Annotated in this window: 40 protein-coding genes and 1 tRNA gene; 17 read left to right on the plus strand and 24 right to left on the minus strand. The window is 66.3% G+C overall.

From position 1 onward, the window contains the following. Positions 1 to 282 precede the first annotated feature (282 nt). Positions 283 to 771, plus strand: coding sequence for a 4'-phosphopantetheinyl transferase family protein (locus ACLQ6X_RS05340; RefSeq protein WP_411699137.1), 489 nt, complete (start codon positions 283 to 285; stop codon positions 769 to 771). Here ACLQ6X_RS05340 and ACLQ6X_RS05345 read toward each other — a convergent pair. From ACLQ6X_RS05345 to ACLQ6X_RS05355, 3 genes are all read right to left on the minus strand, one after another. Continuing rightward, complete coding sequence (locus tag ACLQ6X_RS05345; RefSeq protein WP_411699138.1) at positions 761 to 2086, minus strand: M1 family metallopeptidase; 1326 nt, start codon at positions 2084 to 2086, stop codon at positions 761 to 763. The two genes, ACLQ6X_RS05340 and ACLQ6X_RS05345, sit on opposite strands and share 11 nt — an antisense overlap. A 5-nt stretch (positions 2087 to 2091) precedes the next feature. Beyond that, the gene (locus ACLQ6X_RS05350; RefSeq protein ID WP_411699139.1) at positions 2092 to 5964 is read right to left on the minus strand and encodes a Pls/PosA family non-ribosomal peptide synthetase; all 3873 of its coding nucleotides are present in this window, start codon (positions 5962 to 5964) and stop codon (positions 2092 to 2094) included. A 91-nt stretch (positions 5965 to 6055) separates the two neighbouring features. Then, positions 6056 to 7051 carry a YeiH family protein gene (locus ACLQ6X_RS05355; RefSeq protein ID WP_411699140.1) on the minus strand — a complete coding sequence of 332 codons (996 nt, stop codon included), beginning with the start codon at positions 7049 to 7051 and terminating at the stop codon, positions 6056 to 6058. 142 nt (positions 7052 to 7193) lie between these two features. On the opposite strand from ACLQ6X_RS05355, the gene ACLQ6X_RS05360 reads away from it, so the two are divergent. Further along, positions 7194 to 9044, plus strand: coding sequence for a glycosyl hydrolase family 18 protein (locus ACLQ6X_RS05360; RefSeq protein ID WP_411699141.1), 1851 nt, complete (start codon positions 7194 to 7196; stop codon positions 9042 to 9044). 147 nt (positions 9045 to 9191) lie between these two features. Here ACLQ6X_RS05360 and ACLQ6X_RS05365 read toward each other — a convergent pair whose 3' ends face one another. Continuing rightward, positions 9192 to 12389, minus strand: coding sequence for a lamin tail domain-containing protein (locus ACLQ6X_RS05365; protein WP_411699142.1), 3198 nt, complete (start codon positions 12387 to 12389; stop codon positions 9192 to 9194). Positions 12390 to 12574: 185 nt separating this feature from the next. Continuing rightward, positions 12575 to 12799 (minus strand): hypothetical protein, encoded by a 225-nt coding sequence (locus ACLQ6X_RS05370; protein WP_411699143.1) that lies wholly within the window; start codon positions 12797 to 12799, stop codon positions 12575 to 12577. A 639-nt stretch (positions 12800 to 13438) separates the two neighbouring features. Here ACLQ6X_RS05370 and ACLQ6X_RS05375 point away from each other — a divergent pair. From ACLQ6X_RS05375 to ACLQ6X_RS05385, 3 genes are all read left to right on the plus strand, one after another. Further along, positions 13439 to 13717 (plus strand): hypothetical protein, encoded by a 279-nt coding sequence (locus ACLQ6X_RS05375; RefSeq protein WP_411699144.1) that lies wholly within the window; start codon positions 13439 to 13441, stop codon positions 13715 to 13717. 70 nt (positions 13718 to 13787) lie between these two features. After that, complete coding sequence (locus ACLQ6X_RS05380) at positions 13788 to 14552, plus strand: SGNH/GDSL hydrolase family protein (protein WP_411699145.1); 765 nt, start codon at positions 13788 to 13790, stop codon at positions 14550 to 14552. Between the two features lie 124 nt (positions 14553 to 14676). Continuing rightward, positions 14677 to 14805 carry a hypothetical protein gene (locus ACLQ6X_RS05385; protein ID WP_411699146.1) on the plus strand — a complete coding sequence of 43 codons (129 nt, stop codon included), beginning with the start codon at positions 14677 to 14679 and terminating at the stop codon, positions 14803 to 14805. A 6-nt stretch (positions 14806 to 14811) separates the two neighbouring features. On the opposite strand, the gene ACLQ6X_RS05390 is transcribed toward ACLQ6X_RS05385, so the two are convergent. Then, complete coding sequence (locus tag ACLQ6X_RS05390; RefSeq protein ID WP_411699147.1) at positions 14812 to 15933, minus strand: hypothetical protein; 1122 nt, start codon at positions 15931 to 15933, stop codon at positions 14812 to 14814. Between the two features lie 116 nt (positions 15934 to 16049). Here ACLQ6X_RS05390 and ACLQ6X_RS05395 point away from each other — a divergent pair, with 116 nt between their 5' ends. Continuing rightward, the gene (locus ACLQ6X_RS05395) at positions 16050 to 17492 is read left to right on the plus strand and encodes a basic amino acid/polyamine antiporter (protein WP_411699148.1); all 1443 of its coding nucleotides are present in this window, start codon (positions 16050 to 16052) and stop codon (positions 17490 to 17492) included. A gap of 12 nt (positions 17493 to 17504) precedes the next feature. After that, the gene (locus ACLQ6X_RS05400; protein ID WP_411699149.1) at positions 17505 to 18749 is read left to right on the plus strand and encodes an arginine deiminase; all 1245 of its coding nucleotides are present in this window, start codon (positions 17505 to 17507) and stop codon (positions 18747 to 18749) included. Here ACLQ6X_RS05400 and ACLQ6X_RS05405 read toward each other — a convergent pair. After that, a complete protein-coding gene (locus ACLQ6X_RS05405; RefSeq protein ID WP_411699150.1) occupies positions 18746 to 19456 on the minus strand; it encodes a TetR/AcrR family transcriptional regulator C-terminal domain-containing protein in 711 nt (236 codons plus the stop codon). The two genes, ACLQ6X_RS05400 and ACLQ6X_RS05405, sit on opposite strands and share 4 nt — an antisense overlap. A gap of 91 nt (positions 19457 to 19547) precedes the next feature. On the opposite strand from ACLQ6X_RS05405, the gene ACLQ6X_RS05410 reads away from it, so the two are divergent. Together ACLQ6X_RS05410 and ACLQ6X_RS05415 are read left to right on the plus strand one after the other, a co-directional pair. After that, positions 19548 to 20267 carry a DUF4386 domain-containing protein gene (locus ACLQ6X_RS05410; RefSeq protein WP_411699151.1) on the plus strand — a complete coding sequence of 240 codons (720 nt, stop codon included), beginning with the start codon at positions 19548 to 19550 and terminating at the stop codon, positions 20265 to 20267. 80 nt (positions 20268 to 20347) lie between these two features. Then, positions 20348 to 20566, plus strand: coding sequence for a DUF3072 domain-containing protein (locus ACLQ6X_RS05415; protein ID WP_229733488.1), 219 nt, complete (start codon positions 20348 to 20350; stop codon positions 20564 to 20566). 5 nt (positions 20567 to 20571) lie between these two features. On the opposite strand, the gene ACLQ6X_RS05420 is transcribed toward ACLQ6X_RS05415, so the two are convergent. Together ACLQ6X_RS05420 and ACLQ6X_RS05425 are read right to left on the minus strand one after the other, a co-directional pair. Beyond that, complete coding sequence (locus ACLQ6X_RS05420) at positions 20572 to 20844, minus strand: DUF2277 domain-containing protein (RefSeq protein WP_188511609.1); 273 nt, start codon at positions 20842 to 20844, stop codon at positions 20572 to 20574. A gap of 161 nt (positions 20845 to 21005) precedes the next feature. Then, on the minus strand, positions 21006 to 22052 hold the full coding sequence (locus ACLQ6X_RS05425) for an NAD(P)-dependent alcohol dehydrogenase (RefSeq protein WP_411699152.1): 1047 nt from the start codon (positions 22050 to 22052) through the stop codon (positions 21006 to 21008). A gap of 163 nt (positions 22053 to 22215) precedes the next feature. On the opposite strand from ACLQ6X_RS05425, the gene ACLQ6X_RS05430 reads away from it, so the two are divergent. Continuing rightward, positions 22216 to 22644: a VOC family protein gene (locus ACLQ6X_RS05430; RefSeq protein WP_411699153.1), complete on the plus strand. Its 429-nt coding sequence runs from the start codon at positions 22216 to 22218 to the stop codon at positions 22642 to 22644. Here ACLQ6X_RS05430 and ACLQ6X_RS05435 read toward each other — a convergent pair. The 6 genes from ACLQ6X_RS05435 to ACLQ6X_RS05460 form a co-directional block, all read right to left on the minus strand. After that, entirely contained in the window at positions 22641 to 23321 is a 681-nt protein-coding gene (locus ACLQ6X_RS05435; RefSeq protein ID WP_411699154.1) for a lysophospholipid acyltransferase family protein, read from the minus strand. The genes ACLQ6X_RS05430 and ACLQ6X_RS05435 overlap by 4 nt on opposite strands. Before the next feature lie 157 nt (positions 23322 to 23478). Then, positions 23479 to 24627 carry a YaaC family protein gene (locus ACLQ6X_RS05440; RefSeq protein ID WP_411699155.1) on the minus strand — a complete coding sequence of 383 codons (1149 nt, stop codon included), beginning with the start codon at positions 24625 to 24627 and terminating at the stop codon, positions 23479 to 23481. Positions 24628 to 24929: 302 nt separating this feature from the next. Beyond that, positions 24930 to 25892 (minus strand): hypothetical protein, encoded by a 963-nt coding sequence (locus tag ACLQ6X_RS05445; protein ID WP_411699156.1) that lies wholly within the window; start codon positions 25890 to 25892, stop codon positions 24930 to 24932. A 54-nt stretch (positions 25893 to 25946) separates the two neighbouring features. Beyond that, positions 25947 to 26120, minus strand: coding sequence for a hypothetical protein (locus ACLQ6X_RS05450; RefSeq protein ID WP_411699157.1), 174 nt, complete (start codon positions 26118 to 26120; stop codon positions 25947 to 25949). 4 nt (positions 26121 to 26124) lie between these two features. Next, the gene (locus tag ACLQ6X_RS05455; protein ID WP_411699158.1) at positions 26125 to 26388 is read right to left on the minus strand and encodes a hypothetical protein; all 264 of its coding nucleotides are present in this window, start codon (positions 26386 to 26388) and stop codon (positions 26125 to 26127) included. Beyond that, positions 26388 to 26870 carry a hypothetical protein gene (locus tag ACLQ6X_RS05460; protein WP_411699159.1) on the minus strand — a complete coding sequence of 161 codons (483 nt, stop codon included), beginning with the start codon at positions 26868 to 26870 and terminating at the stop codon, positions 26388 to 26390. The genes ACLQ6X_RS05455 and ACLQ6X_RS05460 overlap by 1 nt, the downstream gene beginning before the upstream one ends. A 249-nt stretch (positions 26871 to 27119) precedes the next feature. Between ACLQ6X_RS05460 and ACLQ6X_RS05465 the strand changes: the two genes are divergently transcribed. Continuing rightward, a complete protein-coding gene (locus ACLQ6X_RS05465) occupies positions 27120 to 27713 on the plus strand; it encodes a hypothetical protein (RefSeq protein WP_411699160.1) in 594 nt (197 codons plus the stop codon). A gap of 64 nt (positions 27714 to 27777) precedes the next feature. On the opposite strand, the gene ACLQ6X_RS05470 is transcribed toward ACLQ6X_RS05465, so the two are convergent. From ACLQ6X_RS05470 to ACLQ6X_RS05480, 3 genes are all read right to left on the minus strand, one after another. Continuing rightward, positions 27778 to 28167 carry a hypothetical protein gene (locus ACLQ6X_RS05470; RefSeq protein WP_411699161.1) on the minus strand — a complete coding sequence of 130 codons (390 nt, stop codon included), beginning with the start codon at positions 28165 to 28167 and terminating at the stop codon, positions 27778 to 27780. 79 nt (positions 28168 to 28246) lie between these two features. Beyond that, positions 28247 to 28624, minus strand: coding sequence for a hypothetical protein (locus tag ACLQ6X_RS05475; protein WP_411699162.1), 378 nt, complete (start codon positions 28622 to 28624; stop codon positions 28247 to 28249). Positions 28625 to 28831: 207 nt separating this feature from the next. Beyond that, complete coding sequence (locus ACLQ6X_RS05480; protein ID WP_411699163.1) at positions 28832 to 31381, minus strand: phage/plasmid primase, P4 family; 2550 nt, start codon at positions 31379 to 31381, stop codon at positions 28832 to 28834. Positions 31382 to 33475: 2094 nt separating this feature from the next. On the opposite strand from ACLQ6X_RS05480, the gene ACLQ6X_RS05485 reads away from it, so the two are divergent. Together ACLQ6X_RS05485 and ACLQ6X_RS05490 are read left to right on the plus strand one after the other, a co-directional pair. Then, positions 33476 to 34297: a hypothetical protein gene (locus ACLQ6X_RS05485; protein ID WP_411699164.1), complete on the plus strand. Its 822-nt coding sequence runs from the start codon at positions 33476 to 33478 to the stop codon at positions 34295 to 34297. Next, positions 34294 to 35160, plus strand: a complete 867-nt coding sequence (locus ACLQ6X_RS05490) for a DNA-processing protein DprA (protein ID WP_411699165.1) — start codon at positions 34294 to 34296, stop codon at positions 35158 to 35160. The genes ACLQ6X_RS05485 and ACLQ6X_RS05490 overlap by 4 nt, the downstream gene beginning before the upstream one ends. A gap of 238 nt (positions 35161 to 35398) precedes the next feature. On the opposite strand, the gene ACLQ6X_RS05495 is transcribed toward ACLQ6X_RS05490, so the two are convergent. Next, entirely contained in the window at positions 35399 to 35974 is a 576-nt protein-coding gene (locus tag ACLQ6X_RS05495) for a hypothetical protein (protein WP_411699166.1), read from the minus strand. Between the two features lie 19 nt (positions 35975 to 35993). Continuing rightward, positions 35994 to 36329 (minus strand): hypothetical protein, encoded by a 336-nt coding sequence (locus tag ACLQ6X_RS05500; protein WP_411699167.1) that lies wholly within the window; start codon positions 36327 to 36329, stop codon positions 35994 to 35996. Between the two features lie 116 nt (positions 36330 to 36445). On the opposite strand from ACLQ6X_RS05500, the gene ACLQ6X_RS05505 reads away from it, so the two are divergent. Both ACLQ6X_RS05505 and ACLQ6X_RS05510 read left to right on the plus strand, forming a co-directional pair. After that, on the plus strand, positions 36446 to 36859 hold the full coding sequence (locus ACLQ6X_RS05505) for a hypothetical protein (RefSeq protein ID WP_411699168.1): 414 nt from the start codon (positions 36446 to 36448) through the stop codon (positions 36857 to 36859). A gap of 10 nt (positions 36860 to 36869) precedes the next feature. Further along, positions 36870 to 37445: a hypothetical protein gene (locus ACLQ6X_RS05510; protein ID WP_411699169.1), complete on the plus strand. Its 576-nt coding sequence runs from the start codon at positions 36870 to 36872 to the stop codon at positions 37443 to 37445. Between the two features lie 162 nt (positions 37446 to 37607). On the opposite strand, the gene ACLQ6X_RS05515 is transcribed toward ACLQ6X_RS05510, so the two are convergent. Together ACLQ6X_RS05515 and ACLQ6X_RS05520 are read right to left on the minus strand one after the other, a co-directional pair. Next, positions 37608 to 38003, minus strand: a complete 396-nt coding sequence (locus ACLQ6X_RS05515) for a hypothetical protein (RefSeq protein WP_411699170.1) — start codon at positions 38001 to 38003, stop codon at positions 37608 to 37610. 2 nt (positions 38004 to 38005) lie between these two features. After that, complete coding sequence (locus tag ACLQ6X_RS05520; protein ID WP_411699171.1) at positions 38006 to 38536, minus strand: hypothetical protein; 531 nt, start codon at positions 38534 to 38536, stop codon at positions 38006 to 38008. 166 nt (positions 38537 to 38702) lie between these two features. On the opposite strand from ACLQ6X_RS05520, the gene ACLQ6X_RS05525 reads away from it, so the two are divergent. Together ACLQ6X_RS05525 and ACLQ6X_RS05530 are read left to right on the plus strand one after the other, a co-directional pair. Further along, positions 38703 to 38891 (plus strand): helix-turn-helix transcriptional regulator, encoded by a 189-nt coding sequence (locus ACLQ6X_RS05525; protein WP_411699172.1) that lies wholly within the window; start codon positions 38703 to 38705, stop codon positions 38889 to 38891. Further along, complete coding sequence (locus ACLQ6X_RS05530) at positions 38891 to 40057, plus strand: tyrosine-type recombinase/integrase (RefSeq protein ID WP_411699173.1); 1167 nt, start codon at positions 38891 to 38893, stop codon at positions 40055 to 40057. The genes ACLQ6X_RS05525 and ACLQ6X_RS05530 overlap by 1 nt, the downstream gene beginning before the upstream one ends. A gap of 101 nt (positions 40058 to 40158) precedes the next feature. On the opposite strand, the gene ACLQ6X_RS05535 is transcribed toward ACLQ6X_RS05530, so the two are convergent. Beyond that, positions 40159 to 40230: transfer RNA gene (locus ACLQ6X_RS05535), tRNA-Arg, on the minus strand. A gap of 40 nt (positions 40231 to 40270) precedes the next feature. Beyond that, positions 40271 to 42814, minus strand: a complete 2544-nt coding sequence (locus ACLQ6X_RS05540) for a rhamnogalacturonan lyase (RefSeq protein ID WP_411699174.1) — start codon at positions 42812 to 42814, stop codon at positions 40271 to 40273. Between the last annotated feature and the right edge of the window lie 89 nt (positions 42815 to 42903).

Below are 42903 nucleotides of genomic sequence, written 5' to 3' on the forward strand. Positions count from 1 at the left end.
GCGCCGTCACCCACGCCCGCGACGGCGACGCGCTCGCGCACTACGACGCGATGCAGCGCGGCCGCTGACGCCCGCCGCCGCCCGGCGCGACCCTGCCCCGGCAGCTCCCGCCGTGCTCCTCCCCTCCCGTTGTGCAGGACACCGCCGAGCTGTCACAAACCGGGCTGCGTGCGCCCCGCACGGCCCGCTTTGTGACAACCGGGCGCGTCCTGCACAACGGGAACGCCGCCGAGGGGGGCGCCGATGCGCACTTGCTCGCCCGTCGTGCGGTTAGCTTGGGCCATGGATGACGTGATCGTCGAGGTGCACCCGCGCGGTGACGACGACCGCGCCCTGCTCGCCGCCGTCGCCGCGCGCCTCGTCGACGGCCCGGTGCGGTATCACTGCCCGCACTGCGGCGGCACCGACCACGGGCAGCCGCGGGTGGTGGGCGCGTTCGTGAGCCTCGCCCGCGCGGGCGAACTGGTGGCGGTCGCCGCGACCGTGAGGGGCGCCATCGGCATCGACATCGAGACCGTCGAGAGGGTGGCCGCATCCGGATTCGACGACGTCGCGTTCACCGACACCGAGCGCGACCGCATCGCGCGCGCCGACGACGCCGACCTGCTGCGCGCCACGCTGTGGACCGCCAAGGAGGCGCTGCTCAAAGCCACCGGCACCGGGCTGCGCACCGACCCGCGGCAGGTCGAGGTCGCCGACGCGAACGCCGACATCGAGACGTTCTCGCCGCGGGCGGGCTACGTCGTGACCGTGGCCGTGCTCAGCGAGTGACCTCGGGCAGCGAGACCGAGTAGATCCAGCGCTCGACGAGCATGCCGATCTCGTCGCTTCCGGTGTGGTCTTCGAAGAAGGTCACGAAGCGTTCGCTCGTTATCGACCCGTGCCTGAACTCCGCGACCCAGGCGCGCAGCGCGTCGAAGAACGCCTCGTCGCCCACGAGGGTGCGGATCTCGTGCAGCGCGAGCGCGCCCCGCTTGTAGACGCGGTCGTCGAACAGCGAGTGCGCGCCGGGCTCGCCGACGACGAGGGAGTCTTTCGACACCGCCTTCACGCGACCGCGGTGGATGATCGCGCTCTGCTGCGCGGTGCGCGCCCCGATGAACTCGGCCCACAGCCACTCGGCGTAGCAGGCAAATCCCTCGTGCAGCCAGATGTCGCGCCAGCGCGCGAGGGTGAGGCTGTTGCCGAACCACTGGTGGGCGAGTTCGTGGGCGATCAGCCGGTCGCTGCCGTGCGCGCCGTCGACGTGGTTGCGGCCGAAGATGCCGAGGCCCTGCGCCTCGAGCGGGATCTCGAGCACGTCGGGGGTGACCACGACGCTGTAGTTGTCGAACGGGTACGGCCCGAACCTGTCGACGAACAGGGCGATCATGTCGTCGATGCGAGCGAAGTCGACCGCCACCTCGGGCGCGAGGGCGCTCGGGTAGTAGAGGCTCGCCGAGGTCGTCGGCCGGCGCGTGTAGCGGCCGATCTGCAGAGTGGCGAGGTAGGTGGCCATCGGCTGCTGCATGTCGTAGACCCAGGTGGTGCGCCCCGACCGCGTGCTCTTCTCCAGCAGTCGCCCGTTGGCAACGACCGTGTACGGGGCCTCGCACGCGACGGAGATGCGGAAGGTCGCCTTGTTGCTGGGGTGGTCGTTGCAGGGGAACCAGGATGCGGCACCCGACGGCTGGCTCGCCACGATGACGCCGTCGGCGAGTTCTTCCCAGCCGAGTTCGCCCCACGGGCTCTTCACCGGGTGCGGGGATCCGGCGTAGCGCACGATGATCTCGAACTCCTCGCCCGCCACGAGGGTGGTCGCCGGGGCGACGATGAGTTTGCGCGCCGCCTGGCTCACCTTGCGTGGGCGCTCCCCGTCGACGAGCACCCTCTCGACGCTCAGGCCGGCGAAGTCGAGGCTGAACCGGTCGAGCGGGGCCGTGGCTACGGCGCTGATGGTCGCCGTTCCGCGCAGGTGGTTGGTCTCGACCCGGTAGTTCAGCTCGAGGGCGTAGTGAGTGACGATGTAGCCGCCGTTGCCGCTCGTGGGAAGGTACGGATCGCCAGCCGTAGCGGCGCCGTAGTTCGACTGCGCGGCGGGAGACATGGGTGTCAAGTATTCCACGGGGTTTCCCGCCAGGGCGCGATCGGGTTACCCGCCCAGATCGTGCTAGAGGGCACGCGTTCGCCCCGCATCACGAGCGAGCCGGGACCGACGGTCGCCGACGAGTCGATGGCGGCGGCGGGCAGGATCACGCTGTTCGGCCCGAGGGTCGCGCCGGCGGCCAGGTGCACGGTGTCGAGCTGCATCACCCGGTCGTGGAACAGGTGCGTCTGCACGACGCAGCCGCGGTTGATCGTGGCCCCGTCGCCGAGGGTCACGAGGTCGGCCTCGGGAAGCCAGTAGCTTTCGCACCAGACGCCGCGACCGACGGATGCGCCCAACGTGCGCAACCAGACCGCGAGCGCGGGAGTGCCCCCGGCGTTCGCCGCGAACCAGGGACGGGCGACCATCTCGACGAACGTGTCGGCGACCTCGTTGCGCCAGATGAACGACGACCAGAGCGGGTGCTCGGAGGCGTCGATGCGCCCCACCAGCAGCCACTTCGCGACGGTGGTGACCCCGGCGGCGACGGCACCCGCCGCGAGCAGCACGACGCCGGAGAGCACGATCGCCCAGCCCAGGCCGAGCGCGAGCCACAGGCCGGCGAGGGCCGCGAGCACGCCGAGCGCGATCCACGCCGCGACGATCACGGGAACGATGCGCAGCACTTCCCAGCCGGCCCGCGCGAACCGCAGGCGGGTGGCGGGGCGGAACGTGCGGCCCTCTTCGAAGTCGGTGACGGTGCGGCGCAGGCGCACCGGCGGGTTGCCCAGCCACGACGATCCACGCTTGGCCTTGTTCGGCGTGGCCGACAGCACGGCGACGAGCCCGTTGCGGGGCACCGTGCGACCGGGGCCGGTGATGCCGCTGTTGCCGAGGAAGGCGCGGCGGCCCACCTTGGCCCGTCCGATGCGCACCCACCCGCCGCCGAGCTCGTAGGTGGCGACCATGGTGTCGTCGGCGAGGAACGCGCCCTGGGCGATCGTCGTCAACGCCGGAACCAGCAGCACCGTCGAGATCTCGACGTTCTTGCCCACCCGGGCCCCGAGCATCCGCAACCAGGTCGGCGTGATGAGGCTGGCATAGAGGGGGAACAGCAGGGTGCGGGCGCTGTCGAGGATGCGCTCGGTGGCCCACACCTGCCAGCCGATGCGGCTGCGCACCGGGAAGTGGCCCTCGCGCAGGCCGACACCGAGCAGCCGCACGGCCGCGACCACGAGCAGCGCGTATGAGAGACCGGCGACCACGACGGCGAGCGGCACCGCGGGAATGGCGGTGAGGAAGGCGGTGCCCAGGTCGCGGGGATCGAGCAGGGCGCCCACCACGAACGCGCCGAGGATCACCGAGAGGGCGGGCATAGCCGCCATGGCGACCGAGCCGAGCGCGAACCAGACCAGCCACTGCCGGTTGCGCGGCGGGCGCGTGATCGGCCAGGTCGGCCGGGCGGCGCCGACGCGGGCGGCGGGCGATCCGGCCCAGCGTTCGCCGGCGGGCACCCGCCCGGAGACGGCGGAACCCGGCTCGACGAGCGCGCCGCGGCCGATGCTCGCGCCGCCGAGCAGCGTGCTGCGCGACCCGACGCGCGCGTCGGCGCCCACGTGCACGGCGCCGAGCCGCAAAACGTCGCCGTCGATCCAGTAGCCGGCCAGGTCGACCTCGGGCTCGATGGCCGCGCGTTCGCTGATCGTGAGCATTCCGGTCACCGGCGGCAGCGCGTGCAGGTCGACACCGGAGCCGATCTTCGCGCCCAGGGCGCGGGCGTAGTAGCTGATCCAGGGCGCACCGGCGAGCGACGCGGCTCCGACCATCGACGCCACCTGCTCGGCGAGCCACAGCCGGATGTGCACCGAACCGCCGCGCGGGTAGTCGCCCGCCTTCACACCGGCGAGCAGCAGGCGGGCGGCGATCACCGAAATCAGCATCTTGCCTGGCGGGGTGATGAACAGCACGAACCCGGCGGCGACCCACCACCACGACACGCTCGGCAGGAAGGGCAGCAGGTTGCTCGCCGCCCCCAGGTAGACGAGCCACTTCGCCGCGGAGAGCACGTGCAGCGGGATGCCGAGCAGCGTGAGCGCCAGCTGGCTGCTCACCGGAGTGGGAAGCACCTCGCGCTCGACGGTCTCCTCGGCCGGGGTGCGGCCGTCGAGCTCGTCGGCGAGCGACCCGATGCGCGGGTAGTCGTAGATGTCGGCGACGAGGGTGCGCGGGTAGCGCACGCGGATCGCGGAGACGAGCTGTGCGGCCGAGAGCGACCCGCCACCGAGCGCGAAGAAGTCGTCGTCGGCGCTCGTGACGGCGACGCCGAGGATGCCCGACCAGATGTCGGCGAGCCACTGTGTCGTGGGGCCGAGGTCGGCCGTGGCATCCGTCGCCTGGTCCGAATCCGAGCGGGGCAGCGGCCACGGCAGCGCGGCGCGGTCCACCTTGCCCGAGATGCGCGTCGGCATCGAGTCGACGACGGCGAGCAGTGGCACGAGCGCGGCGGGCAGCTCGACGCGCAGGCGTTCGTTCGCGGCACCGCGGTCGAACTCGAAGCCGTCGACGAGCGCCAGGTAGCCGACGAGAACGTGGTTGCCGGTCGGGGTGGTCTGAACGACCGCGGCCGCCCCGGCGACGCCGTCGAGCGCCTGAAGCGCGGCGTCGATCTCGCCGAGCTCGATGCGGCGGCCGTTGACCTTGACCTGGTCGTCGGCGCGTCCGACGAACACCAGCCCCTCGTTCTCGAAGCGCACGAGGTCGCCGCTGCGGTAGGCGCGCTGCCAGCCGAGCGACGGGAACGGCGCGTACTTCTCAGCGTCTTTCGCCGGGTCGAGGTAGCGGGCGAGGCCGACTCCGCCGATGATGAGCTCGCCGGTCTCGCCCTCGGCGACGCGCTGGCCGGCCGCGTCGACGACGGCGAGGTCCCAGCCGTCGAGCGGCAGGCCGATGCGCACCGGGCCGGGACCGCCGAGCAGGGCGCCGCACGCGACGACGGTGGCCTCGGTCGGGCCGTAGGTGTTCCAGACTTCGCGGCCGGCAGCGGCGAGCCGCGCGACGAGTTCGGGCGGGCAGGCTTCGCCGCCGAAGATGAGCAGCCGAACCTGCTCGAGCGACTCCTCGGGCCAGAGGGCGGCGAGGGTCGGAACGGTCGACACGACGGTCACGCCGTGCTTGATGAGCCAGGGACCGAGGTCGACGCCCGAGCGCACCAGCGAGCGCGGCGCGGGAACGAGGCATCCGCCGTGCCGCCAGGCCAGCCACATTTCTTCGCACGACGCGTCGAAGGCCACGGAGAGCCCGGCCAGCACGCGGTCACCGGGCGCGATCGGGGCCTGCTGCAGGAACAGCCGCGCCTCGGCATCGACGAACGCGGCAGCCGACCGGTGCGTCACGGCGACGCCCTTGGGCACGCCGGTCGAGCCCGACGTGAAGATCACCCAGGCGTCGTCGTCGGGGGTGGGGGTGGCGATGGGCGCTTCGACCTCGTCGACCGGCTCGGGGAACGAGGGGGCGAACACTCCCCCGGCTCCGATGATGCCGACGACCTTCGCCTCGCCGAACACGAGTCGCGCGCGCTCCTCGGGATCGTCCGCGTCGACCGGCACGTAGGCGGCCCCCGCCGCGAGCACCGCGAGAATCGAGACGTACAGTTCGCGGGTGCCCGAAGCGATGCGGATGCCCACCTTGTCACCCCGGCGAACGCCGTCACGGGTCAGCGCGAGGGCCTGCGCGTAGACCAGCCGCTCGAGCCGGCGGTAGCTGATGCCGCCCTGCGCGTCTTCGAGCGCCACCGCGTCGGGATACTGCGCGACGCTCGCCCTGAACACGTCGACCAGGGTGCGCTCCCCGGGAATGCGCGACGCCCCTTCGAGAATGCCCTGGGTGTCGGCGATCGTCACAGGACTCCTCGGGCGGTGCTGGGAAAGATTCACGTAGCTTACCGGCGAGAGGTGAACGGCAGGCAAACGCGGGTCGGGCCGCACACCTCGGTCAGCCCGTGGTCAGCGTCACGGCCCCCAACGCGAGCACCGCCACGAGCACCCACGACGCAAGGCCGACGAGCAGCGCGCGTCCGCTCGTGCGCACGAGCGACACGACCCGTATCGCCGAGCCCAGCGCCACGAGCGCGAGCCCGAACAGCACGGTCTGCACGACATCGGCGGCGAGCAGCACCGACTCGGGCACCGGCACGAACGTGCGCACGAGCATCGCGGCCAGGAACCCCAGAACGAACAGCGGCACGATCGGTGGTCGTGGTGCGGATGCCGCATCCGCATCTTCGACCGCCCGCAACCTGCGGTACACGCCGACTCCGGCGACCAGCGGCGCGAGCAGCAGCACGCGGGTGAGTTTCACCGCGATCGCGAGCGCGAGGGCGGACGCTCCGGCGGTCTGCGCGACGGCGACCACCTGACCGACGTCGTGCACGCTGGCGCCCGCCCAGGCGCCGAACTGCAGGTCGCTCAGGCCGAGCGGGCCGTGCAGCAACGGCAGCACGGCGATCGCGAGGCTGCCGCACAGGGTCACCAGCGCGGCGGGCACGGCGATCTCGCTCTGCCTGCTGCGGGTGACCGCCGCCATGGCGCCGATCGCCGAGACGCCGCAGATGGCGAAGCCCGCCGCGAGCAGCAGCGGCTGGTCGCCCGGCAGCTTGGCCAGGCGCCCCATCAGCAGCGTGCCGAAGAAGGTGAGCACGACCACGGCGAGCACCGCGACGAGCATCGGAACGCCGAGATCCACGATGTCGACGAGGCTGAGCTTGAGGCCGAGCAGCACGATCCCGATACGCAGCAGGCGACGCGACGAGAGCGCGAGCCCGGGTTTCAGCGGGCCGTCGAGCGGCGCCTGCAGGGCGGGGAGCTGCCCGATCACGAGGCCGACCACCACGCACACGGTCAGCACCGGCAGCGCCGGAACCAGCAGGTGCACGAGGAAGGCGACGCCCAGCCCGGCGGCCGCGACGGCGAGCCCGGGAAGAAGTCGCATGCCTCGACCGTAGCGTGCCCCCAAACCGGGGGAGCAATTGGCGGATGTGAAAATCTACGTCGCTACGTGTCGTAGCCTGACCCTAGGCAGTGGCGTCCGCCCACCCGATGCCTGTGGAATCCATGGATGGAGAAACACTCAGATGGCACCTAGAACCAGGGCATCGTGGCGCGCATTCGGCGCCGCGGCACTCACCTGCGGAGCACTCATCGCCTCGACCCTCACCGGCACCGCCGCTGTCGCGGCACCGGAGACGGCGAGCGCGACGAGCGACACGAACGGCTACCGCAACGTGGGCTACTTCGCCCAGTGGGGTGTCTACGGCCTCAACTACAAGGTCAAGGATCTGCAGACCTCGGGAGCGGCCGCGAAACTCACGGCGCTCAACTACGCCTTCGGCAACATCCACAATCAGACGCTCACCTGCTTCGAGGCCAACAAGGCGCAGGGCAGCGGCGTCACCGGTTCCGACGGCGCCGGCGACGCGTTCGCCGACTACGGCCAGAGCTACACCGCCGCGACCTCGGTCGACGGCATTGCGGATGTCTGGAACGCACCGCTCGCCGGCTCGTTCAACCAGCTGAAGAAACTGAAGACGCTCAACCCGAACCTCAAGCCGCTCATCTCGCTCGGCGGCTGGACCTGGTCGAAGAACTTCTCCGCCGCGGCCAAGACCGACGCCTCGCGCAAGAAGCTCGTCTCCTCGTGCATCGACCTGTACATCAAGGGCAACCTGCCGGTCATCGACGGCCGCGGAGGCCCGGGCGCTGCCGCGGGCATCTTCGAGGGCATCGACCTCGACTGGGAGTGGCCGGGGCGCAACAGCGGTCTCGCCGGCAACGGCGTCGACACGGTCAACGACGCGAACAACTTCCGTCTGCTGCTCAAGGAGTTCCGCGAGCAGCTCGACGCCTACGGCGCGACGACCGGCAAGAACTACACGCTGAGTGCGTTCCTGCCCGCGAACCCGCTCGACGTCAAGGCCGGCGGGTGGAACAACCCCGAGATTTTCGACTACCTCGACTACGGCAACATCCAGGGCTACGACCTCTACGGCGCCTGGGACGGCACGAAGGTCGGCCACCAGGGCAACCTGTACGCCGACCCGACCGACACCCGCAATCCCGCGGACCGCTTCAGTGTGGATGCCTCGGTGAAGGAGTACACGAACGCGGGCATCGATCCGGCCCAGTTGGGCATGGGCCTCGCGATGTACGGCCGCGGCTGGCAGGGTGTCGCTTCGAGCGCACCGTGGAGCGCGGCGAACGGCGCAGCACCCGGCACCAACGGCTGGGGCATGTCGAACTACGACGACATCAAGGATCTGGGCACGGGCTACTTCGACGCCGTCTCCGGTTCGGCCTACCGTCACGACGGTAACCAGTGGTGGAGCTACGACAACGCCCAGTCGATCGCGGCGAAGGCGCAGTACATCGTGTCGAGCGGCCTTGGCGGCGCGATGTGGTGGGACCTCTCGGGCAACCGCGACGGCAGCCTGCTCACCGCGCTCGCGACCGGGCTGAAGGGCGCTACTCCGGGCCCGGTGGTTACGCCCACACCCACGCCGACGCCGACCGCCACTCCGACGCCGACACCGACCGCCACTCCCGCGCCGACGGCGACGCCGACGCCCACCCCGACCGCGACTCCGACGCCCACCCCGGCGCCGACGACCCCGCCGGTCGCAACGCCGGGCGAGTGCGTGCCCGCGGCCTGGTCGGCGACGACGGTCTACACGACCGGACTCACGGCGTCGTACAACGGCAACATCTACAAGGCCAAGTGGTACACGAAGGGTGACAAGCCCGGAGCGAGCGACCCGTGGCAGTTCGTCAGCACCTGCGCGGGCGGCCCTGCGCCGATCGCGGCCTGGTCGGCGACGACGATCTACCTCGTCGGCGACAAGGCGATCTACAACGGCAAGACCTACACCGCCAAGTGGTGGGTGAAGGGCGACGTGCCCGGCATCAAGTACGGCGCCTGGGCCGAATAACCCCCAGCCACACAGAGACCGGCCCCGGTTCACCCGAACCGGGGCCGTTCTTCGTATACCCGCCCCCAAATGAGGCGATTCCGGCCCTATGACCCGGCCGCGGCGGGGTCTTAGGGCCGGAAACGGCTCATCTGCGAACGGGCCGGTCTAGCGGATGCCGCGCTTCTTCCGTCGCAGCATCATCAGCGTGCTGCCGATGAGCAGCAGCACGAGAGCGGCCGAGATGGACACCTCCGTGTTGGCGCCGGTCGAGGCGAGGACGGCCGGGCTCAGCGCCGCCACCCTCACGTTGTCCCAGCCGATGAGCGTACCGTCGACGGCGAGCACCGCGATGCGGTGCGCGCCCGCGGGGGCGTTCGCCGGGATCACGACACGCACGGTACCGTCGGCCGCGACGGCCGAGGTGGCCAGCAGCACGGGCGTGGAGTGCAGCCAGATGTTCACCGTCTCGCCGGCGTGCGAGACGCCGACCACGATGGTGATGGATTCGCCGGGGCGGGCGTCGCTCGGCGTGTTGACCGTTCCGCGGGCGGCGTCGGTGAACGCGGCGTCGGCGACCGGGGTGCTGGCGCCCGGGTTCGCGGTTACAGGCTGCCCGGGCGTGGGCAGTGGCGTGATCGGTGTCGGCACGGGTGCCGGTGCCGGTGCGGGAGCCGGGGTCGGTGCCGGGGTCGGTGCCGGGGTCGGGTCGGGCGTGGGGGTGGGCGTCGGCTCGGGCACGACCACCGCGGCACACGCTAGCGCGCCCTGCCGCAGCGCGTAGCCACCGGTGCTCGCGTCATCCGACCAGAACACGCTCTTCGCGCCGTTCACGCACTGCGACTGCGGAACGATCGTGAAGCCCTCGTTGTTGAGGTTCGGCATTCCGGCCGGGCGCTCGACCACGGCGGCGGAGGCGAAGAGCCCGTTGCTGCCGATCTCGAGCAGCGACGACCGGCCGTTGCAGGTGTCGTCGCAGACTGCCCAGAGCGAACCGGTCTCGGCGTCGAACGCGAGTTCCATCACGCCGCCGAGGCCGGTGCTGATGGTGGCGATGCGGCTGTAGCCGCCGGTCACCTGGTCGAGTGCGTAAGCGTAGACGCCGCCGCCCTCGAGGCCCACGAAGAACAGGCCGGTTCCGTGATTCGGGTAGGCCGCCGGGTCGTACGCTGCGCTGGTGAGCTCGTCGCGCATGCCCTCGGCGACCAGGAACGAGTCGGGCACCCACGCGATCGCCTCGAGTCCGAGGTTGGCGCCGACGTCGGGCAGGTCGGGGTTGAGGTCCCACTCCATGGTCGCGTTCACGCTCGTAGCCGCGGATGACACGTCGTACCGCAGCACGGACGGCCGGCTCACACCCACCGAGTTGTCGCGCTCGGTGGACACGAACACGCCGCCGGCCGACCCGGCCGCGGTCAGGGTGACGCCCTCGGCGTCCACGTTGCCGCTGCCGTCGGTGTAGTGCAGAACCTTGCCGGCACCCCAGCCGTTCGCCGCGCCCGACACCCAGTTGGTGCCGTTGTCGGTGAGGCGGTAGAGCTTGCCCGGGTTGTTCTGCACGGCCCAGAGCACGTTCTCGGTCGGCTGCGCCTCGTAGGCGAGCCCGCTCATGTTCTCGACGTAGGTGCGCTGCGGGTCGACGGTGGTTACTGTCGACGCGCCCGGCCACGGGGTGGTGACGATGTCGCCGGCGCACGAGTTCACGACGCCCTTGGTGGGGGCCTTCGAGACGGCGAATTCGCCTGTTCCGTCAGGGCAGCGCGCGTAGGTGGTCGACGCGTGCGCCGTCCAGGTGTGGCTGTCGACGAGTGTGGTGCCCCCGGGTGCGAATAGGCGGGCGGAGTCGCCGCCGCCCAAGCCGAAGGCGGGCTCGACGACGACGTAGCCGCCGGCCGCGAGCGCGGTGGGCGATGCGAACGTGTACGGCTTGTCTTCGCCGTTGTCCTTGACGACGTAGCCGCCGAGGTCGATCGACGTCGTGCCGACGTTCTTGATCTCCACCCAGTCGGTGGTGTCGCCGTTCGACTCGACCTCGTTGATGCGCACGGTGGGCTTCGCCGCGACGGCGACGGGGTTGGCCGCGCCCTTGGTTGCAGCCGACGTTGCCGAGTACGGGCCGGTTCCGTTGGGGTACCGGCCGAGAGTGGTGGCGGAGTGCGCGGTCCAGACGAAGCTGTCGACGAGCGTCGTGCCGTCGGCGAGGAACACCCGCGCGGTGTCGGCGGCACCGAGACCGAAGTTGGCCGGGTTGGTTTCGACGTTCACGTCTACCGCTAGGTAAGCGCCGGGCGCGATGACCGATCCGGCCGGCACGGCGAGCGTGCGAGCGTCGCTGTCGTCCTTGATGATCCACCCGGAGACGTCAGCTGCCACGGTGCCCGTGTTCATGAGTTCGACCCAGTCGGTGAGGTCGCCGTTCGACTCGACCTCGTTGAGGCGAACGGATGTCGCGGCCGGCACTGTGGGCTCGGTAGGCGGCGTCACGACCACCGGCGCGGTGTTCGCCGCTCCCTTGCTCGAGGCGGTCGTCTGCGCCATAGCGCCTGTGCCGTTCGGGAAGCGGCCGTACGTCACGGTCGCGTGCGCCGTCCAGCTGTAGGAGTCGACGAGCGTAGTGCCGTCGGCCAGGAAGACGCGCGCCGTGTCGGCCTTGCCGAGACCGAAGTTCAGCGGGTTCGACACGGCGTTGACGTCGATCGCCAGATAGGCGCCGGGAGCGAGTGAGGTGCCGGCCGCGATGGCCAGGGTGCGCGTGTCGGTGTCGTCCTTCAGCACCCAGCCCGAAACATCCACGGCGGTGCTGCCCGTGTTCGTCAACTCGATCCAGTCGGTCGCGTCACCATCGGACTCGACCTCATTGATCCTGACCTTCGGCACGACGGGCGTGTTGGCCGCGCCCTTGGTCGACGAGCTCAGCGCCACGAAGTCGCCGGTGCCGTTGGGGAAGCGACCGTACGTGACCTCGGCGTGCGCAGTCCAGCTGTGGGAGTCGACGAGCGTCGTGTTGTCGGGCAGATACAGCATCGCCGAATCCGTGCCGGCGAGGCCGAAGTTTCCCGTGACCGTTTTGTCGTCAACGTCGACGGCCAAGTAGGCGCCCGCGGCGAGGATCGTGCCGGGAGCAATCGGGAGCGCGTGTGTGGCGTCGCTGTCCTTAAGGATCCAGCCCGAGACATCCACATCGGTCGTTCCGGTGTTGACGATCTCGATCCAGTCGACGGGCGTGCCGCCATTCGACTCGATCTCGTTGATCTTCACCGACGGCAGCTCTGCGGCCGACGCCGGGACCGCGGTCGCGACTATCGGAATGGCCAGGGAAAGACAGGAAACAACGGCCAGTAACGGCCGACGCCAGGTGGTGCGCATGCGGGTGTCCTCTTTGATACTCGGGTGTGGCTGGCCAGAACGGCCCGCAGTACACCTTCGGGCAGAGGGGAAAACGCCCGGTAAACACGAGGAGAACGGAGAGCGCCCCCGAACGGGGGAGCTTCCGTCGCCGCGTTAACGACGGATGGCCCGCCGAAGCGGGCCATCCGGGTGGTTCCTGCCGCTTACGCGGTCGGGAATTCGTAGCTGGCGCCGTTGCCGAAGCGCTTCGAGATCGCGAAGTCGAAATCGGCCTCGCTGATGTCGTAAATGCCATGGATGGCGGCGTTGTCGCGCACGGCCGAGAGCTCGCGCGAACGCGAGTAGAACATCGGGTCGGTGGCGAGAATCGAGTAACCGCCGGCGATGAAGTCGACGTTCTTGCGGGTGAGTGTGGTGGTGGTAGTCATGCTGTGTTGCTTTCGTTTGGTGCGCTGATTCGCAGCGTCAAGGTGTTCGCGGATGATCCGCTCACGCGGTAACTCGAACGCTGAGGAGCGCCCGCTAACCGCGAGGATTAAGCCGACGTATCGGCGAGGGTGTCACGCAGTCCGGCGAAAGCCAGTACAGCGGTTCTGATTGAAATCTGAGGTGCGGCCGTGGTGTCAGATCGGCGGCGGGGGCAGATTTCTCGATGCCCAATAGGGACACCATACACGTACCCCGGTGAAAACTCAGGGTTGCGCAGCAAATGCACAGGCCGCTACGGTGATGCCTACGCCAACACGACGAAAGGAGCCCAGCGTGATTACTGCAACGAACGATGCAAACGCATTCCGCAAGACCGCCGGCTTCGTCGGCGTCTTCACCGCCTAACCGGCCCGCTTCTCGACAGAGGCACTCCACCGGTCCAGTCGGTGGTGACGCTCTCGAAGCTCGACCAGGCAGCATCCGCGATTCCCCGCACCCGCTGCCCATCGGTCCGACCACCCCGCACGAGACGCGCACTGCGCGCGTCCCGTTTCCGCCGCGCCACCGCGGCCACTCACATCGCTATTCGGCGACCCCGAACGCTCTTCGGCGCGCCCGTATATATAAGGAATCACACCGTGAAAATCGAATCGACGACCCTGCCGGGTCGCCACGATCATCCGCCCCAACCTGTTTCATCCGCCCGTCCCGCCGTCGCACGCCCCGCGCGTCGCGTCGGACTTCTCGACCGTGCCGCGCTGCACCTCGGTCTCGCGCTCATCACGTGGGGTCGCCGGCCCGTCAGAGTGGGCGACCGGGAACACGCCGCGCTCGCCCACGAGACACACCAAGCCCGGCTCGAAGCCGAGCGGGTGCGCACTCAGAACGAGGCGTTCTACCTGACGCGCATCCTGTGACACGGCGCCCGCACAACGGGGCCGCCTTCGTGGCGGCCTCGTTGTTGCGGGGATGTGGTCAACTCGAGGCATGGAATATCGCAGCTATGTAGCAGTGGGCGACAGCTTCACCGAGGGTGTGGGCGACGAGACGCCTTCCGGCGGCGTTCGCGGCTGGGCCGACCTGGTCGCGCTCGGTCTGGCGTTGGCCGGCCCCGAACCGGTGACTTACGCGAACCTCGCTATCCGGGGCCGACTGCTCGCGCCGATCGCCGGCCCACAGCTCGATGCCGGCATCGCGCTGCAGCCCGAGCTGCTCAGTCTCAACGGCGGAGGCAACGACATCATGCGCCCGCGCGTCTCGATCTCCGCGATCACCGACCAGCTCGTGGCCGCCGTCGAAAGGGCGACGGGCTCCGGATGCCACGTGCTCCTCGTCAGCGGAGCGAACCCCACCCGTCACATCCCGCTCGGTGGCTTCATCAAGACCCGTGGTGACGAATTCGCCCGCGGCATCCGTTCTCGCCTGCCGCTCGACAACGTGACCTTCGTCGACAACTGGGCCGACGACGAGCTGGCAGAGCTGCGCTACTGGTCGCGCGACAAGCTGCACCTCGGCCCGCTCGGGCACGAACGTGTCGCCGGCAACGTGCTCGCCACCCTGGGTGTCGAGCTGCCCGACGGTTGGAGCGGCGGCGCCACCGCCCTGCACCACGAACAGCGAACGAGCGAGTACTGGCGCGAATACGTTCTGCCGTGGATCGGCCGGCGGCTCACTGGCCGCTCGTCAGGCGACAACCGCGCGCCGAAGATCGCGACGCTGCAGCCGGTCGAGTTGCCGCCCGCCGGCCGATAGTCCCTGGGCAGTACGCCGAACGGTGGAGGCACACTTCATCCGGTTGAACGACGCGTAGGCGACCGCGCTCGGCGAGAGTGGTTAGGGGCGCAGCCGGCGCTCACACCACGGAGAGAAGGATCCCATGTACTCCACCGTCAGCATCGTGCCCGATCTCGAACCGCCCCTCACCGACCCCGCTTTCACGAGCTTCTGGGGCGACCGCGCCGACTTCCGACTCGCGGGCACGGTCTCTGTACCGATATCCGGCTAGAACCACTCAGACGGGAAACCGCACCGAGGCGAGCGTCGAGACACCCTCGGGCAGGTCGTCGGCGCGCACCGCATAGATCGTGGCCCCGGTGAGCAATGCCCGCCGTGCGATCTCGTCGACGACGCCGTAGTTCGTCGCCGTCTGGCCATCGTCGAACTGCACCGCGCCGGACTGCTCGTCGATGGTGCCGGGCACGACCAGTTCGAAGTCGAACAGCAGCGTATCGATCGCGCCGAACGTCGCCGCGCGCGCGATGTCGCTCAGGTCGGTCACCGCGCGTCCCTGTGCTCGTCGGGCCTGCAGTTCGTCGCGTACCTCCCCGAGCTGCTGGGCGTACAGCGCATCCAGAATCGGGCGTGCCGCGGCCGACAGCTCGTTGTCGGAGATCTCGTCTGCGTTTCCCCGGATCGACTCGTCGAGCAGGTGGGGGTAGGTGTTCACGGCCCGGTAGATGCCGTCGATCGGCTGGGTCGCTGCCAGGATGAGCGGGATGCCGCTGCGGTTCACCACCGCCCGCAGCTCCACCTCGACCGCCCGGCAGTATTCGCCCAGCCGCACCTTGCGCCCCTCGGATCCCTGCACCCGCCCGTCGGGCGCGCGCCCGCTGATCGACGGCAGCCCGACCGCGCTCGCGGCGTCCGACGGCAGCCCCGGAACGTCGACCGCGAAGGCCGTGCCGTCGGCGGTCGCCTCGATGAGCCGCACGTAGTTCTGCGACAGCGCGAGCACGAACGCCGTCTGCGGGAACGTGACCGTTCGCAGCAGGGGTTTCACCAGATAGCGGTCGGCGACTTCCAGCAGTTCCGGCAGCCGGTTGGCTATGCGGTAGGTCGTCAGCCGTCCCGACGATCCGAAGAGCACGAGCGTCTCCGACTGGTACGACCAGAAGGCACGGTCGTCGATCAGTTCGGCCACCGCCTCGGCGAGCGCCTCGACCTCGCCGGCGCCCGCGCCCGCTTCTGCGAGCTGCTCGGTGGCGGCGTCGACGAAGTTGCGTAGCCGGGCGCGTGCCTGCTCGGCCTGGTCGGGCATGCGTCCCGTTTTCAGATAGATCGAGACGCTCCCGGCGGAACGTTCACTGGCCAGCGCGGCGATCTCGGCGAGTGCGGGCGTATCGGTGTGCAGCATGGCTGGCACGTTACGCAGCACCGGTGGCGTTTCGGATGACACGGAATAGGTGAGGCGCCGCGGGGCCATCTCGGCCACGGTGAATCCATCCACTCGAGTGACGGGGAGGGATCACCGTGAGCGCGAACACCTTGGAAGACGCGCACAAGCTCAGCGTGCCGGCGCTCACCGCGATGGTCGTCGGCTCGATGGTGGGCGCCGGCGTCTTCACCCTGCCGCAGCGCTTCGCCAGCCAGACGGGTGTGCTCGGTGCGGTCATCGCCTGGGCGATCGCGGGGGCGGGCATGCTCATGCTGGCGTTCGTTTTCCAGTCGCTGGCCGTGCGCAAACCGACCCTCGACAACGGGGTGTACGTATACGCCAAGACCGGATTCGGGCTCTACCCGGGGTTCCTGAGCGCGTTCGGCTTCTGGGCGAGCGCGTGCGCGGGCAACACGTTCTACTGGGTGCTGATCACCTCCACCCTGGCGCCGCTCGTTCCGGCGTTCGGCGAGGGCGACACGATCTGGGCGGTGCTCGTGTCATCCGTCTTCGTCTGGGGCTTCTACTTCCTCATCATGCGCGGCGTGCGCGAGGCGGCCGCTATCAACACCATCGTCACGTTCGCGAAGCTCATCCCCCTGCTGTTGTTCGTGATCGTCGCCGTCGTCGCGTTCGATCCCGACGTGTTCCTCGGCAACCTGACCGGCGGGTACGACGCGGGCGGCGACAGCCTCTTCGAGCAGGTGCGCGGCACGATGCTCGTGACGGTGTTCGTGTTCCTCGGCATCGAGGGCGCGAGCGTCTATTCGCGGTTCGCGAAGAAGCGGGAGGACGTGGGGCGGGCGACCGTGCTCGGGTTCCTCTCGGTGCTCGCCCTGTTCGCGACCGTCTCGATCATCTCCTACGGCGTGCTGCCCATGGAGGAAATCGCGAACCTCAGGCAGCCGTCGGTCGGCAGCATCCTCGAGGCGGCCGTCGGTTCGTGGGGCGCCTGGTTCATCAGCGCCGGCCTCATCGTGTCGGTGCTCGGCGCCTTCCTCGCGTGGAGCCTCATGTCGGCCGAGGTGCTGTTCGCGGCGGCGAAAGACGGCGATATGCCCCGGTTCCTGGCGAAGAGCACGCCGAAGGATGTACCGGGCAACGCCCTTCTCTTGTCGACGCTCGGCATCCAGGTGCTGCTGATCGTGGTGCTGTTCGCCAGCGGGGCCCTCGACTTCATGCTCGACCTCACCGCGTCGCTCTCGCTCATCCCGTTTCTGCTCGCCGCCGGCTACGCCCTCAAGATCGCGGTCACGAGCGACGGGTACGCGTCGGTTCCCGCGGGCGTGCGCACCCGCGAGCTCGTGATCGGGGCGATCGCGGTGGCCTACACGCTCTTCCTCATCTTCGCCGCGGGCACTGACCTGCTGCTGCTGTCGTGCGTGCTGCTCGCGCCGGCGACGCTGCTCTACGTGGTCGCCCGCCGCGAGCAGGGCTCGCTGCTCTTCACCAAGCCCGGCGCCGTGACGTTCGCGGTGGTGATCGTCGGCGCTATCGCCGGCGTGATCGGCCTCGTCACCGGCTTCGTATCCATCTAGAAGGAGAACACCATGACCTCAGCCGACTACGGCGTGCACTCCGAGGTCGGGCAGCTGCGCAAGGTGCTCGTGTGCGAGCCCGGCCTCGCGCACCGCCGCCTGACGCCCAGCAACGCCGACTCGCTGCTGTTCGACGACGTGCTCTGGGTCGATAACGCGATCCGCGACCACCGGGAGTTCGTGGCGAACCTGCGCTCGCACGACGTGGAGGTCGTCGAGCTGCACGAACTGCTCGCCGCGACCGTGGCCGTCCCCGAGGCGCGCACCTGGCTGCTCGACCGCAAGATCGTGCCGAACCAGGTGGGGCTGGGACTCGTCGACGACACCCGCGCGTTCCTCGACTCGCTGCCGCCCGCCCAGCTGGCCGAGTTCCTCATCGGGGGGCTGGCGACCACCGACCTGCCGAACGACTTCCGCGGCGACTACGTCGGGCTGGCCCGCGAGTCGACCGGCGTGCGCGAATACCTGATGCCCCCGCTGCCCAACACGCTCTACACCCGCGACACGACCTGCTGGCTCTACGGCGGCGTCACGCTCAACCCGCTCTTCTGGGCGGCCCGGCACGATGAGACCCTGCTGATGAAGGCGATCTATACGTATCATCCGGATTTCGTCGGGTCCCAGATCTGGTGGGGCGATCCCGAACGGGACTGGGGCCTCTCGACCTTCGAGGGCGGCGACATCATGCCGGTCGGCAACGGCGTCGTGCTCATGGGGATGAGCGAGCGCACGTCGCGGCAGGCGATCACGCAGGTAGCGTCCGCGCTGTTCACGGCGGGGGCGGCCACACAGGTGATCGTCGCGGGCATGCCCAAGCTGCGCGCCGCGATGCACCTCGACACGGTCTTCACGTTCGCCGACCGGGACATCGTGACGCTGTTCCCGCGCATCATAGACGCGGTGCACACGTTCTCGCTGCGGCCCGCCGACAATGCGGTGGGGCTGGATGTCACGGACGAGAAGACCACCCCGTTCGTCGACGTCGTCGCCCGCGCGCTCGGGCTGCCGAAGCTGAACGTCGTGGCGACCGCCGGTGACGTCTATGCCTCGGAGCGTCAGCAGTGGGACTCGGGAAACAACGCCGTCGCCCTGCGTCCCGGTGTGGTCTACACCTACGACCGCAACACCGAGACGAACCGGCTGCTCGAGCAGGCCGGCGTCGAGGTCATCCCGATCGTCGGCGCCGAGCTGGGCCGCGGGCGCGGCGGCGGCCACTGCATGACCTGCCCGATCATCCGCGACGCGGTGGAGTATTAGCGAGCGGCGGCGCTGGTCCAGCCGCGCTCGTGCAGCCGCTCGAACCCGTCGAGCATGAGGTCGAGCGCGAACTCGAACTCGAACTGGTCGTCGCAGCCGTGCCCCACGGCCGAGGCCTCGTCGTGCACCATCGACGCCGCGACCGCGAGGATGTTCGGGTAGCGCTCCCCCATCTGCCGCATCATCTCGGCCTGCGCCTCGGGCGGCATCGGGGGCGCGGCCTTCAGCGCGGCCTTCTGCGCCGCCGAGTCGTCGAACAGCTCCTGGGTGAAGCCCCACATGCGGCCGCCGATCGCGTGCATCACGTGGTGGGTGAGGTCGACCGACATGCCGCCGGCGAGGAACATGCCGGTGAACGAGTCCATGTAGTCGAGCACCGCGGGCGTGCGGTTGGTGCGCGTCTCGAGCACGGATCGCGCCCACGGATGCCGCAGCAGCACGCGCCGCGCCGAGAGCACCCGTTCGCGCACTACCGTTCGCCAGTCGGCGTCAGCCTCGGGCGGGTCGATCTCGCCGATAACGACCTCGACCATGCCGTCGAGCAGCTCTTCCTTGTTCTGCACGTGCTTGTAGAGCGCCATCGGCACGACTTCGAGCTCGTGGGCCAGACGGCGCATGCTCAGCGAATCGATGCCGATCTGGTCGGCGAGTGACACGGCCGCACCCAGCACCCGGTCGCGATTGAGATACGCGCGCTTCTCGGCCACAGCTCCTCCTTGACAGGAGTACAGCGTACACCTAGTGTCATCCGCAGGTGTACGTTGTACACCTTGCCATCGACCCGAACGGAACCTCGCCATGAACTCGTACCGCAGAACCGCCATCGTCGTCGGGGTGCTATTTCTTGCCACCCACGTCACCGCGATCGGCGCCCGCATCCTCTACGGCCCCTACCTCACCGATGCGACGCAACTCGCGACCGGCGACGACAGCGCCGTGCTCGTCGGCGCACTGCTCGAAGTGCTCCTCGCCCTCACCGTCGTCGGCACCGCGATCGCGCTGCACCCCGTGGCCGCGCGGCAGAACGCCTCACTGGCGGTGGGCTACATCGCGCTGCGCACACTCGAGGCAAGTGTCATCCTGACCGGCGTCGTCGGCATGCTCACCCTCGTCTCGGTTCGCGCCAGCGTCGCAAACATTGCGGATGACACATCTGTCGCACCGCTGATCGACACCCTCGTGGCGTTCCAAGACTTCACGTTTCTCGTCGGCCCCGGCTTCATCTGCGGAACCAACACCGTGCTGATCGCCTGGATCATGCTCAAGTCGGGCCTCGTGCCGCGCTTCATCGCCGTGCTCGGACTCGTCGGCGGGCCGCTCGTCTTCGCGTTCAACGTCGTGAAGATGTTCGGCTTCAGCGAGCAGCTCATGCCGTGGGCGGCCCTGGCTGTCGTGCCGATCTTCGCGTGGGAGCTGCTGCTGGCCGGGTATCTGATCGTGAAGGGATTCCGCCCGGCGGCGCTCGCCCAGCTGGGTCACGTCGACGGTGCGGCGCAGCGCCTGCCCGTCAGCGCGTAGGCGCGCAAGGCCTCGCCGCGCATCTCTGGTCGGCTTACCGTGAACGTATGACCGATGAACCGATTGAAGAACGTCCAGAAATGCTCGGCGCCAAGGCAGACTCCCCCGAAGCCGGCGACTCAGCCGTCAAGGACCCGGCCGACTGGGTCACCGGCGACGAGCCGATGACCGCATCGCAGCGCAGCTACCTCGACACGCTCGCACGCGAGGCCGGCGAGGAGATCCCCGCCGACATCACGAAGGCCGAGGCATCCGAACACATCGACCGCCTGCAGAGCAAGACCGGCCGCGGCCAGTAAGGGAACTACGCGACCGCGAACCGCTTCGCCGACCGCTCCTTCGCCTTGGCGGCCTCGACCTCGCGGTTCTTGGGCGGGGCGTTCGTCACCCAGTCCTCGAGCAGGTGGTGGGAGATGTGGGCGATCTCGGCGACGGCGCGGTTGAAGACCTCTTCGTTGGCCTTCGACGGCTTCGTCGATCCGCTGATCTTGCGCACGAACTGCAGTGCGGCGGCGTGCACCTCGTCGTCAGTGGCGGCGGGCTCGAAGTTATTGAGGGGATGAATGTTCCGGCACATGCAACGAGGGTAGCGAGGGCGCTTCGGCAGGGGAAGACGCTGTCGCGCGGCCGGATGCGCCCCGCCGACGCCCTGCGCGGCGATCCCGCGGGGGTCGACTTGTCACAAACCGGGCTTCATCGCCGCAGACAGCCCGCTTTGTGACAAGTCGATGCGGCGCGTTACGGAACGATGACCGCGCGGCCGCGGATGCTGTTCGCGGCGAGATCTTCGTAGGCCTTGGGACCGTCGTCGAGGCTGTACGTCTCGACCGCGACGTGCAGCTTTCCGGCGCGGGCCAGGTCGAGCACCTCGATCAGTTCGCTGCGGGAGCCCCAGTAGGGCATGCGCACGGCGGCGTCGTAGGCGATGTTGCCGAAGCTGAGGGTCATCGCACCTCCGCCGATGCCGACGATCGTGACATCCGAATCGAGGGCGGCCACGCTCTGCGCGAGGGCCATCGTCGGGTTTGCGCCCACGAAATCGAACACAGCGTTGGCGCCGAGTCCGCCGGTGAGCTCGCGGATCTTGTCGGCCGCCGAAGCGTCGCTGATGAGTACGTGGTCGGCGCCGACCTCGGTGGCGAGCTTGAGCTTCTCGTCGCTCACGTCGAGCGCGATGACCGTGGCGCCCGAGATCGCCTTGAGGATCTGGATGCCGACGTGGCCGAGCCCGCCGGTTCCGATGACGACGGCGAAGGTGCCGGCGCCGAGCTTCGGAACCGAGCGCTTGATCGCGTGGTACGGGGTGAGGCCGGCGTCGGTCAGCGAGACGTTCTGCACGGGGTCGAGGTCGCCGAGCGGCACGAGGTGGCGCGCGTCGTCGACGATCATGTACTCGGCCATCGAGCCCTGGCTGCCGAGTCCGGGAGGGCGGATGCCCTCGGCCGCGGCGTTCGTGCAGTAGTTCTCCATGCCCATCGAGCAGTTGTGGCAGCGCCCGCAGCCCCATGGCCCGTAGACGGCAACCGCGTCGCCGACCTTGAGTGTCGAGTCGACACCCTCGCCGATCTCGTGCACGATGCCCGCGCCTTCGTGGCCGAGGGTCAGCGGCAGCGGATAGGACTGCGCGAGGTAGTCGGCCTCGGGGAGGCTCATCACGTAGTCGTCGCTGTGGCAGACGCCGCCCGCGGTGACCTTCAGCAGCACCTGGCCGGGGCCGGGCTTCGGGATGGGGATGTCGACGACGACGGGAGGCTGGCCTACTTCGACGTAGCGCAGTGCTTTCATGGAGTCCTTCTTTCCTGGCGGATCGAGAGGTCTGCCGCGGGGTGCGGTAGGCAGGGAGCAGTCGATCCCGCCACCTCAATTATGCGCGACGAGTGTCGTTTTGAATTGGGGCTTCCGGATGACACGGGTGGCGAGTGTCGACGAAGCGCGGTAGACCGGGCTCATGGAACCACGCATCTCCATCATCACCCTCGGCGTCGCCGACCTCGCCCGCTCCCACCGCTTCTACGCGAACGGCCTTGCCCTTCCCACGACACGCAGCCCCTCCGAGGGGATCGTGTTCTTCCAGACCCAGGGCACAACGCTCGCTCTCTTCCCGTACGCCGAGCTCGCCGCCGACGTCGGCCCCGGATACGCCGAACCGCGTGGCAAGTTCGCCGGCATCACCATTGCCCACAACGTGCGCACCCGGTCGGAGGTCGACGCGGTTCTCGCAGCGGCGGCCGCGGCGGGAGGCCAGATTGTCAAGCAGGCGGATGCCACGGATTGGGGCGGCTACTCCGGCTACTTCGCCGATCCCGACGGCTACCTCTGGGAGGTCGCGTGGGGCGCGTTCCCGATCAATGACGACGGGTCGCTCACGATCAGCTAGTCGAGTTCTTTCTTCGCCGTCGACTTGCCGTACTCGTCGACGTACTCCTGGCCGCTCATCGCGACGATGGAGTCCATGATGCGGTCGGTCATCACGCGCAGGATCGCGTGGTCTTGCTTCTGGTCGGAAAACTCGCTGAAGTCGAGCGCGGGGCCGAACGAGATGCCGATGCGCTGGATCTTCACGCCGCCACCGCCAGCCGACATCACCTTCTCGGTGTCGATCATCGCGACCGGTACGACGGGCGCCCCCGACTCGAGCGCCATGCGCGCGACACCGGTGCGGCCGCGGTGCGCCTTGCCGTCGCGGCTGCGTCCGCCCTCGGGGTAGATGCCGAGCACGTGCCCCTTGGTGAGCACGCTCATGCCGGCCCGCAGCGACGCTTCCGAAGCTTTGCCGCCGGACCGGTCGATCGGGATCATGCCCGTCGCCTTCAGGAACCGGGCGACCGCCCACTTGCCCAGGCCCTTGCCCTCGAAGTAGGTGCTCGCGGCGAGAAAGTAGATGCGGCGCTTGATCACGAGCGGAAGGATCACCGAGTCGATGAACGAGAGGTGGTTGCTGGCGAGAATCACCGGGCCGGATGCCGGTATGTTCTCGAGACCCTCGAGCCGCGGGCGGAAGAGCGTGCGCAGAAGCGGCCCCGCCACGATCGTCTTCATAAACCAGTAGAACATCAAGAGTCAGCGTAGTTGGATCGGAGCATTGAAAAAGCGCCAAAGTTCTACTCGGCAGGCCTTCCCGCATATAACGCTCGTACGAATTACCGAATATGCCTGAGAATTGAGCGAAGTCTCGCGGTACGGGTCTACAGACGTTGTGGCTGGATCTGGGTCAGACCCGATACGACGCAGCATTGAAGAGGATCTTAGTGCCGCGAACTCCCATCACCATGTTGGCCAGTAAGTCGCTAGGAACCTCGCGGGTGAACGAATCCATCAGCCAAGCTTGAGCGCCCTGAGACACGGGGTCGAGCGCCGCAGGCTTGTAACGCACTACAGACGACAGGTAGTACATCGCCGCGTAGCGAGCAAGATCTAGCGGTAGAACCAGCGGGTGGGACTTTCGAAGTGTGGGGGTGAAAATGAACTCACCTTCCCGGCCGATCGGCTCAGAGATGTATTCGCCCATCACGTCGTGGAGGTGCGTGGCAGCTGCGTACATGCCACCATCGATCGCGCCGCTTGCCTCGCCAGCGAATGTCGTCCTCGCCTGGAAGATCGCAAAACCGTCGCCGTGCGCACGCCTACTTATCGCGAAAATATCTCGCCAGTTTGGCATCTCGATCAGGGGCACCTCTTCGAACGACCGAAGAAACGCACGCGTTCCAGGTTCGCGCCTATCCGCGAACGTGTCTGCGTAGGTCATAACAAGTGGCCACGCGGATTCACTGTTGGACGCCAGCGTTTGGTAGCCGGGCGTAGCGGCGGGACGGGTCCGTCCAACGACGTTCACCTCTAGGCCAATTTCTGGAATTAGCGACAGCAGGTTCTTGATCGGTAGGCGCGTCCCGGCAGGAATGGCAGTCCCCGTGCGATGTTTGTAAAGAAGCGGGAATACGCCGTTTGCTGCAACTTGTAGATAGTCCCCGCTTATCGAGTTCGACTTCGACGGTTTGAACACGAGGCCGTGCGTCAATTTTTCGCCCACGATCAGACTGGGATGCGCACGAACAAGCTCGGCTTTCGCCAGATTCATCACGGAATAGTAATAAGGAAGCGCGGCCGCAGATCCGACTATCGAGCGGGCGGCATCCCAATACGTAATCCCTTGGCGAACGTAATTTCGGAATTCTTGGTACGCGATGCGGCGTTCTTGCAGGGTGCCGGGGATTGGCGACATACCTCGATCCGGAATATCTGTGAGCTGGCGCAGCAACAACCAGGCCAGCTTCTCCGAAGATGGCTCGCTGAACTGTTCGTAGGTAAAGGCGTCGTCTTGCGGCACGGCGACAATGTAGTGATCGATCCGTCTTAGCGTCATTGCGAAAGTTTGACACGCGAGGTCCCAAGAGAAAATCACTGAAGCGAAGCCTCGGCAATTGTCCTTTGCTGATCGCTGGCAGATTCACCTTGTTCGAAATGCAGCGGTGCACCTGGAGGGGCTCGAACCCCCAACCTGTTCTTACGGGCTGGTGGTGGAAATGCTGTAGTTCCGCGCACTCAAGTTTACTGAAACTCAGGCGTTTGCTGGGTTCTCGGCTACCGGCGGTGAGTTAGACGTACTTCGCTGCACCGCGCTGCCCCTCGCTAACCGTCGGGTAAGCGTGGGAATATCCGGGGCGCCTATTTGGTGGGGTGCTCCTTCATCGACGCCTCGAACTTGTCGCGCTGGGCCCGGTCGTTGGCGAGCTCGCCGCGGTACCAACGCCAAGCGCGCCACCTGTCGTCAATCGCCCACCATGGCAGCGGCAGCCGTTGGACGGTTCGCCTCGCAGAGATCTCGTGTCGCTTCTTGAACCTCCGCACAAATCGCCACACGGGGATGGTCAACCGATCGTTCTTGCGGGCGTACCGCCAGCGAACCCACCGGATGTCGACCGCCCACCATACCGGCGGGTACCCGTCGGTATTGCGGTAGGAGTGATCGTCCCACCGGAAATGCCACTTCGCTCTCCAGGCCCACCAGGGGAGTTCATCGCGGTCGAGCTCGTGGGGCACACGCCAGGGCGCAAACCAGCGCAGCGGCTTCAGCCTGATCAGGCGCCCCAGTCGGGTCCGGTTCCATCGTGCTCCTCGACCGTCGGTGAACACCGCTTCCAGACCTGGTTTGTGGCCGGCGGGGTCCCAGATGTCGCGCTGGTTCATCTCAGGACCGAGAGGTAACTCGTAGGTCTGACCTGGCCGCAAGCTCCGCGTCATCCCCCCAAGGCTCATGCCGAAAAACTTGATAGGTCGTAGAGCGACCTGGACGTCGTAGATTGTCTCGTCTGAGCCGTTCTCGATGACGCCCTGCGGCGCAACGGTGTCCACCCATTCGGGCTTTTCTTCGCCGGCAGCGATCGCCTCTGCCTCCCGCTCTGCTCTAAAAGCTTTGAGGTCAAAGTCTGGGTCCTGTTCCTTTCGAAACTTAATCCACTGCGACTCGTCCCAGTTGAGCAAGGCACGGACACCACGCACTTCCGCTCGATGGCGTTCCGCCGACTCGTAGCGGAAGGCAGCCAATGCTGCAATCAGCGCACCAACCGTGCCAACAGCGGCGACAGATTCAGCGATCGCTACAGCGACATCAAGTGTTTGAGCGTCCATCAGGTAAGTGTGCCGCACAGATGAGTCGGCCGGGCCCCCGGCGCTATAGAGCCGTCACTCCTTAGGTGCCTCGCGGCCGACTACGCGGAGATGTCCGTCTTCGCCGACCGGGCCAAAAACACCCGCCTGCTCGAACACCTCCTCCTGGTCCTCCCAGCATTCGTCGACCTCTAGGTCTGGCACGAAGTCATCGCCGACAAGACGGAGGTGGCGCTCGGACGCTGTCATGGCTTTAGTCTTCCACCCGACCCGATCGAGCGAAGTGGGTTCTCCACAGGTCGTGACCGATGAGCGCGGATTCTGCGGTCTTGTGTTGGCCAACGACCGTCACGTCGCCGTCAGCATTCCACAGGACCGCGGTCTCGCAGTCGCCATCGGGGTGACTGAAGTTCGCACCCGTCGCGATCGTCGACAGCGCGTAGCCCTCAGCCTCGACCACGTCGAGATCAAGCAGGCCCGGGTTGAACTCGCGAGCCCGCGCGGTGATGCGGTCCACTAGGCGGCCTCGGCGGCGCGCAGGGCCGCAAGGTAGCGCACACCGGTCTTGGCGCTCTTGCCCAGCAGCGCACCGGCAAAAGCACCGGTGGGCCAAGCGCCGGTCTCCGCGCGCATCGCTCGCAACTGGTCGGCAACGTCACCGGCCGCCGTCGCCACGACCTTCGCCGTCGGCGCCGCGGTCGCGGGCCGGGCCGGCTTCGGTGCGGCCGCGGACTTCGTCGCGTGCTCGGGCGTCGCGGCGGTGATCAGCAGGTGCGCCGTCATCATCAGCGCGAGAGGCACGGCGCCGGCGATGAGCGCGCACTCGATCGGGCCGAGGGCGGTGGCCGTGGCGTGTACGACGTTGGCGCCGATGCTCGCCACGGTTCCGGCGACCACGACGCAGATGGGCCACAGGCGCTGAGCGCGCGCGCGGCGGGTGCGCACCTGTACGGCGGAGATGCTGCCGGCGAGGATGAGCCCTTCGAGCACCACCGGCATGAGGACGGCATCGGCATTCCAGCCATGGCCGCGACCTCGGTCGTCGCGACGGCACTGATCGACAACGAGGCGACCGCGACGATGGCGGTCGTGTTCGCGGTGAGGGCCGTGAGCTTCGTGGTCATTCCCGCTCTATGCGCAGCACACGCACTTCTTGTGTGCCGCGCACAGAGTCCCGGACCCCCGCATTGGGGCGAGCCGGCAGCAGCCCGGTCATGCCAAGCTATGAGACAAATTGAGGATGGCTCTATGAAGAAGCTCACAATCATCACCACGGCCTCACTTCTACTGGCACTTACCGGCTGCTCGACTGAGCCTCTCGGGCTCGACCTGGTTCCGGAGTTCCAAGCCGTCGAAAGCACGCCCGCTCCGCTTCCGGAGCCGACCTTCGATCCTGCCGACCTCGACCAGAACGGATCCGTGAGCAACTTCGAACTCCAGGTCCAGGCGGCACATGCCGTGCGCTCAGTGACGCTAGTTGATGGCACCGTCGTAGATGTAGACCCCGACGTGCCGCTCGCCGACAACGTGAAGGCTTCCGTCGTTATGGCGATCGCACCGGCGTTTTCTGTACTTCTGACATTTGACCGGCCTGATGGCAGTTCCCGCGCCATATTCGCCGCCGTTGACGCGCAGGCAGCATCACTGGGCCGTGAGCTCGTTGTCGTCGCACCTGCAAAGAGCGCCCAGGGAGTCAACGGTGCTGCAGTGAGGGCGTACGTGATCATCGCCTCGGGTAAAGACCAGGGGCTCACGCTCTCCGACGAGAGCCAGGCCACTCAGATCGCGTTCGCCGAGAACTATGCATCGGCGCGCAACTGCGATGTAATCGTGCTGCCGTAGGCACCGACACGAAACTCCCCGGTCATCGTGGAGGTGAGCGGGGCGTTTCGTGGATTTGGAGCCGTCAGCCGTTCAGCACTGTCTCGTAGTCACGAGCAGCCTGCATGATCTCCGAGTAGCCCACAAACGACGAGTCCGGGAGCAACGACGGCCGGATCTGCTCGGCGCCGCGCGAGCAAAGGATGTCATCGTGCCAGTCGTCGTTCATCGTCGGATCATACGCACACGACCAATAGTCGTCAGCCGGAATGGGTCCCGCCTGCTCGACCTCGACTGCCTCCAGCGGCGGTCGCGCGCTGTCCTGAACGTCGCCACCGCCCAAGCCACCGCCGAGCCCGAACGGCTGCAACCACCCCAACACCCACAGGAACGCGAATATCATCGCGGCCGCTCCGATGACGCCGACTACCTGCAAGAAGGCTCCCGCGGCTTTATGACCTGCCGACTTCGTCATCATCGCCCCCGATCAAAGTACAAGTCTTGTGCAGACGAACATACAAGAAACAGGTTTGGCCCAAGGCCTATCTCAGGAGTCAGTTTTCGCGCCTGGCTACGTTCAGGGCCCTGAGGGCGGTTTTTTGCGAGAGCCCGATAATCCCCATCGCTACCGCCGACGAGGGCCAGCTGCCGTTGGCATCGCGATAAGCACGGAGCACTGCTGACCGATCTTGGATGGGGACGAACTTCAGCGGCTGCGGACGTTTATGGGCCTCGCGCGGCATTGATTTTCGCGCGGTCTGCGGCACACGGCTGGCTACCGGACTCGGCTCGGTGCGCACGCGCTTCACCTCAACCTCGGCGGCGCTGGCGAACATGTCCGTCCGCGAAAAGACCCAAAGCAGCAGCGGGATGACGGCGAGGATTGTTGGTATTGAATTCGAGAATTTTACGTTCGTGATGGCGATCCTCATTTTGTTGTCCTTTTCTGCTGGGGGTGGGTTCTCGTTTCACCTCAGGCAATAACGCTCGCTGCCATGGTGATGGACAATTCGTCCTTGTCATCAGATCTATGGAACTGGGATTCAACCGGCTGGGAGTAAACCGGCTTTCAATAAGCGCGCCCCACGCGCCGGTGACGGGGCGCCGTAGTCGTGGCGACGCCCCATTGCAGTCGGTGGCTAGTCGAACTGCAGGTCGCCGATGTCGTCGAACGCGCTGGCGACGGTGACGAGCTCCAGTTCGTCGGCGGGCTCCGGCACCATGATGGCGACGCCACGGCTGACCTCGATGGCCTCGCGGATTTCGAGTTCCAGCTGCTCGCGCTCGGCGGGCACGGCGGTGTCGAGCTCCTCGAAGTTCCGGAACGACGCGACGTCTGCCTCGGTGCGGAGTCGCAGGCCCGGCCAATAGCGCGTGTTCGCATCCCGAACGACCTGCCTACCGTTCGGAATGATGCCGCGCTCGACAAGCGCCTTCTGGAGAATGGGCATCTTTACCGCCTGAAGGCCGGTTCCCGTCATCGCGGCGACGTACGAGTCGTACAGTGCCTTGCGGTTGTATTTGACGGTTGGGTCAACGACACAGCTGTCGGTGACCCATTCGCCGATGGAGTCGGTCAGGCCGCGCTGGCGGGCGGTCTCGTCGGTGACGGCTTTGACCTCCAGCAGTTTCGATCCGTCGTTGATGAACGCGACTGCGCCTCGCACCATCCATGCGAGGATGCCCGGGAGCTCCAGTTCAAGCTTCATCGGCAGCGTGGTGTCGACCTGAGCCGGTGAGAGCGACAGGCGCATGGGAATGAAGCGGAGCCGACGCCATGTGCCCGTGTCCTGCGCTGTGACAGTCATTGCGTGGTTCGTCGGGATGAACGTTGACCAGGTCGGCACGAACGTCACGCGCTTCTCGTACAGCTGCCGCGCCGAGACCTCATCGGACGAAGTCATGGTCTTGAGGTTGCCATCGTTCAGGAACGCACCCTGACCCATCTCGCCGATGGTGACCAGACGTTTGCCGCGCAAGGTTGCGACCTGCTCGTCTGACGCCTCGCCCAGCATCGCGTCAGCTTTAATCGTCGTCGCGTACCCGCTGCCGATTGCTGCTTTCCACATGTCCATGAGCAACGACTTGCCGTCGTTACCTGGTCCGAGCAAGACGTGCAGAATGGGCTGGGTGATTTTTCCGATGATGGCCTGGCCGGCCATGCGCTGAAGATAGCCGACGAGCTCGACGTCGCCCATGCAGATCTGCAGCAGGAAGCGGTCCCAGGTCGGGGTGGCCATGAGTGGTTCGTAGTCGCACGGGGTCACGGTCGTGATGAGGTCGCTCTGTCGGTGCTCGCGGATGGAGCCGTCCATCAGGTCGATGGTGCCGTTCCTCGCGTTGAGTAGGTAGCCGTCGGTGTCGAACTCTTCGGCTTTCACTGAGACGCCGTCCATACTCGATGCAATCTTGATGGCTGCCTGCATGCCGCGGAGCGACAGTCCGTTCTCGTCTTCGGGGTCGCGGAGGGCGAGCGCGCCGGCGAGGTGGTAGAGGATGCTGTCTTTGTCGTCGTTCTCCCAGTGGGTGCCGAGCCAGCGCAATGCGTCGCCGGTGGTGGCGTTGAACCGGTAGCCGGCGTCGGCCAGCAGCATCTCGTGTCCGAGGCGCTCGCCGCGGCCTCGGTCGTTGCGGGGGTAGCGCTTGCTGATGCGTGCCGCGGTCGCGAGGTCCATCGAGTCGTCGAGCAGGTTCCAGAGAGCCGCGTCGTCGTTCTCGACCAGGTAGTCGTCGATGCCGTTGACCTTCTCCGAGGCCGGGACGTTGACGATGCGAACCGTAGCGCCTTCTGCTTCGAGCAACCGTCCGCTGATGAGCATGGCCTGCCCGACACCGTCTTTGTACACCCAGTCGGGGTCGAACGCGATGAAGACCTCTCGGTCTTCCCAGTCGATGTCGAGCATCCCATCGGTGAGCTTGTGCTCGCGGCCCGGGTTCTCGCGGGTGCCGCCGGCGTGGTTCCCCATGGTGACGCCAGTGACGGCCATGGTGACGAGCGGGCGATTAACGCGAGCGGTCACCGATAGGACGGCGTCGGCCTTGTGGATGCCCTCGGTGAAGAGCGCCGGCACCTTGGCATCGGGGTCCTCGTTGTCGAGGAAGTCCTGAGCCCAAGGGTGAACGTCGGGTGCCGGCAGGTCGTTGTAGTCGCTGCCGCGGTTTGAGCCGTTCGGGGCGATGAACTTGACTTTCTTCACCTCAGTCTTGGCGCGCTCGAACTTCTGGACGAGCTTCTCGCCGCCGGGGTTCTTCGGGTCATCGACTCGTCGCGTTGACTGCACAGTCTCGGGGTTGCCATCGTCGTCGAGGACATCTACATAGGTCTTCACCGGCGTCTCGGGGCGAATCTGGATGCAGACCGCACGGTCGGGGCCGTTGCCGATGGAGAACAGCGGGATGCCGAGGGGGCGCTGGCCGACGACGCCTTCCCAGGCGCTCTCGTAGTCGGCGTTGCCGCGGTAGCGGGTGCCGCTGAATGGCTTGCTGCGGTCAAGGCGCCACTCGCTCGGCGTCTCGGGTGCGTAGTAACCGCGGGCCTCGGCGACTTCGGGGGCGATGGCGCGGTCGAGCAGGTAGAGCGCCTGCCAGTTGAAGGACTTGCCCTCGTACTCCCAGGTCAGCTCGTGGTCGAACTCGTTGATGGACGTTGCTCGTGTTGAGCGGGGCATGGTGATGGTGTTGATGCTCACGGTGGGTGTCTCCTAGTGGTCGTTTTGGCGTGAGCCAGGTGTTGACGGAGAGAACCGGTTGGTCTCTCCCGAGGTCTATGTGTCGGGCCGGGGGTCGGCTGGGATGGATCGATGTGGAGACTGTCTGGGTCGTGCAGTAGAGACGTGAGCGGCGAAATCCCGTCCCCGTATCGGTGTGTGTTCTCTCTCTCACACCAGAGATTCACGGGGCGCGCAAAACGAGCCAGAAAGGATCTGCGGGTTTTGCGGGGCTCGATGCCGGCCGCGCTCGACCAGACCTGGAATCGAATCGGCGGATCGCGCACAACGGGACCCGGCGGATGTGCACTGACGTGCACGAGGTGCACGGATCTTTAGTTCTCGGACACGAATCCGTGCACATCGTGCACATCTCTGCACACAGGGGCGCACGGCCCCTGCGCCGTATTTTCGGGTCAGAATCCTTATGTCTACTGGGATTTTTCTTGAGAGTGAGAGGGAAATAGAGCTTGTGCACTAATGCACTTCGTAAAAGAGTTTTTCCAGAGTCAAAGGGTCGAAGCCCCCGATTTGTTCATTTGGGGCCGGTTTCGAGGCTCTGACCCCCTCGGCCTGGAAATAGTTGCAGACAGAGTGCACAGGTGCACACCTTGCACGGCCCGCTCGTGAGGTTGATTTGGGATTCACCCCCGCGCTGGGGTGAAAAAAATGATCAGTCGCAGTTCGCCGATTCGACGAAGTTCGCCGTGCTCGCCGTGCTCGCCGTGCTCGCCGCACCTACGCTTGGCACGACCGCCTTGCACGAGGTCCTATCAGTCACTCACATTTACGACCTCCGTCGAAGCCCACGCTGTGCTTGTCGATAGCCCGCTCGCCAACCCCGACCCCGAAGCCGCCGGTCTCGCACGCGGTTGCCGCGGTCTCGACCGACGTGAACCGCAGACTCTGGCCGTGTCCGCGACCGCGACCGCGACCGCCGAATCTTCAGGAGCCTTACGCAGGATTGTCGCTCAGCGCCGTGCGTCGGCTGAGTCGGCGCTAGCCGTTGACCCCGCCACCTACGGCCAAGACGCGTGGACCGCACCACAATTCACCCACGCCGCACCGAGATAAAGACGGGAGCAATATGAACGCCGTCACGACCCATCTCAAGAGTTCACTTCGGCTTCGCCGTCGTTCGCTCGCATCCGTAACGACGACGCCCAGATCACTCTCTGGCAGCTCGCTGCAGGACAGATGGAGCACGCAGAGCAACGCTTCGCGCAGCCGCGGGGTGCAGCCCGCAATCGGCGTGAGGAGGCCGCTGAGCTGCGTGCAGCTGTGGTCGCGTCGCGACGCGATCGCGGCTGCGTGGGGAGTACAGCACGGAGCCGGCTCTGTTCTCGGCCGCGAGGCGCGAGCACGGGTTCGCACCTACGCCGGTGGTGGAGCAGACATTCACCCGAACGAAAGGCCGAAGCCAATGCCGCGGATTTGGAACTCCACGGAGACCTGACGAAGGCAGCATGCCGCGCGGTAACCAGGACCAACCCCGGGCGGTGCGTTAACCCGAAACTCGCGCTGGTTGACCGACTGTAGCTCGCTGAGAGCTACGTCGCAGCTGGCACAGACTTCACGACTGTGCTCTTGTGGGAACGAGCACTACGCGGCCTCGTGACGATGGCGCGGATCCTTCTGGCGCCTCTTCGTCGGCTCAAGCCCAACCCCTTTTAGCTCCTCCTGCAACCGCACGTCTCAGTACGCGCCGGAACTCGGCGACGACGAATAGCTCGGGCGTTCTAGGGGTGTGGAAATGCCTGCGATCAGGCGACAGACGGCATCGACCGTGTTGGAGGCTCTCGCGGCTAAGGAGTGACTCGGAAAACGTGAGGCCTTGGGAAGGCTGAGAGGCGCGGGCTGGCCACGCAGGGCGCCTCGGCCGATTCCCGTGTCGGCAGCCAGCGAGTTATCCGGACGTATCGAGCGATTATCGCGACCAGTTCCTCGCCCCTGGGCGCATTCCTAGGCTGAGCGACGCCAGCTTGGCGCGACGGACGAGGCGCGAAAATTTGCTCGTTTTTAGTCACCAAAACGAGCGCGGCCTATAGCCTTGAGAAAGCGAGCGGAGGCACAACGATGACCACTATCGACTGGGGTGCGTTGATGTCGCCGTACCCTCACGATGGGCGCGGCGGAAAGTTGCTTAGTTACGCGATCAAGCCACCCAAGGATAAGCCCGGCGAGATGCTTCTGCTTTGTGGTCCGGAAGAGGTCGCCGACCAGATCTGGAACGCTGCCGGCGCTATCTGCGGGCAGGCCACGCTCAGTGAGAAGGGCAAGAAGAAGTACACACACGCGATTTACTTCCCGGGCGGTGTACCAGATTTCATCAAAGACCTCGCCGAAATGCTCACCACGTGCCTGAGCATTCCGGCCCCCGACCACGTCGACCTTGCCGTTGCCCTCGATTGGTATAACCAGCCGGACGAAGAGGGCGAGATCGTGAGAACGACCGCCGGGTACTGGATCTGGACGACGAAGCACGCATCCCACCCCGAGTTCAGCAACTCCCGAACCTCGCGCCGCCAGATGATTGCGGCGCTCGTGACGTTCATCGAAAGTCATCCACTGTTCGCGGAGGCGGAAGCCATTGTCACGGCACCGGGCCACGATGCGGATGGCAAGAGTTTCGGCGAAGTGCTGGCTAGGGAGGTGGCGAAGCGGGTTGGCATACCATTCGTAGAGTCCAGTTCCCCCGGACCTCGTGCCGCCCAGAAGGAAACTCCCCTGGACTTGAGCGACGTGTTCACGGTGCAGAGCCAACTTTCAGGGACTGTTATCGTCTTGGACGACGTCTTCCACACTGGCGGGAGTGCAACGGGGGCTGCAGCTGCAGCCCGCCGAGCAGGAGCTACGACCGTATTGTCGTTGGTGGTTGCTAGAACTATCCGTAAATGATGACGATTTCCAAGACCCTAATCCACGCGCTCGCTGCCTTCGAGTCCATCAGGACTCCCGGGAAAATTACTGCTGCACTGCGCGCGGGCGGTGAGGGCGCTCTTGAGGCTGCGTTCGAACATCTCGACGCTGCAACTCGCATTGACATTGAGGTGAAGGCTGCGGCGCTGGACCGCGATGGCATAGGAGTGGTCATCTTTGGAAATGACGACTTCCCTGAATCACTCGTCGTCAACGGCAAACCGCTTATGCCAATAATTTTCCATAAGGGCAACAAAGAATTGCTCTATGCGGACGGTGTCGGAATGTGCGGCTCTCGTCACGTCTCCCCTCAGGGCCTCCACGCTGCTGATCGCTGCGGGGTGGCCGTCAGCAACCATGACCTCACGATTATTTCTGGTTACGCGCAAGGCGTGGATACCGCCACCCACTTGGCGGCTCTAAGAAGTGGCGGCCGCACAGTGATCGTGCTGGCCGAAGGCATCGACTTCTTCCGAATCAAACGAGACTTCGCGGAGGATTTCGACCCTGACAGAACTCTTGTGTTGTCCCAATTCGCGCCAACGCAGACATGGCAGGCGCACGCGGCCATGGCACGCAATGCGATCATTTTCGGTCTGTCAAAAGCGCTTGTTGTAATTGAAGCTGGCGAGAAGGGTGGCACGTTGGCCGCTGGCGAGGGGGCCATGAAGATAGGACGCCCAGTGTTCGTTCTCGATTTCGGAGAGCGAACCCCTCCTGGAAACAAGATCCTCTTGGACAAGGGCGCAAGAGCCATAGCGACCCCGAAAGACCTGCAAGCCGCATTGGACCGGGTGGCCGAAACGCCCTCGACACAGGACACATCAGCGTCTCTGTTCTAGCGACAGTGCAAGGCGATGTGTGTCACCCTCGGCGTCCCGCCGCACATACGAAGTTTTGGCTGTCGTTTGAAGGGCGGAGCTAGCCGCGTCGACGATCTCGCGTACGCGTGAGACCCGTGCCGGCCTCTACGTCAGCGGCAGGATCAAGTCGCAACCGAACCCCCGCCAGCTGGAAGCGGCACGCATCCCCACTGATGCCCGGGCCGCCAGGCGGCCACAAGGTCACAATCCAGAAGCGCTACTTGACGTCTTCGTAAGTCACGTCGGGATCGTCGTCATCAATTTGAAACGTCGAGCCGAACACTGTCTTGTTCTGGAACGCTACGCCCGCCCCATCGGTAAGAGCGGGTACTACCAACCAAAGCGCCCCGTCGCGTGAGACTGTCCGAATCTCTCTGTCTCCGGTCTCAACCGGTGTTTCATGAGCGACCGCTTCAGCAACCGACTTCCAGTAGCCGTCGGTTTGAGCGAGTTCGACGAGTGCGTTCATGTCGATGACTCCGCCGAGGCGCGAAGTCGGTTCGATCTCAGGGTGCAACGGAGAGACGAAGCGAATGCCATTCGACACGGCTTGAATCGATTGACTCACTTGATTGCTGAGGTTGTTCATGTAGTCGGAGACAGCGTCGTGTGCAATGAAAATGTGGTCGGTCGTTGGAGATTCGATCAGTGTCGGCTCGGCCGTCGCTGGTTCTACGAGCGGCGGCAATGCGTCGGCCTCGTCTTTTCGCCCGAGGTCCGTGAGCAGCTTGACTCGCAGATCGCGGGCGCGCTTGACCAGCTCGAAGCGTGTCGGTTCTTGCGTGTCGGTCAATCCCATCACCTCACCACGGTTAATTGTCCTCGAAACGAGCCAAAACCTCTACGGCCATGGCCTTGTCCTCGTCAGATGCCCACTTGGCGCTGACTAGACCTGTCATCAACGTTAGACCCGCGGCGGCGACGAAGTTGCTCTTGTGCGACATCTGCTGAACCGCGAGCTGGTATCGCGTCAACCAATCGTTCCTCGAAGCGAGCTTCGCAATCTGCTTATGGGACGCGAGCCAGGTTATTGCCGAGAAGACAGCTGCGATCAGCGCGATGAATCCAGTGACGATAGCGGCCGCGAAAGTCCCATCCCAGATCCAGTCGCCGATATAGATCAGCGGGCTCTCCGCGGGCAGCGTCATTCGCCAAACATATCGGAATTGGACCGTCTGCCGAAGACATCCTCATCCCACTCCCATCACCGGCTCGCCAATAGGCGGGCCTCGTTATGCCCCAATGCGGGCAGAACGGATACACCATGACCTTCTCCGGCCACATCTCCCGCACCGTCAACCCCGCGGCGCGCGTCTTCACCACCGGCCGCGCCGGGGCCAAGATCGACCGGTTCGTCGTCCATCACCAGGCTGGCTACTCCGCAACGACGCTCGGCACGATGACCTCGGGCTCGGTTTCGGCGACCTACGTCATCAACGGCGACGGCACAGCGGTCGGCGTCGTCCACGAGGAACACACGCCGTTCACCAACGGCAACCTCGCGTGGAACCGCCGCTCCCGGGGGCTCTTTTGTCGTTGTGCTGGCCGTCGTCGTGGAGAATCAGCTTGTGATCAACGACTCTGTCCCGTGGCGTGCCGAGCTCCAAAGAATCTCCCAGAGGCTCACCCGCAAGGTGAAGCAAAAACGATGGGCAGAGAACTCGTCGTTTCTCGTTGAGCGAGACCTCATGGTCGGCTTCTTTTCGCTACGACGACTCATTGAAGCGGAGAAGACTTCGTCGTTGCTCCCCAAGAGGCGCGTTAAGGTGGGGGTACTACCGCTAACTGGTCGCGAACCGGCTCACTTCGATCGCTGGACCCCCTACGAGTTCTATGACTTCGACAGCAAACAGCGCTCCGAACTCGACGTGGGCAGCTTGCTCCAAGAGGTCATCCACTCGTTCGTGTTCTTCCTAGCGTTCGACGAGTCCAACGTGATGACGGGCGTCTACGTCGGCTCTGATCGCACGAAGCGCAAACGGCTGTACCTCGTGTCGATGCAAGACGTCATCGAGCTCTTCGACTACGTGTCGCGCGAGGACGTGATCTGGATGTCCAACCACAGGATCAACGGCGGTGGGAGCGAGAGCTACCGCCTCTCGCAACACGACGTGATCGAAGCGGGCTTCGCCCGGTACCTCGATGACGAGCGTTACTGGTACGAATTCAACAAACCGATGACGACGGAATACCTCCGAGCGACCTTCCCTGATGCTCGTGACTATACGGGCAAGCCGCTAGTGGCCAGAGAGCCCCTAGATTGACACATTCGAACATAGGTTCGAAAATAGTTCGGTGACAGCCCTCCCTGCCGACGTTCATCAGGTATATCTGGTCGACGCGCGTGAATGGGTCCGCGTGGACCGCGCTGTCCGGCAACATCGAGCGCGAACCGCTGCCCGAGCAGATCCGCGGCGTGCGCCCGGCTAGGTCGTGATGGGGCGAAAAATATCACAAGCACCAAGCACCTCGAAGTCCAGGACGTTGCCGCCGTCAACGTCGCGCAGTAGCAACAGGAAGTCCACGTCGCTGCCGCCTCGGTAGAGGGCCTTCCGAATCACAAACTGCTCGTGCTCCAGCGGGATGAGGGGCTTCAGGTTGAGCCATAGCCGGGCGTTCCGTGCGCCGCGTTGGCCGCTGGACGGTCGCGAGACCATCGGAATGGAGCCGACCAGGTGCGACATGAGTTCCTGCACACCGTGAAAGATGCCCTCCGATGTCAGCCCACTTCCGCGAGCCATCATTACTTGCACGCGATGAAGCCGGTAACGGGGCTCGGGCAGAGCTTCGACTTCGAGCTCGTCATCGTTCGCATCGGTCACCGTCAGAGCCTTTCGAGCAGTTCGAGAATCGGGTTGAGTCGGTTGCAGACGCGTTTGCGCCACCAAACCGGCCGGCCTTCGCGGTGGTTCTCCGTGACCCACTCCGAGCCGCGTAGCCACCAGCAGCGCAGGCAGCGGCCGCGGAGTAGCGGAGACCCGCACGCCAGGTGCCGCGCATACATGGCTTCTATGAGCACCACGTCGGACGAGACGTACGCGTAGCCGGAGGCTTCACCGCGCGGAACTCCGACGCTGGCCGGGCGGTCAAGCTCGACCTCCCACCTATAGACAAGCACCGGTGCGCTATCGAACGGCAGCCACTCAGTGCTCGGTGCGCGCGTGCGACTCATTGTCGACCGCTCATCAGAGGCGCCGATGACGAAGTGCAGAACCGAGCCGCCTCGCGTCGTAACCCGGAACGAGCCCGGGATGGTGCCGACACGCTTCGCACGCTTGGCGGGGCCGCGGTGCAGCCAGAGACGAGCGCGCGCTCGCGCGCGAGGGAGGGAATCGGGTGGGTCAGTGTCGCTCATACCTTCCCTATGCGCGGCATCGGTCGCTCGTGCGTGAATCGTGTTTACTCCCAGCTGCCGAGTTAGCCGGCCCATAGGCCTGGAGAAGGACGGCGACAGTCGCTGCTGCTGCGTTCATCCCCCAACTGGGGCGTGCCGCGCATAGGCCTTCTGGAAGGGATACACCATGACCATCGAGACCCCCGAGTTCTTGACCGAGAAGGAGGCCGCCGTCTTGCTCGGTCTCAGCGCTCACACGATGCGGAACTGGCGCGGGGCCGGCGTCGGCCCCGCCTACCTCAAGCTCGGCAGCGCGGTGCGTTACGCGCGCGCGACCGTGACGAGCTGGGCTCTCGACCAGGAGGTGGCAGCGTAATGGGCCGTCCCCCGCTCCCCATCGGCACCAACGGTTCAATCACCGTGACGGGCACCAAGCCCAAATTCGTCGCCCGCACGCGGTTCCGCGACAGCGACGGCGTGACCCGCAACGTCGAGCGCGGCGGCAAAACCGAGGGCGCTGCGAAGGCCGCGCTCAACACTGCGCTCCGAGACCGCAAGGCTCACGCCTCGGGCGGTGACCTCAACGCCGAGTCGACCATCGCCCAGCTACTGGCGGTCTGGTGGCCGCGCAAGATTGCGACGGCCGCGAAGTTCGCCGAAGGCTCAATTGCGAGCTACGAAGACATCCAGGTCCGCGTCATCAACCCGGGAATCGGCAAGCTCCGGCTCCGCGAAGCGACCACCGGGCGTATCGACCAGTGGCTCATCACCGAACGTGAGACCCGCCCGAGCGCGGCTGACCTTGCGCAGACCATCCTCCGGCAGGCATTCGCGCTCGCAGCGCAACGCGACGCAGTCAGCGCGAACCCGGTACTAGGTACGTCGAAGCGCGTCAAGCCGAAGCCGGTTCCCCGCGCTCTCACCGACGACGACTTGGCCCGCATGCGCGCGGCGACAGCATCAATGCGCATCAACACCTGGCTCGCCGACGCCTTCGAGACCCAGTTGGGTCTCGGTTTGCGCATCGGAGAAGCGTTAGCCCTGCGCGTGGAGAACCTCGACCTCGACAACCCGGGCGGCGCGCGTGCACGCATCGTGGGGACGGTCATCGCGCCGAAGGGCAGGGGAACCAGGCTCCAGAAGCACACTAAGGACGGCCCCGACGGCCGTCGTACTGTCATGGTCCCTGATTGGGTGGCCGACATCCTCCGTCACCGTGCACCTCTCAGCCGGAGCGGCCTCATCTTCGAGACCCGCAACGCGACGCTCGTGAACCCGAGGAACTTCCGAGAGTCCTGGCGCAACATCCGCGACGCGGCCGGCCTCGGTTGGGTGAAGCCTCACCATATGCGCAAGACCGCGCTCACCACCGTCGCGCGCGAACTCGGCGACGAGGTAGCTCAGCGCATGGCCGACCACAAGGACATCGCGACCACCCGAGCCCACTACATCGAGGCCACGGAGGACCTCGGACCCGACGCTCGCGTCGCGCTCAACCAGCTCGCTCCAGATTCGCTCCGAGAGAGCAAGAAGAGCGCGTAGACCAGAACCGTTTACGTGGGGTAAACGCGGGAAAGCCCGGCTTCGGCCGGGCTTTTTCGCGTCCTACGTTGGAAAAACCTTGAGTTTCCGCGGTTGTTGCGTGCCCCTGGAGGGACTCGAACCCCCAACCTGTTCCTTAGGACGGAATTGCTCTTCCATTGAGCTACAGAGGCTGGCTCCCCGAGTTTAGCGCGACCCGGGGAGCCGTCGAACTTACTTACGCGTGTTGAACGTGTGCTCCCACGTCGCGGTCGCGCCCGGGGCGATGAAGTACCACTCCAGCGGAACGGCCGTCACGGTCACCGTCGTCGAGCGGGAGACGCGGTACGTTCCCGCCTTCACAACCTTGCCGCTCACCACGTACTGCACACCCTCGGTCGACGGGATTGTGTACGAATCCTTGCGACGGGTGTCGGTGAACGACACGGCAGCTGGGGTGACCGCCACGGTCAGCAGCGGTACCTTGCTGAAGTCCGTGTCGGACGCCAGGTAGAACCCGGGATACGACGGCTGGTTGTACGTGGTGTTCTGACGCGCCACCTCCGCACGGTACTGCTTGTCGTGCATCAGCGTGTAGAGCTTGCGGTCCGTGACATCCGTCGACAGGAAGATCCGGATGGCGCTGGAGTCCGCGGTGCGAACCAAGAGCTCCTCGCGCCAGTCGCCGAACACGTCGGCCACCAGATTCGCGGTGCCCTTGGTGCCGTTGTTCGACCGGGTGCCCGTGGCGGTGAGCAGTCGTCCGGCCGTGGGGCTGTCGATAGTGACATCCGCATCGGCCGTGCCGTTCACGATCTGGGTCGTTCCGTCCGCCGCCCACCGGATGCTCTGGTTGGTTCCGGGGACGGCTGCCGCGAGAGAGTCACCCGAGGCCGAGCGCAGGCGCGTCGCCCAGGTCTCGATACCGGGCACGGCCGGGTCGATGTCGCCGATCATTCCGCGGCCGGTGTCCTTGCCGCTGTACTCGCCGTAGATCACCTCGCCCGTCGCGGCATCCCGCAGCGCGTAGCCGTAGGGGGCATACGTCGCGCCCTCGTGGACCGTGAAGATCTCGAGGCCGGGGCGGTTCGGGTCGATGTCGGTGACGTGCATCGCGTCACCGTGGCCCAACCGCGCCTCGGTGCCCGGCGCCGCAGACCCGGCGGGCAGCGTGTCGGTCGAGCTGTAGAGCAGGCTGCCGTCGTCGTCGATCGTGGCCGACCCATAGACCACCTCGTGCTTGCCGTCGCCGTCGACGTCGGACGCGCTCAGCGAGTGGAATCCCTGCGTGGTGAGCGACGCGAACTCGGGGTTCGAGCCGTCGCGTCCGTGCGGGGAGTCGTTGAACGGGTTGGTCATCGCCGGGAAGCCGCTGTCGACATACCAGCGCTCGGTGAGCTTCTTGCCGTTCCAGTCGTAGGCCACGATCGTCGTACGCGTGTAGTAGCCCCGGGCGAAGATCGCGCTCGGGTGCACACCGTCGAGGTAGGCGACGCCGCCGAGGTAGCGGTCGACGCGGTTGCCCGGCTCGATGCGCGACATCGCGTAGTCGCCCCACGCGAGGCCGTCGTCGTAGCGCTCGGTCTTCACCGGAACGGTCTGCAGTTCCTTGCCGCTCGCCCCGTCGAACATGGTCATGTATTCGGGACCGCTCAGGATGAACCCCTCGAACGCACGCAGGTTATTGCGCGCGCTGCGGCTGGGCGCGTAGACGTCCATGAAGTAGTCGGTGAGCTCCGCGGCATCCGCCTCGCTCAGCGGGTATTCGTGCGCCACGGGGATCCCGAAGGCCTCCTCGAGTGTCGCCGGCCACTGGCCGCTCGCGACCTCGGGCAGGTTCTGCCAGCCGACGAACATGTCCACCACATGCTGGTAATAGCCGGTACTACTCACACGGTAGTCGTCTTGGTTCGTGACGCCGTTCTTGCGGTCCTCCTTAGGCAGGCTGATGAAGCTTTCGGATGCCACGGCGCCCGTCTCACTGAACCGGGTGCTCTTCGTGCCGGGCGCGGTCTTGAGCAGCAGCTCGCTCTTGCCGTCGCCGTCGTAGTCGTACGCCAGCACCTGCGTGTAGTGGGCCCCGGCGCGGATGTTGACACCCAGGTCGATCCGGTTGAGCAGCCGCCCGTCGGCCTTATAGGTGTCGACGTAGACGTTGCCGGTGTAGCCGATCTGCGACACGTCCTTCGAGTTCGACGGGTCCCACTTCACGATGTACTCGTACGAGCCGTCGCCGTCAACATCGCCGACGCTCATGTCGTTCGCGGAGTACGTGTAGGCCTCGCCCTTTGGGGTGACCCCGTCGGCGGGCTTCTGCAGGGGCAGGTCGACGTAGCCGTTCGCCCACGGCGCGACTGCCGGGCTCGACTCCCCCTCGACCCCGCCCACGACGGGCGCGACCGAGTACTGCGACGTCGGCGTGCCGGCCGGGTCGAGCAGGTTGGTGCTGTCGGTGACGGTCGCGATCGTCACGCCGTCGCGGTAGACGGTGAAGTCGGTGCCGGTGAGTCCGGACTCGCTCGCGCCGGTGGCCTCGCTCACGAGCAGGCGCCAGCTGACGAAGACGCCCTCGCTGGTGTTGGTCGCGACGAGCCCGCGGTCGAGCTTCTCGAGTTGCGGAGTGCCGGCGGGTGCGGCCGGCGTGTGGCTGCCGCCATGTCCCGGATGCCCGTGGCCCGGGCTGCCCGCGGAGGCCGCCGTGGCACCTCCCGCCACGAGTGCGACACCGGTCGCGACCGCGGCCAGGCGCAGGGGTAACCCGCTGAATAGATTCGACATTGAACCTCCAAGTTGTGGAAAACGCTTTCCGTACTGGCGGCAGTTTACGTCCCTCGTTCGGGGGCCGTCAAGGAAAGCGGTTGCGGCGG

Origin of the sequence: Conyzicola sp. (assembly GCF_046714715.1) — a bacterium.
GTDB lineage: Bacteria > Actinomycetota > Actinomycetes > Actinomycetales > Microbacteriaceae > Conyzicola.

Coding starts and splice junctions, on each gene's coding strand:
- ACLQ6X_RS05430 (WP_411699153.1), top strand. CDS start 22,216: ATGGAACCACGCATCTCCATCATCACCCTCGGCGTCGCCGACCTCGCC.
- ACLQ6X_RS05390 (WP_411699147.1), bottom strand. CDS start 15,933: ATGCTGCACACCGATACGCCCGCACTCGCCGAGATCGCCGCGCTGGCC.
- ACLQ6X_RS05460 (WP_411699159.1), bottom strand. CDS start 26,870: ATGCCGGTGGTGCTCGAAGGGCTCATCCTCGCCGGCAGCATCTCCGCC.
- ACLQ6X_RS05530 (WP_411699173.1), top strand. CDS start 38,891: ATGGGCCGTCCCCCGCTCCCCATCGGCACCAACGGTTCAATCACCGTG.
- ACLQ6X_RS05365 (WP_411699142.1), bottom strand. CDS start 12,389: ATGCGCACCACCTGGCGTCGGCCGTTACTGGCCGTTGTTTCCTGTCTT.
- ACLQ6X_RS05540 (WP_411699174.1), bottom strand. CDS start 42,814: ATGTCGAATCTATTCAGCGGGTTACCCCTGCGCCTGGCCGCGGTCGCG.
- ACLQ6X_RS05380 (WP_411699145.1), top strand. CDS start 13,788: ATGGAATATCGCAGCTATGTAGCAGTGGGCGACAGCTTCACCGAGGGT.
- ACLQ6X_RS05440 (WP_411699155.1), bottom strand. CDS start 24,627: ATGACGCTAAGACGGATCGATCACTACATTGTCGCCGTGCCGCAAGAC.
- ACLQ6X_RS05475 (WP_411699162.1), bottom strand. CDS start 28,624: ATGAGGATCGCCATCACGAACGTAAAATTCTCGAATTCAATACCAACA.
- ACLQ6X_RS05450 (WP_411699157.1), bottom strand. CDS start 26,120: ATGACAGCGTCCGAGCGCCACCTCCGTCTTGTCGGCGATGACTTCGTG.
- ACLQ6X_RS05355 (WP_411699140.1), bottom strand. CDS start 7,051: ATGCGACTTCTTCCCGGGCTCGCCGTCGCGGCCGCCGGGCTGGGCGTC.
- ACLQ6X_RS05340 (WP_411699137.1), top strand. CDS start 283: ATGGATGACGTGATCGTCGAGGTGCACCCGCGCGGTGACGACGACCGC.
- ACLQ6X_RS05490 (WP_411699165.1), top strand. CDS start 34,294: ATGATGACGATTTCCAAGACCCTAATCCACGCGCTCGCTGCCTTCGAG.
- ACLQ6X_RS05370 (WP_411699143.1), bottom strand. CDS start 12,799: ATGACTACCACCACCACACTCACCCGCAAGAACGTCGACTTCATCGCC.
- ACLQ6X_RS05435 (WP_411699154.1), bottom strand. CDS start 23,321: ATGTTCTACTGGTTTATGAAGACGATCGTGGCGGGGCCGCTTCTGCGC.
- ACLQ6X_RS05510 (WP_411699169.1), top strand. CDS start 36,870: ATGGTCGGCTTCTTTTCGCTACGACGACTCATTGAAGCGGAGAAGACT.
- ACLQ6X_RS05385 (WP_411699146.1), top strand. CDS start 14,677: ATGTACTCCACCGTCAGCATCGTGCCCGATCTCGAACCGCCCCTCACC.
- ACLQ6X_RS05420 (WP_188511609.1), bottom strand. CDS start 20,844: ATGTGCCGGAACATTCATCCCCTCAATAACTTCGAGCCCGCCGCCACT.
- ACLQ6X_RS05345 (WP_411699138.1), bottom strand. CDS start 2,086: ATGTCTCCCGCCGCGCAGTCGAACTACGGCGCCGCTACGGCTGGCGAT.
- ACLQ6X_RS05425 (WP_411699152.1), bottom strand. CDS start 22,052: ATGAAAGCACTGCGCTACGTCGAAGTAGGCCAGCCTCCCGTCGTCGTC.
- ACLQ6X_RS05505 (WP_411699168.1), top strand. CDS start 36,446: ATGACCTTCTCCGGCCACATCTCCCGCACCGTCAACCCCGCGGCGCGC.
- ACLQ6X_RS05525 (WP_411699172.1), top strand. CDS start 38,703: ATGACCATCGAGACCCCCGAGTTCTTGACCGAGAAGGAGGCCGCCGTC.
- ACLQ6X_RS05400 (WP_411699149.1), top strand. CDS start 17,505: ATGACCTCAGCCGACTACGGCGTGCACTCCGAGGTCGGGCAGCTGCGC.
- ACLQ6X_RS05500 (WP_411699167.1), bottom strand. CDS start 36,329: ATGACGCTGCCCGCGGAGAGCCCGCTGATCTATATCGGCGACTGGATC.
- ACLQ6X_RS05520 (WP_411699171.1), bottom strand. CDS start 38,536: ATGAGCGACACTGACCCACCCGATTCCCTCCCTCGCGCGCGAGCGCGC.
- ACLQ6X_RS05410 (WP_411699151.1), top strand. CDS start 19,548: ATGAACTCGTACCGCAGAACCGCCATCGTCGTCGGGGTGCTATTTCTT.
- ACLQ6X_RS05415 (WP_229733488.1), top strand. CDS start 20,348: ATGCTCGGCGCCAAGGCAGACTCCCCCGAAGCCGGCGACTCAGCCGTC.
- ACLQ6X_RS05465 (WP_411699160.1), top strand. CDS start 27,120: ATGAAGAAGCTCACAATCATCACCACGGCCTCACTTCTACTGGCACTT.
- ACLQ6X_RS05360 (WP_411699141.1), top strand. CDS start 7,194: ATGGCACCTAGAACCAGGGCATCGTGGCGCGCATTCGGCGCCGCGGCA.
- ACLQ6X_RS05485 (WP_411699164.1), top strand. CDS start 33,476: ATGACCACTATCGACTGGGGTGCGTTGATGTCGCCGTACCCTCACGAT.
- ACLQ6X_RS05445 (WP_411699156.1), bottom strand. CDS start 25,892: ATGGACGCTCAAACACTTGATGTCGCTGTAGCGATCGCTGAATCTGTC.
- ACLQ6X_RS05470 (WP_411699161.1), bottom strand. CDS start 28,167: ATGACGAAGTCGGCAGGTCATAAAGCCGCGGGAGCCTTCTTGCAGGTA.